The sequence below is a fragment of the Streptomyces sp. CA-106110 genome (assembly GCF_050936285.1).
In the GTDB taxonomy this organism is placed as follows: domain Bacteria; phylum Actinomycetota; class Actinomycetes; order Streptomycetales; family Streptomycetaceae; genus Streptomyces.
Genome location: NZ_JBNJNB010000001.1, coordinates 10103811 through 10159234, shown reverse-complemented (window position 1 = coordinate 10159234; position 55424 = coordinate 10103811). Strand labels below are relative to the sequence as shown.

At 71.2% G+C, this 55424-nt stretch carries 55 protein-coding genes and 4 pseudogenes (1 of these 59 only partly in view); 30 read left to right on the top strand and 29 right to left on the bottom strand.

Going from position 1 to position 55424, the window contains the following annotated elements; genetic code table 11:
* Positions 1–87, top strand: partial view of a LysE/ArgO family amino acid transporter gene (locus ACQEXA_RS46935; protein WP_433132927.1) — the end only. Its footprint begins 537 nt before the window's first position; the window shows 87 of its 624 coding nt (coding positions 538–624); the start codon falls outside the window, past its left edge; its stop codon occupies positions 85–87.
* 208 nt (positions 88–295) lie between these two features.
* Complete coding sequence (locus tag ACQEXA_RS46930) at positions 296–742, top strand: nitroreductase family deazaflavin-dependent oxidoreductase (RefSeq protein WP_433132925.1); 447 nt, start codon at positions 296–298, stop codon at positions 740–742.
* A 62-nt stretch (positions 743–804) separates the two neighbouring features.
* Here the strand turns inward: ACQEXA_RS46930 and ACQEXA_RS46925 are convergent, their stop codons facing one another.
* Both ACQEXA_RS46925 and ACQEXA_RS46920 read right to left on the bottom strand, forming a co-directional pair.
* On the bottom strand, positions 805–3141 hold the full coding sequence (locus tag ACQEXA_RS46925; RefSeq protein WP_433132923.1) for a SpoIIE family protein phosphatase: 2337 nt from the start codon (positions 3139–3141) through the stop codon (positions 805–807).
* A gap of 246 nt (positions 3142–3387) precedes the next feature.
* Positions 3388–4020 carry a MerR family transcriptional regulator gene (locus ACQEXA_RS46920; protein ID WP_432924594.1) on the bottom strand — a complete coding sequence of 211 codons (633 nt, stop codon included), beginning with the start codon at positions 4018–4020 and terminating at the stop codon, positions 3388–3390.
* Positions 4021–4178: 158 nt separating this feature from the next.
* Here ACQEXA_RS46920 and ACQEXA_RS46915 point away from each other — a divergent pair, with 158 nt between their 5' ends.
* Entirely contained in the window at positions 4179–4607 is a 429-nt protein-coding gene (locus ACQEXA_RS46915) for a DUF3291 domain-containing protein (protein ID WP_432924595.1), read from the top strand.
* Positions 4608–4645: 38 nt separating this feature from the next.
* Complete coding sequence (locus ACQEXA_RS46910) at positions 4646–6100, top strand: MFS transporter (protein ID WP_432924597.1); 1455 nt, start codon at positions 4646–4648, stop codon at positions 6098–6100.
* A gap of 151 nt (positions 6101–6251) precedes the next feature.
* Here ACQEXA_RS46910 and ACQEXA_RS46905 read toward each other — a convergent pair.
* A pseudogene (locus ACQEXA_RS46905) lies at positions 6252–7188 on the bottom strand (cation diffusion facilitator family transporter).
* 229 nt (positions 7189–7417) lie between these two features.
* Here ACQEXA_RS46905 and ACQEXA_RS46900 point away from each other — a divergent pair.
* Together ACQEXA_RS46900 and ACQEXA_RS46895 are read left to right on the top strand one after the other, a co-directional pair.
* A complete protein-coding gene (locus ACQEXA_RS46900; RefSeq protein WP_433132921.1) occupies positions 7418–8428 on the top strand; it encodes a glutathione S-transferase family protein in 1011 nt (336 codons plus the stop codon).
* Between the two features lie 59 nt (positions 8429–8487).
* Positions 8488–8805, top strand: a complete 318-nt coding sequence (locus tag ACQEXA_RS46895; protein ID WP_432924601.1) for a DUF4235 domain-containing protein — start codon at positions 8488–8490, stop codon at positions 8803–8805.
* 135 nt (positions 8806–8940) lie between these two features.
* On the opposite strand, the gene ACQEXA_RS46890 is transcribed toward ACQEXA_RS46895, so the two are convergent.
* The 3 genes from ACQEXA_RS46890 to ACQEXA_RS46880 all read right to left on the bottom strand — a co-directional run bounded on the left by ACQEXA_RS46890 (position 8941) and on the right by ACQEXA_RS46880 (position 11337).
* Positions 8941–10299, bottom strand: coding sequence for an IS4 family transposase (locus ACQEXA_RS46890; RefSeq protein ID WP_433132919.1), 1359 nt, complete (start codon positions 10297–10299; stop codon positions 8941–8943).
* A 111-nt stretch (positions 10300–10410) separates the two neighbouring features.
* Entirely contained in the window at positions 10411–10803 is a 393-nt protein-coding gene (locus ACQEXA_RS46885) for a VOC family protein (protein WP_359409728.1), read from the bottom strand.
* Positions 10804–10875: 72 nt separating this feature from the next.
* Positions 10876–11337, bottom strand: a complete 462-nt coding sequence (locus tag ACQEXA_RS46880; protein WP_432924603.1) for a pyridoxamine 5'-phosphate oxidase family protein — start codon at positions 11335–11337, stop codon at positions 10876–10878.
* 323 nt (positions 11338–11660) lie between these two features.
* Between ACQEXA_RS46880 and ACQEXA_RS46875 the strand changes: the two genes are divergently transcribed.
* The 3 genes from ACQEXA_RS46875 (at position 11661) to ACQEXA_RS46865 (ending at position 13211) form a co-directional block, all read left to right on the top strand.
* Positions 11661–12023 carry a DUF1304 domain-containing protein gene (locus tag ACQEXA_RS46875; protein WP_433134759.1) on the top strand — a complete coding sequence of 121 codons (363 nt, stop codon included), beginning with the start codon at positions 11661–11663 and terminating at the stop codon, positions 12021–12023.
* On the top strand, positions 12020–12583 hold the full coding sequence (locus tag ACQEXA_RS46870) for a TetR/AcrR family transcriptional regulator (RefSeq protein WP_433132917.1): 564 nt from the start codon (positions 12020–12022) through the stop codon (positions 12581–12583). The genes ACQEXA_RS46875 and ACQEXA_RS46870 overlap by 4 nt, the downstream gene beginning before the upstream one ends.
* 241 nt (positions 12584–12824) lie before the next feature.
* Positions 12825–13211, top strand: a complete 387-nt coding sequence (locus tag ACQEXA_RS46865; RefSeq protein ID WP_432924607.1) for an anti-sigma factor antagonist — start codon at positions 12825–12827, stop codon at positions 13209–13211.
* A 105-nt stretch (positions 13212–13316) separates the two neighbouring features.
* Here ACQEXA_RS46865 and ACQEXA_RS46860 read toward each other — a convergent pair whose 3' ends face one another.
* A complete protein-coding gene (locus ACQEXA_RS46860) occupies positions 13317–15389 on the bottom strand; it encodes a DUF1996 domain-containing protein (RefSeq protein WP_433132915.1) in 2073 nt (690 codons plus the stop codon).
* Positions 15390–15664: 275 nt separating this feature from the next.
* Between ACQEXA_RS46860 and ACQEXA_RS46855 the strand changes: the two genes are divergently transcribed.
* Positions 15665–16345 carry a DUF4230 domain-containing protein gene (locus ACQEXA_RS46855; protein WP_433132913.1) on the top strand — a complete coding sequence of 227 codons (681 nt, stop codon included), beginning with the start codon at positions 15665–15667 and terminating at the stop codon, positions 16343–16345.
* A gap of 15 nt (positions 16346–16360) precedes the next feature.
* On the opposite strand, the gene ACQEXA_RS46850 is transcribed toward ACQEXA_RS46855, so the two are convergent.
* Genes ACQEXA_RS46850 through ACQEXA_RS46825 form a run of 6 tightly spaced genes read right to left on the bottom strand, consistent with a single transcriptional unit; the run spans position 16361 to position 20083 of the window.
* Positions 16361–18121, bottom strand: coding sequence for a complex I subunit 5 family protein (locus ACQEXA_RS46850; RefSeq protein WP_432924613.1), 1761 nt, complete (start codon positions 18119–18121; stop codon positions 16361–16363).
* Positions 18121–18468 carry a sodium:proton antiporter gene (locus ACQEXA_RS46845; protein WP_359409744.1) on the bottom strand — a complete coding sequence of 116 codons (348 nt, stop codon included), beginning with the start codon at positions 18466–18468 and terminating at the stop codon, positions 18121–18123. Before ACQEXA_RS46845 ends, ACQEXA_RS46850 begins: the two co-directional genes overlap by 1 nt.
* On the bottom strand, positions 18465–19208 hold the full coding sequence (locus ACQEXA_RS46840) for an MnhB domain-containing protein (protein ID WP_432924615.1): 744 nt from the start codon (positions 19206–19208) through the stop codon (positions 18465–18467). Before ACQEXA_RS46840 ends, ACQEXA_RS46845 begins: the two co-directional genes overlap by 4 nt.
* Positions 19205–19468, bottom strand: coding sequence for a Na(+)/H(+) antiporter subunit B (locus ACQEXA_RS46835; RefSeq protein WP_359409748.1), 264 nt, complete (start codon positions 19466–19468; stop codon positions 19205–19207). Before ACQEXA_RS46835 ends, ACQEXA_RS46840 begins: the two co-directional genes overlap by 4 nt.
* On the bottom strand, positions 19461–19913 hold the full coding sequence (locus ACQEXA_RS46830) for a monovalent cation/H+ antiporter complex subunit F (RefSeq protein ID WP_432924618.1): 453 nt from the start codon (positions 19911–19913) through the stop codon (positions 19461–19463). The genes ACQEXA_RS46835 and ACQEXA_RS46830 overlap by 8 nt, the downstream gene beginning before the upstream one ends.
* On the bottom strand, positions 19910–20083 hold the full coding sequence (locus ACQEXA_RS46825) for a hypothetical protein (RefSeq protein ID WP_432924620.1): 174 nt from the start codon (positions 20081–20083) through the stop codon (positions 19910–19912). Before ACQEXA_RS46825 ends, ACQEXA_RS46830 begins: the two co-directional genes overlap by 4 nt.
* A 240-nt stretch (positions 20084–20323) precedes the next feature.
* Here ACQEXA_RS46825 and ACQEXA_RS46820 point away from each other — a divergent pair, with 240 nt between their 5' ends.
* Together ACQEXA_RS46820 and ACQEXA_RS46815 are read left to right on the top strand one after the other, a co-directional pair.
* Positions 20324–20860 (top strand): VanZ family protein, encoded by a 537-nt coding sequence (locus ACQEXA_RS46820; protein WP_432924622.1) that lies wholly within the window; start codon positions 20324–20326, stop codon positions 20858–20860.
* A gap of 207 nt (positions 20861–21067) precedes the next feature.
* Positions 21068–22195, top strand: coding sequence for a family 16 glycosylhydrolase (locus tag ACQEXA_RS46815; RefSeq protein ID WP_432924624.1), 1128 nt, complete (start codon positions 21068–21070; stop codon positions 22193–22195).
* Here the strand turns inward: ACQEXA_RS46815 and ACQEXA_RS46810 are convergent.
* On the bottom strand, positions 22192–23811 hold the full coding sequence (locus ACQEXA_RS46810; RefSeq protein WP_433132911.1) for an IS200/IS605 family accessory protein TnpB-related protein: 1620 nt from the start codon (positions 23809–23811) through the stop codon (positions 22192–22194). The two genes, ACQEXA_RS46815 and ACQEXA_RS46810, sit on opposite strands and share 4 nt — an antisense overlap.
* Positions 23812–23969: 158 nt before the next feature.
* On the opposite strand from ACQEXA_RS46810, the pseudogene ACQEXA_RS46805 reads away from it, so the two are divergent.
* Positions 23970–24089: pseudogene (locus ACQEXA_RS46805) on the top strand (RICIN domain-containing protein); the annotation flags it as partial.
* A gap of 186 nt (positions 24090–24275) precedes the next feature.
* Here ACQEXA_RS46805 and ACQEXA_RS46800 read toward each other — a convergent pair.
* Positions 24276–24512, bottom strand: a complete 237-nt coding sequence (locus ACQEXA_RS46800; protein WP_359409758.1) for a hypothetical protein — start codon at positions 24510–24512, stop codon at positions 24276–24278.
* Between the two features lie 183 nt (positions 24513–24695).
* On the opposite strand from ACQEXA_RS46800, the gene ACQEXA_RS46795 reads away from it, so the two are divergent.
* The 3 genes from ACQEXA_RS46795 (at position 24696) to ACQEXA_RS46785 (ending at position 27754) form a co-directional block, all read left to right on the top strand.
* Entirely contained in the window at positions 24696–25733 is a 1038-nt protein-coding gene (locus ACQEXA_RS46795; protein ID WP_432924628.1) for a PHP domain-containing protein, read from the top strand.
* Between the two features lie 38 nt (positions 25734–25771).
* Positions 25772–26434: an HAD family hydrolase gene (locus ACQEXA_RS46790; protein WP_432924630.1), complete on the top strand. Its 663-nt coding sequence runs from the start codon at positions 25772–25774 to the stop codon at positions 26432–26434.
* Positions 26435–26785: 351 nt separating this feature from the next.
* Positions 26786–27754 (top strand): SDR family NAD(P)-dependent oxidoreductase, encoded by a 969-nt coding sequence (locus ACQEXA_RS46785; protein ID WP_433132909.1) that lies wholly within the window; start codon positions 26786–26788, stop codon positions 27752–27754.
* 105 nt (positions 27755–27859) lie between these two features.
* Here the strand turns inward: ACQEXA_RS46785 and ACQEXA_RS46780 are convergent, their stop codons facing one another.
* The 4 genes from ACQEXA_RS46780 to ACQEXA_RS46765 all read right to left on the bottom strand — a co-directional run bounded on the left by ACQEXA_RS46780 (position 27860) and on the right by ACQEXA_RS46765 (position 32725).
* Entirely contained in the window at positions 27860–28432 is a 573-nt protein-coding gene (locus ACQEXA_RS46780; RefSeq protein WP_432924634.1) for a transcriptional regulator, read from the bottom strand.
* A gap of 13 nt (positions 28433–28445) precedes the next feature.
* Positions 28446–29945, bottom strand: coding sequence for a helix-turn-helix domain-containing protein (locus tag ACQEXA_RS46775; protein WP_433132907.1), 1500 nt, complete (start codon positions 29943–29945; stop codon positions 28446–28448).
* A 343-nt stretch (positions 29946–30288) separates the two neighbouring features.
* Entirely contained in the window at positions 30289–30528 is a 240-nt protein-coding gene (locus ACQEXA_RS46770; RefSeq protein ID WP_432924638.1) for a hypothetical protein, read from the bottom strand.
* A 907-nt stretch (positions 30529–31435) separates the two neighbouring features.
* A complete protein-coding gene (locus ACQEXA_RS46765; protein ID WP_432924640.1) occupies positions 31436–32725 on the bottom strand; it encodes an ROK family protein in 1290 nt (429 codons plus the stop codon).
* A gap of 475 nt (positions 32726–33200) precedes the next feature.
* Between ACQEXA_RS46765 and ACQEXA_RS46760 the strand changes: the two genes are divergently transcribed.
* Positions 33201–33479: a hypothetical protein gene (locus tag ACQEXA_RS46760; protein WP_359408325.1), complete on the top strand. Its 279-nt coding sequence runs from the start codon at positions 33201–33203 to the stop codon at positions 33477–33479.
* A 136-nt stretch (positions 33480–33615) separates the two neighbouring features.
* On the top strand, positions 33616–35043 hold the full coding sequence (locus ACQEXA_RS46755; protein WP_432939048.1) for an IS1182 family transposase: 1428 nt from the start codon (positions 33616–33618) through the stop codon (positions 35041–35043).
* A gap of 148 nt (positions 35044–35191) precedes the next feature.
* Here the strand turns inward: ACQEXA_RS46755 and ACQEXA_RS46750 are convergent, their stop codons facing one another.
* Positions 35192–36106, bottom strand: a complete 915-nt coding sequence (locus tag ACQEXA_RS46750) for a DUF3626 domain-containing protein (protein ID WP_432924642.1) — start codon at positions 36104–36106, stop codon at positions 35192–35194.
* Positions 36107–36186: 80 nt separating this feature from the next.
* Here ACQEXA_RS46750 and ACQEXA_RS46745 point away from each other — a divergent pair, with 80 nt between their 5' ends.
* The 4 genes from ACQEXA_RS46745 (at position 36187) to ACQEXA_RS46730 (ending at position 40507) form a co-directional block, all read left to right on the top strand.
* Positions 36187–36681 carry an FBP domain-containing protein gene (locus tag ACQEXA_RS46745; protein WP_433132905.1) on the top strand — a complete coding sequence of 165 codons (495 nt, stop codon included), beginning with the start codon at positions 36187–36189 and terminating at the stop codon, positions 36679–36681.
* 159 nt (positions 36682–36840) lie between these two features.
* Positions 36841–38094, top strand: coding sequence for an FUSC family protein (locus tag ACQEXA_RS46740; RefSeq protein ID WP_432924646.1), 1254 nt, complete (start codon positions 36841–36843; stop codon positions 38092–38094).
* A 42-nt stretch (positions 38095–38136) separates the two neighbouring features.
* The gene (locus ACQEXA_RS46735; protein WP_432924647.1) at positions 38137–39186 is read left to right on the top strand and encodes a hypothetical protein; all 1050 of its coding nucleotides are present in this window, start codon (positions 38137–38139) and stop codon (positions 39184–39186) included.
* 106 nt (positions 39187–39292) lie between these two features.
* The gene (locus ACQEXA_RS46730) at positions 39293–40507 is read left to right on the top strand and encodes a lactonase family protein (protein ID WP_432924649.1); all 1215 of its coding nucleotides are present in this window, start codon (positions 39293–39295) and stop codon (positions 40505–40507) included.
* Here the strand turns inward: ACQEXA_RS46730 and ACQEXA_RS46725 are convergent.
* Together ACQEXA_RS46725 and ACQEXA_RS46720 are read right to left on the bottom strand one after the other, a co-directional pair.
* Entirely contained in the window at positions 40475–41200 is a 726-nt protein-coding gene (locus tag ACQEXA_RS46725) for a DUF2470 domain-containing protein (RefSeq protein WP_432924651.1), read from the bottom strand. The two genes, ACQEXA_RS46730 and ACQEXA_RS46725, sit on opposite strands and share 33 nt — an antisense overlap.
* Positions 41201–41288: 88 nt before the next feature.
* Positions 41289–41897, bottom strand: a complete 609-nt coding sequence (locus tag ACQEXA_RS46720) for a TetR/AcrR family transcriptional regulator (protein ID WP_432924653.1) — start codon at positions 41895–41897, stop codon at positions 41289–41291.
* 118 nt (positions 41898–42015) lie between these two features.
* Between ACQEXA_RS46720 and ACQEXA_RS46715 the strand changes: the two genes are divergently transcribed.
* Positions 42016–43530 (top strand): cytochrome P450, encoded by a 1515-nt coding sequence (locus ACQEXA_RS46715; RefSeq protein WP_433132903.1) that lies wholly within the window; start codon positions 42016–42018, stop codon positions 43528–43530.
* On the opposite strand, the pseudogene ACQEXA_RS46710 reads toward ACQEXA_RS46715, so the two are convergent.
* From ACQEXA_RS46710 to ACQEXA_RS46695, 4 genes and pseudogenes are all read right to left on the bottom strand, one after another.
* Positions 43492–43647 (bottom strand): annotated as a pseudogene (locus ACQEXA_RS46710) (pentapeptide repeat-containing protein); the annotation flags it as partial. The gene ACQEXA_RS46715 and the pseudogene ACQEXA_RS46710 sit on opposite strands and share 39 nt — an antisense overlap.
* Before the next feature lie 15 nt (positions 43648–43662).
* Positions 43663–43770 (bottom strand): annotated as a pseudogene (locus tag ACQEXA_RS46705) (pentapeptide repeat-containing protein); the annotation flags it as partial.
* A gap of 658 nt (positions 43771–44428) precedes the next feature.
* Positions 44429–44866, bottom strand: a complete 438-nt coding sequence (locus ACQEXA_RS46700; protein ID WP_432924657.1) for an SRPBCC family protein — start codon at positions 44864–44866, stop codon at positions 44429–44431.
* Complete coding sequence (locus tag ACQEXA_RS46695; RefSeq protein WP_359408358.1) at positions 44863–45201, bottom strand: ArsR/SmtB family transcription factor; 339 nt, start codon at positions 45199–45201, stop codon at positions 44863–44865. Before ACQEXA_RS46695 ends, ACQEXA_RS46700 begins: the two co-directional genes overlap by 4 nt.
* 99 nt (positions 45202–45300) lie before the next feature.
* Between ACQEXA_RS46695 and ACQEXA_RS46690 the strand changes: the two genes are divergently transcribed.
* From ACQEXA_RS46690 to ACQEXA_RS46675, 4 genes are all read left to right on the top strand, one after another.
* Entirely contained in the window at positions 45301–45723 is a 423-nt protein-coding gene (locus ACQEXA_RS46690; RefSeq protein WP_432924659.1) for an SRPBCC family protein, read from the top strand.
* Between the two features lie 74 nt (positions 45724–45797).
* A complete protein-coding gene (locus ACQEXA_RS46685; protein ID WP_432924661.1) occupies positions 45798–46367 on the top strand; it encodes a TIGR03086 family metal-binding protein in 570 nt (189 codons plus the stop codon).
* Positions 46368–46407: 40 nt separating this feature from the next.
* Entirely contained in the window at positions 46408–46872 is a 465-nt protein-coding gene (locus ACQEXA_RS46680; RefSeq protein ID WP_432924663.1) for an SRPBCC family protein, read from the top strand.
* Between the two features lie 128 nt (positions 46873–47000).
* Positions 47001–47195: a DUF5999 family protein gene (locus ACQEXA_RS46675; protein WP_432924665.1), complete on the top strand. Its 195-nt coding sequence runs from the start codon at positions 47001–47003 to the stop codon at positions 47193–47195.
* Positions 47196–47202: 7 nt separating this feature from the next.
* Here the strand turns inward: ACQEXA_RS46675 and sigJ are convergent, their stop codons facing one another.
* The 3 genes from sigJ to ACQEXA_RS46660 all read right to left on the bottom strand — a co-directional run bounded on the left by sigJ (position 47203) and on the right by ACQEXA_RS46660 (position 50333).
* A complete protein-coding gene (gene sigJ / locus ACQEXA_RS46670; protein WP_433132901.1) occupies positions 47203–48096 on the bottom strand; it encodes an RNA polymerase sigma factor SigJ in 894 nt (297 codons plus the stop codon).
* Positions 48097–48179: 83 nt separating this feature from the next.
* Complete coding sequence (locus ACQEXA_RS46665; RefSeq protein ID WP_432924669.1) at positions 48180–48923, bottom strand: PIG-L deacetylase family protein; 744 nt, start codon at positions 48921–48923, stop codon at positions 48180–48182.
* A 108-nt stretch (positions 48924–49031) separates the two neighbouring features.
* A complete protein-coding gene (locus ACQEXA_RS46660; protein WP_359408457.1) occupies positions 49032–50333 on the bottom strand; it encodes an alpha/beta fold hydrolase in 1302 nt (433 codons plus the stop codon).
* Between the two features lie 189 nt (positions 50334–50522).
* Here ACQEXA_RS46660 and ACQEXA_RS46655 point away from each other — a divergent pair, with 189 nt between their 5' ends.
* From ACQEXA_RS46655 to ACQEXA_RS46645, 3 genes are all read left to right on the top strand, one after another.
* Positions 50523–51569: an IS110 family transposase gene (locus tag ACQEXA_RS46655; RefSeq protein WP_432924671.1), complete on the top strand. Its 1047-nt coding sequence runs from the start codon at positions 50523–50525 to the stop codon at positions 51567–51569.
* A 581-nt stretch (positions 51570–52150) separates the two neighbouring features.
* The gene (locus ACQEXA_RS46650; RefSeq protein ID WP_433134757.1) at positions 52151–53227 is read left to right on the top strand and encodes an IS110 family transposase; all 1077 of its coding nucleotides are present in this window, start codon (positions 52151–52153) and stop codon (positions 53225–53227) included.
* A 244-nt stretch (positions 53228–53471) separates the two neighbouring features.
* A complete protein-coding gene (locus tag ACQEXA_RS46645) occupies positions 53472–54788 on the top strand; it encodes an IS110 family transposase (RefSeq protein ID WP_433132899.1) in 1317 nt (438 codons plus the stop codon).
* Positions 54789–55424 lie beyond the last annotated feature (636 nt).

Genomic DNA, 55424 nt, shown 5'->3' with positions numbered 1-55424 from the left:
GCGCTGACCGGTCGGCGCGGCCGGCTGGTCACGGCGTTCGTCTCCAGCGCGGTGATGGCGACGCTGGCCGTGCGGATGCTGGTGTGACCGGACTGACGAAAAGCAGCCCCACCGCGCCGACGATTGCTGGCCGGAGACCGTTCCGGACGACCGGCGCGGTCGTGTCGCGGACCCGTGCCACGGATGAAATGACGGGCGGCCGGTGTTGAATCTTGGAACGTGGGTCCCGGGGCCGGTCCGCGGCGACGGTGACCACGGACGTGACAGCAGTCGTAGCGACGATGGGACGGAAACCATGGCTCTTGAGGGCGAGTACGAACCGAGCCCTACGCAGTGGGTGCGCGAGCAGGTCGAGTTGTACGAGAGCTCCGGTGGCACGGAGGGGACGACGCTCCGCGACACGGGCCTGCCGGTGATCATCCTCACCACCCTCGGCTCCAGGAGCGGGAAGATCCGCAAGACTCCGCTGATGCGCGTCGAGCACGACGGCCGGTACGCCGCCGTGGCCTCACTCGGAGGGGCGCCCAAGCACCCCGTCTGGTACTTCAACGTCACGCAGCACCCCACCGTGGAGCTCCAGGACGGGCCCCGGCGCCAGGAGATGACGGCCCGTGAGGTCACGGGCGAGGAGAAGGCGCAGTGGTGGGAGCGGGCGGTCGCGGCGTTCCCGCCGTACGCCGACTACCAGAAGAAGACCGACCGTGAGATCCCCGTCTTCGTGCTGGAGCCGACCGGGAACTGAGCGCGCCGGATCCGGGGCCGCACGGCTGCCGCCGTGCGGCCGCCGCGTTCGCGGGCCCGGCCTCAGGCGGGCAGCGACTGGTCGGCCCAGATCGTCTTCCCCTCGCTGGTCTGACGGCTGCCCCAGCGCTGGGTGAGCTGGGCCACCAGCAGCAGTCCGCGGCCGCCCTCGTCGAAGGCGTGCGCGCGACGCAGATGCGGTGAGGTGGAACTGCCGTCGGACACCTCGCAGATCAGCGAGCCGTCGCGGATCAGCCGCAGTTGGATGGGCGGCCCGCCGTAGCGGATCGCGTTGGTCACCAGTTCGCTCACGACCAGCTCGGTGACGAACGTGACCTCGGTCAGGCCCCACTCGGCCAGCTGTTCGATGGCGTACTGCCGGGTGGTGGCGACCTCGGCCGGGTCCGGCGGGACGTCCCAGGTGGCCACCTGGTCCGCACCGAGGGCGCGGGTACGGGCGAGGAGCAGGGCCACGTCGTCGCCCGGCTCGTCCGGCAGCACCGACTTCACGACCTTGTCGCACAGGTCGTCGAGGGTGTCGCTGGGTGTCTCCAGTGCCCGGCACAGTTCGACCGCGCCGTCGTCCAGGTCGCGGTCGCTGCCCTCGATCAACCCGTTCGTGTACAGGGCGATCAGCGAGCCCTCCGGCAGCTCCAGCTGCGTCTCCTCGAAGGGCAGGCCACCGACGCCAAGCGGCGGTCCCGCGGACATCGTGACCAGCCGGGCACCGCCGTCGGGCTCCCGTACGGCCGGCGGCGGGTGGCCCGCGGCGGCCAGGGCCAGGCGGCGCGAGATGGGATCGTAGACCGCGTACAGGCAGGTCGCGCCCATTTCACCGACCTCGTCGCCTCCCTCCGCCGCCGCCAGGTGCGCGACCAGGTCGTCGAGATGGGTGAGGAGCTCGTCGGGCGGCAGGTCGACGTCGGCCAGGGTGCGCACGGCGGTGCGCAGCCGGCCCATCGTGGCCGAGGAGCGGATGCCGTGCCCGACCACGTCGCCGACGACCAGGCCGACCCTCCCGCCGGACAGCGGAATCACGTCGAACCAGTCGCCCCCGATTCCGGCCTGTGAGCCGGACGGCAGGTAGCGGTGGGCCACGTCGAGTGCGGCCTGCTCGGACAGCCCGCGCGGCAGCAGGCTGTGCTGCAGGGCCAGTGCGGTCCCGCGCTCGCGTGCGAAGCGACGGGCGTTGTCGACGCTCACGGCCGCCCGGCTCGCCAGGTCCTCGGCGAGGACGGCGTCGTCGGCCGCGTACGGGTCCGGGTTGTGGATGCGCACGAACACCGCCACGCCCAGGGTGGTGCCGCGGGCCCTCAGCGGCACCGTCACCAGGGAGTGGGCGCCCCTGCGGGACGCGGGGTCCCCCATGGGCCGGGAGTTGCGCTCCTGCACCCAGTGGTCGAAGTCGGGTTCACCGGCCCTGCGCAGCACGGCCCGGGACTCCCGCAGTGCCCGGAGGGGCGGGGAGTAGGGCCCGTAGCTGTCGGTTCCGCCGAGCACGACGGCGGCCTCCGGTATGCCTTCGGTGACCGACCGGTGGGCGATCCGGCGCAACACGATCTCGGCGCGGTGGTCCCTCGGCGGTTCGTCCTTGTCGAGGACCCAGTCGAGCAGATCCACGCTGGCGAAGTCGGCGAACCTGGGGACCACCACCTCGAGCAGTTCCTCGGCCGTGCGCCGCACGTCGAGCGTGGTGCCGATGGCGGTCGCGGCCTCGTTCAGCAGGACCAGGCGCCGGCGGGCCGAGTACTGCTCGCTGCTGTCCACGGCGGCCATGGCGACGGCGGCCACCTGGTCGGGAGCGGTGTGCACCGGCCACACGTAGACCATCCAGGCGTGCTCACGAGCCTCGGACGCGGAGCGCTTGTGGCTCTCGTAGTGCACGGGACGCCCGGTCTCGGCGACCTGGCGCAGACAGCGGTCGAAGCGTCGCTCGTTCACGTCGTAATCGTCCGCGCTGTAGGGGAAGTACCGCCCGGTGAGGCTGTCCGCGTCGAACCCCAGGAGCCCACCGGCCATGTCGTTGGCCCGCAGGTAACGCTGTTCCGTGTCGAACACGGACATCGCGATCGGCGCCTGCTGGAAGGCTCTGGCCACCAGGTCCGCGTCCCCCGTGCTGGGCGCGGTGGTGACCACGAAGCCCTGGGGGGAGCCGTCGGGACCGATCACGGGGTGGGCGGTGAGGCACAGCGGCAGAGGGTGACCGTCACGATGGCGCACCACGACGGTGCCGGTCACCACGGTCGGCGCCGAGGGCGGCACACCCTCGGCGAGCAGGTCCTGCGCAGCGCGCCCCACGACCTCCTCGGCCGTGTATCCCGTCAGCTGCCGGGCACCCTCGCTCCATCCCGTCACCGTGCCCCGGGCGTCGACGATCGCCGCAGCGGCGACTTGCTCCATGTCGTCCAGAATGATCCCTGCGATGCGTTGCCTCAACCCGGCGGCCGCGGCGACAGCGCCGCCCCGGGATGCCCGTTCGGGGCCATGCGTACGGGCCGGGACGGGCGCCGCGCCGCCCGGCGGACCCGGCTCACGCGCGACGGAAGGGCCATCGGGAGAGAGAGGCGTCACGGAAGAACGGCTCCGGTGCCGACCGCGGGGTCCCGGGCGATCCGGCCCGACCCGCTCCAGGTGCAGTCGACGGGTTCAGCCGTCGGCGTGGCGGCGCGCCGACTCGTTCTCCTGGGCCAGGCGCCGCAGCGCCAGCAGCGCGGGCTCCAGGAGAACCGTCAGCAGCAGCGCACGCTCGACGACCTCCAAGGAGTCCTCGATGCCGTCGAGCTGATCGATGTCGAGGACGGCGGTCCGCTCCGCCAGCCGTGCGTACGGCACCAGGGTGCGCCGGTCCAGCGGGGCGCCGAGGTTCCTCAACGAGGTCAGGGTCTCGGCGAGGGCGGCCCTGGCCGGCGCCGCCTTGTGCACGTTCCATCCCAGTTCGTCGATCAGCGCGTCGACCTCGTCCTGCTCCGCGGTGCCCCCAGGGCCGTCGTCGGCCTGCTCCCCGGTCAGCCTGATCGAGCCGAGGGACAGGCCCAGCAGGCGATGGATGTCGCCGGAGTGCTCCTCCAGGGCACCCAGGACCTGGCGGGTGTCGCTCACGGACAGGCCCCGGACGCCGGTGAGCGCACGGATCAGACGCAGCCTGCGCAGGTGGTTCTCGTCGTACTCGGCCTGGGTCGCCGAGAGCTGGCGCCCCGGCGGCAGCAGGCCCTCGCGGAGGTAGTACTTGATCGTCGTGACGGAGACGCCACTGCTGCGGCTGAGGTCGGACATACGCATCGGAACGGCTCCGCTCTGGTCATTGGATACCTCCACTGTCTAACATGGATAGTGGAGGTATCCAAAGGGTGCCTCCGAACTGACCCTGCCTGCGCTGCGCCTCTTTGCCCGCCGCGCGCACCGCGGTTTCCCCTCCCTGCCCGGAAGAAGGCCGTGCCGTGCCCACACTGCCCTGGACCACCGTCAACGCTCCTGCCCCGGACGCCGAGGCCCTGGTGATGGCCTCCCGCCTCGAAGTCCGTTCGTTTTCCGACGTACCCCGCTTCTTCCTGCGGTCTCTCGCCACGTGGAAGCAGGTCCGCAGCGCGCCCGGCGCGTACGGCGCCTCACTGATCGCCCAGCCCCTCAAGCGCACGTTCTGGACCCTGTCGGCCTGGGAGGACAAGGAGGCCCTCTACAGGTACGCCAGGACCGAACCTCACCGGTCGGTCATGAGCGGACTGCGGTCCACCATGAGCCGCTCCGTCTTCACCTTCTGGCAGATCCCGGCCGCGGACCTGCCCCTCGACTGGGCTGATGCACGACGCCGGCTGGCCGAGCAGGAGCGGGCGGACGCACAGCCCGCGACCGAGAACACGACCGACTGACCCGATCGCTACGGAACCTCTTCCAGGAGATCCCTGACATGACTCTGTCCGAACCGAACACGCTCGCGACCGGCCCGGCGGCCGGTCCCCTCGCGCCCTCGCCCGCGGGCCGGGCGGTGCCGCTGTGGCTCGCCATCGTCGCGTGCAGCGTGCCCATGTTCATGGTCGCGCTCGACAATCTGGTCGTCTCGACGGCACTGCACACCCTGGCGGTGGACCTGAAGGCGTCCACCGAGCAGCTTCAGTGGTCCGTCAACGCGTACGTGCTCAGCTTCGCCTGTCTGCTCATGACGGGCGCCGCGCTCGGTGACCGGTTCGGCCGCCGCCGCGTCTTCACCTTCGGCATCGTGCTGTTCACCCTCGCCTCCGCCGGCTGCGGTCTGGCGGACAGCAGCGGGCAGTTGATCACCTTCCGGGTGATCCAGGGCTTCGGTGCCGCGGCCGTCATGCCGCTGTCCCTGACCCTGCTCTCCCATGCCGTGCCCGAGCGGCTGCGCGGTCTTGCCCTGGGCCTGTGGTCCGGGATCAGCGGGCTCGCCGTCGCCATGGGGCCGGTGGTCGGCGGCGCCGTGGTCGACGGCCTCGACTGGCGGTGGATCTTCTGGATCAACGTGCCGGTCGGTGCCTTCGCGATACCGCTCGCGCTGCTGGCCCTGCGTGAGAGCACTCTGCCGGGCATCCGCCTCGACCTCGCCGGCATGCTCCTGGCCGCCGCCGGGCTGTGCGCGGTGGTGTGGGGCATCGTGCACGGAGGGACGGACGGCTGGACCTCGGCACAGGTGCTCGGCGCATTCGCCGCCGGCGCGGTGCTGCTCGCCCTGTTCGTCGCCTGGGAGGCCCGGGTTCCACAGCCGATGCTGCCGCTGTCCTTCTACCGGGTGCGGGCGTTCACCCTGACCAACGTCGTCTCCGCCGCCATGTACTTCGGCGTCTTCGGCTCCCTGTTCCTGCTCGCCCAGTTCCTGCAGATCGTGCCGCCGCGCACACCGCTGGAGGCCGGGGTGCGCACGCTCCCCTGGACGCTCATGCCGATGTTCGTCGCACCCGTCGCCGGTCTGCTGACCGACAAGGTCGGCGGCGGCCGGCTGATGGCGCTCGGCCTGTTCCTCCAGGGCGTCGGTCTCGGCTGGATCAACCTGGTCGCGGACACCACCACCGCCTACTCCTCGATGGTCGGCCCGATGATCGTGGCGGGCGTCGGCATGGGGCTGGTCTTCGCGCCCACCGCCTCGGTCGTCCTCGCCTCGGTCAGCGGTCAGCACGCGGGCAAGGCGTCCGGCGCCAACACGACGGTCCGCGAGGTGGGCGGCGCCCTCGGCATCGCGGTGCTCAGCACGGTGTTCGTGGGCCACGGAAGCACCGCGTCACCGCAGGAGTTCGTGGACGGCCTGCATCCCGCGGTGTGGGTGGGCGTGTGCGTGGTCCTCGCGGGCGCCCTGTGCGCACTGGCCATTCCGCGCCGGCCGCGCCCCGTGGAATCGACCGGCGCCTAGACAGGGGCGGGCCACGACGCGCATGTCGCGCCCGGGAACCGCCGCGCACGTCCCGCCGCCGGGCTCGTTCCCCGAGCGGCTCCACGTGACCCGGCTCCCGGATTTCCCGAAACTCGTGCGCATGATCCGTCTGCAGCCGGGCAGCCGCCCGTCAGGCCCCGCCGCGTTCCCCCGTCGCGGCGGGGCCGCCACTCTTCTTGCGCCGGGCCGCACGGGTCGGGGCGTCCGTGATGTCGAGGAAGATCTGGTCGGCTTCCGGGATGGTGCGCATGATGGAGAGCTTGATGCGCACCGCGACGTCCTCGACTTCCTCGCTGTCCAGTCCGGGGACCAGATCGACTCGGGCGGCCAGCAGAATCGAGTCCAGGCCGAGCTGCATGGTGAGCAGCTCCTCCACACTGTCGATCTCCGGCTGCTCCTCCAGCAGCGCATACATCCGGTCGCTCAGCTCCGGGTCCGCGGCCTGGCCGATCAACTGCTCGCGGGCGTCACGGCCGAGGCGGAAGGCCACGTACACAAGAAGGGCGCCGATCGCGAGTGAGGCGGACGCCTCCCACACCACGTTCCCGGTGACCATGTGGAGGACCATCCCGACGATCGCGAGCGGCCACGCCGAGCACCGCCGTGCTGTCCTCCGCGACGACCGTGCGCAGCGCCGGGTCCCGCAGTCCCTGCCCGGCCGTACCGCTCTGCCGGTGCACCTGGTGCAGTGCGCGCAGCAGGGACACGCCCTCGAACACCAGCGCCACCCCCAGCACCACGAGTCCGGCCACATACCCCTCATGGGACTCCTTGGCGCCGCCCTGCAGTGCCTCGAATCTCTGGAAGAAGGAGAAGCATCCGCCCATCACGAAGATGCCGACAGCCGCGAGGAGCGACCAGAAGAACCGCTCCTTCCCGTAGCCGAAGGGATGGCGCCGGTCGGCCGGGCGGCGGCTTCGACGCAGCGCCGCCAGCAGGAAGATCTCGTTCAGACTGTCCGCGACGGAGTGCGCCGCCTCCGACAGCAGGGCGGGAGAGCCCGCGAGCACGCCACCGACGGCCTTGGCCACGGCGATCAGCAGATTCGCGGCGAGCGCGACCAGCACCGTGATACGCGTCCTGCGGTCCGAGGACCCGCCGTGCCCAGGCCGCCCGGGCTCCGGTGAACCGCCGTCCGAAGACTCGCGCCCCGCTGTCGCCGTGTCTCGCTCCGCGTTCGATGATGTGCCGCTCACGTCGCCCGACTGCCCTCTTCGGGCTGCCTCACACGGTGTGCGGACGGAAAACGGGGAACCCGGCCTGCGTGGGGTGCAAGCCCGCGTGAGGAGGGGTCACATGGTTGTCGGCAACCGCGCGTACGGGACGAAGGCGTTCAAGCGGTCCAGGAGCCACTTCGCCGATCGCATCACCGCGGACGGGCGCGACGGCTGGCCGGTGGCGGCCGGGCGCTACCGTCTGGTGATCAGCCGGGCCTGCCCCTGGGCGAGCCGGGCGGTGATCTCGCGACGCCTGCTCGGCCTGGAGGACGCGCTCTCCCTGGCCATCGCCGATCCGATCCAGGACGACCGCAGTTGGCGCTTCACGCTCGATCCCGGCGGCCGCGATCCGGTCCTCGGCATCCGTTTCCTCGGCGAGGCCTACGACGCCCGGGAATCCGGCTATCCGGGCGGTGTCAGCGTGCCCGCGATCGTGGACGTGCCCAGCAAGCGGCTGGTCACCAATGACTTCCAGCAGATCACCCTCGACCTGGCCACCGAATGGACACGGTTCCACCGGGACGGGGCGCCCGACCTCTACCCGGAGGCGCTGCGCGACGAGATCGACGACGTGATGCGGGGCGTGTACGAAGATCTCAACAACGGGGTGTACCGCGCGGGTTTCGCCACGAACCAGAAGGAGTACGAGGAGGCGTACACCGCTGTGTTCGACCGGCTCGAGTGGCTCTCCGAGCGGCTGGCCGACCGGCGCTACCTGGTCGGCGACACCATCACCGAGGCGGACATCAGGCTGTTCACCACGCTCGTACGTTTCGACGCCGTCTATCACGGCCACTTCAAGTGCAACCGCCGGAAACTGACGGAGGACCCGGTGCTGTGGGCGTACACACGGGATCTCTATCAGACGCCCGGATTCGGGGACACCGTCGACTTCGACCACATCAAGCGGCACTACTACCTGGTCCACTCGGGCATCAACCCGACCGGCATCGTGCCGCTCGGGCCCGACCTCGCCGGCTGGCTCGCACCGCACGGCCGGGAGCAGCTGGGCGGCCGCCCGTTCGGGGACGGGACCCCGCCGGGACCAGTACGTGCCGACGAGGAGGTTCCGCTCGCCGGACGGCCCTGAGGGCACCGGCTGCAGCAGGGACCACAGACCGAGGATCACCGACAGCAGAGGAGAACTACGTGGCCAAGGGCTCGAAGGACAAGAAGGGGAAAGGGAAGCTTCCGCTCGTCTACCGGCCCGTCGGATTCGCCCTCGGCTGGGCGAGCGGCGCGCTGGCGGGGATCGCCTTCCGCAAGACCTGGAAGGCGATACGCCACGAGGACGACGCCCCCGACGCGCTGGACAGGGACCGCGGCTGGGGCGAGGTGCTGCTCGCCGCGGCGATCCAGGGCGCCCTCTTCGCGGTCGCCCGCAGCGTGGCGGACCGCGCGGGGGCGAAGGCGATCGAGCGGCAGACGGGCGTGTGGCCGGCCACGGGCAACGGTGGCCGGGACTGAGGCCACCGTCGGGCCTGACCCGGCTTCGCGGCGGCGGCCCCGTACTCATGTACGGGGCCGCCGCCGCACGTCGCCCACCGCGCTCCGAGCCCGGTCTAGCCCCAATGCCGTGTAGATAGGCGGCTGGGCTGGGTGTCAAGGTCCTGGTGCGGTCAGGATGTCGATGCTGATGGTGGCCTTGTAGCTGGTCCGGTCGATGGTGCCTTTGGCGTTGTACTTGGAGATCGCGCGTTTGACGACGCGGGGCCGGGTGCGGATGCGTCGGTCGGGCATGAGGTCGGCCAGGACGCGGCGGCCGATGGCCCCGACGAGGTCGACGACCGTGTCGGCGATGACGCCCGCGGCCTGGATGACCAGGTCGCGGGCGGTGTTCAGGGCGGTGGTGAAGCTGGCCCGGTCGGGGTCGATGCCGGGCCGGGCGGCGGTGGCGTCGGCCATGGCCAGGCGCAGGGCCTGGTAGGTGACCAGCAGGGCGTAGAGCTCTTGGGAGACACCGTCCGGGGTGCGGGCGCGCAGGACACGGCCGCCCAGGGTGGTGGACTTGATCTCCAGATACGCGGTCTCGATCTCCCAGCGCTGGTGGTACAGGGTGATCAGTTCGGCGGCGGGGTGGGTCCTGTGGTCGGTCAGTGTGGTGACGAGGCGGTAGAGGCCGGTGCTGCGTCCCGTGGCCGTGGTGATGGTGATCTCGCAGTCGATGACCCGCACGGGGACGGCGCCGATTGCCGAAAGGTAGGAGCCGTCACCGCAGCGGCCCAGGACGGGCAGCCGACGGCCGTTCTTCACACGGGTCAGCACGTGCGCGCCGGTTCTGGCCATGGCGGTCACCAGCGCTTGGGCGGCGAAGTTCCGGTCCAGCAGCACGATCATGCCCTTGCGCAGGCTGCGGAGCAGGCGCGGCGCGTACGTCGTCTCGCCGTCAGTGGTTGGTCCGAACACCGCGTCGATGACCGTGCGGGTGCCGCAGGACACCAGCACCAGGAGTCGCAACGCTGGATATCCCGCACCACCGTTGTTGCAGCGGTGTTTGGTGTATTCGGTCAGATTCGCCGGGCTGTCGGGCACCGCCATGGTGGTGCCGTCGATCGCGCAGACCAGCAGCCCGCGCCACCACACGCCGGTGGTGGCGATGCCGGCGGCCGGTCCACGCAGCAGGTCGAACAGCCATCGCAGCGGCTCGGCCCCCACCCGCCTGCGGGCCTGTGCCAGCGCACCACCGGTCGGGTCCGCGACCGTCAGCCCTTCCAGTCCCGCCGTCAACCGCTGCCACACCTGCCGCCAGCCCAGCCCGGGGAACAGACACCCTGCCAGCAGCAGATACACCACCACCCGGGACGGCAGGTCCCGCACCCGCTCCTGCACCCTGCCCGTCTGCGTCAACGCCTCGTCGACCATCTCGAACGAGATGATCCGGGTCAACTCGCCCAGATGGCCGGGCGCGAACGCCCCGGCGGCAACAACAACTTCACGAGAAATGACAGACTGGGTACCCAACGGAGCTCCCGCCGAACAGTGATCTTGGTCGACACGGTTCTAGCAGGAGCTCCGTCCCGTTTCAGGCCACTTGGCACACAGGCCCCACGCGCTATCTACACGGGATTGGGTCTAGCCCTGCTTCGGCGCCCGTGCCGGGGTCAGCCGTAGGGTGAAGGAGTGACCGGCGGGGTCCGCGCAACCGCGTTCCTCGAACGGCCCCGCCGCGTCCTTGGCCTCCAGCGGGCGGCCGCCCAGGCTGACCACTTTGCGCTCGGCCTCGTCGAGGTCCTCCACCAGGAAGTCGAGGTGGGCTTGAAGGGAGTTCTCGGGGCGGGGCCAGCTCGGCGGGGTCGCGTTGACGTCCCGGCGGAACGCCATCCGCATGCCGTCGGCGGTCCTGATGTCCACCCGGTTCGCGGTGGCGTCGGTCTCCTCAGCGTCGAGAAGTTCCTTGTAGAACACGGCGAGTTTCTCGGGCTCGGCGCAGTCCAGCACCACGACGCCCGCCACCACCAGTGCCATGTTTCCTCCGTGGGATCCAGGGCGGGCGGTGCCCCGCCCCCATATGTTCCCGGATAACCCTGTGCCCCCGATTCAGTCGGCCACGAGCCACTCGCCCTCGCGCATCAGGTCGCGTCCGGACAGCTCGTTGGCCTCGCGCCAGGCTTGGACGCGGCGGGGGGTGATCCTGAAGTAGAGGTACTCGGTGGTGAGTTCCCGCGGGTCGAAGCCGGTCTTCGCCGCGAAGGCGTCGCCGGCTCCCGGTGCCAGTTCCGCCGCCTCCAGAGCCTCGACGCCGCCCTCGATCATGATGACGTCCCGGGTCGGCCCGATCCCCAGACGCACCGTGCCCGTCTCCCGCAGATTGCGCCCCGTGGGACTCGCGGCCGGGGTGGCGAAGAGCAGGGTGCGGCCGTCCCAGAGGTAGGAGAGCGGAACGAGATACGGGATTCCCCCGGCGGCGTCGGCGGTGGCGATCCAGGCGTCGACGTCGTGCTCCAGCCGGTGAAGGGTGTCGTGCTTGCGCTGCTTCGCGGTGCGGGCGGGCGGGGTCATCTCGGACGGGCCTCCTCAAGTCGGTGGTACGAATATGACGTACGGGAACCGGCTCATGTGACACATCTGCGAACGGGCGATCTTGGCCGGCGTACCGCGTGAACTCCTGGTCCGGCAGTGGGGGTTCAGGACCGGTTGCCGCTGCGACGCCTTCCCCCTGCCCCGGCCCGGCGCTCCCCCGGTCGCCGCGCACCGGGTCTCCGCGTGACGCACGGCACCCCCGAGACCCGCACTTCCGGGACACATGTCCAGCTACAGTCTTCATGTGTCTCTCCTGGACACCTGTCCAGGAAATCGGCGAGCGAGCGGTGGGGCTGACGACCATGGGAATCCTGGCGAACGTGCTGGTCGGGCTGGTGGCCGCCCTTCACGCGTACATCCTGGTGATGGAGATGTTCCTGTGGGAGAAGAAGCCCGGGCGGGGGCTGCACGGATTCGGGCCGGACATGGCCCGCGCCACGGCGCCGCTGGCCGCCAACCAAGGCCTGTACAACGGCTTTCTTGCGGCCGGTCTGGTGTGGGGCCTGATCGTCGGTGATCCGACCGGGTTCCAGGTGCAGGCCTTCTTCCTGGTGTGCGTGGTGATCGCGGGCGTGTTCGGGGCCGCCACCGCCAACCGGCGGATCCTGTTCGCCCAAGCGCTGCCCGGCGCCCTTGCCCTGGCCGCCGTGCTCGTCGCGAGGTGACCGCAGTGCCGGCCGAGGACCCGAGGGCGGCCCGCACCCGTGCGCGACTGCGGGAGGCACTCCTCAAGGAGTGCGCCGAGCGTCCGTTGGAGAAGGTCGGGGTGGCCGTGGTGGCGCGCCGGGCCGGGGTCGGACGCGCCACGTTCTACGTGCACTACGCGGACCTCGAGGCACTGGCCGTCGACACCTGCGCCGATGTCGTCAGAGAGGCAGTGGACGCGCTGCACGCCTGGCACGGACGTCCCGACCCGGTGCACGCGCCCTCGGCGCTGCGGACCTTCTTCACGGGGCTCGCCCCACACGCCACCCTCTATCGCTCCCTGCTGTCGCCGGGGGGCGGCGGGCCGCTCGGCGGGGTCCTGCACCGGGATCTGCGCGCTCGCAGCCTCGCCGAGCGCGAACGGGCGGGAGCCGCCGACGCGCCTCTGGTGGCGTCCGCCGTGGCCGCCGCTTTCGCGGGCGTGCTGGCGGACTGGCTGCACGGCCTCATCACGGCCACGCCGGATCAGATCGCCGATCAGTCTTGGCAGTTGCTCGTGGCCCTGCACCGCAGCAGGTGATCCGTCGTCGTCAGCGGGCCGACCGCACCGACCTGTGGTGACGCGCCAAATTCCTTTTGCGGACGATCAGTTGATTCTGACGCTGTCCAACGCGGGGCAGGCGCCGACGTAGTCTGCCCACGCAATTCACAGGATGACGCGTCGGCAATTCGAAGACATATGTCAACCGAACATGCTCAAATTCAGTCCATCGAGGGTACCTTCACGGTGGGCCGAGGAGTCGGTTGGAGGCGATGTCGACGTGCAGCACGACCGCGCACCACTCAACCGGCATCTGCGTATCCACCGGAACCGGGGTCACCTGGTGCTCGAGTTCCACGGGGAGATCGACGTCCTCGCCGCGTTCGAGATCACGCCGTTCCTGGACTCGGCGACCGGCCGTCCGACGCCGCGCATCGTGATCGATCTGCGGCCGGTGGAGTTCTTCGACTGCTCCGGGCTTCGCCTGCTATACCGGGCCCGGCGTCGCGTGCTCGCGCAGGGCGGCACGCTCCACCTGGTCTGCACCCAACCCCTGACGCTGCGCATCCTGCGGGTCACCGGCCTGGCGCAACTGCTGCCGCCGTCGTCGTCCGTGGAAGAGGCGCTCACCCAGTCGGAGGCCGCGGGGTCCCTGGAGGCCAACTGATCAGGCGACGCGACCGCGCCGAGGTCCGGGCCGTACGAGCAAAGGCGGCGGAACCCGTCCACCGGGTCCCGCCGCCTCCGCTCGAGCGCGTGCGCTTCGAGGACGTCACACGGGACGGCGTCCGATACGGCGCAGAAGCAGGAATCCCACGATCACGAGCACACCACCGGCAGCGGCCGGCCACAGATGCGCGCCGGTCTCGGCCAGTCCGCCCGTGACCGCCTGCGGTTCGGTCTGCACCGGAGCGGACGGCGCCACGCCACCGGCCGGTGTCTGCGAGCCGGACGGCGCCTGCGATTCGGCCGGCGCCGCGGTCGACGGGGCGTTGTCGCCCGCGGACGAGGTCTGCTCCGAGCCCGCTCCCTGGCCGGAGTTGTCGTCCGAGGCGCTCCGCGGCACGGCGGCCGTGTCGCTCGCGGCGGCCTTGGGGGTCGAGTAGACCTTCGGGGTGGAACCCCCGCCATGGTGGTGCGAGCCTCCGCCCGCCCCGCCGGCGGCGGGCGCACCGGTGTCCCCGGTGCCCGGCGCGCTGGTCTCGCCGTTGCCCGGGGTCCCGGCCGGGGGCTCATTCGTCTGGTCGCCACCACCGGAGCCGGGGGCGTTGCTCGCGTCGCCTCCCGAGGAGGGTTCGGAGGTCGGGGTCTGCGTGGCCGGCGGCTGATCGCCTCCCCCGCCGCACAGGCGGCCGGCGTTGATGCAGTCGACCACCTGGTTCATCAGGTCGTCGGTCATGACGTTGATGAAGTCGTCGTGGTCCGTGATCGGCTTGTGCAGCTGCTCCGGGAACCCGTCCACCGCGTAGGCGTTCTTGACCTGGCCGTTCTCGATGGTCGGCTGCGGAACGTCGTACACCAGACGCATCGTCAGCTGCGGGATCGCCTTGAAGCCGTTCTGGCAGTTGCCGCCCGCGTCGGCGAAAGCCACGTGCGTGCGGTGGTTGGCGCTGTCGATGTTCTGGCCGTCCCAGCAGCTCTGGAAGGCGAACGACCGCACCACCTGGCTGCCCTGAGGGCAGATCGGGTACTTGTCCGTCAGCTGCACCTTGTCCTCGAATCCGGTGCAGCTCCAGTGCGCGTTGGCGTTCCCCGGGCCGTTGGTGAAGGCCTTGGCGTCACCCGTGATGATCCGCAGGAACCGCGGCATGGCGACGACGTCGCTCGTCGGGCTGCCGACGAACTTGATGTCGGCCTCCTTGGCGACCAGGATCTTGCCGACGTTGCCTTCCTTGCCACCGCCGTCGTTGTTCTGGTCGAAGTCCTGCGTGCCGTCCTGCACACGCACCACCGGCCAGTAGTACGACGACTTGTCCTGCTGGTTCTCGCAGCTGGTCTGGGCCGCCGCGAACGTGTCGTTGGTGGCGAAGGCGTCGTTCGACTGGTTCCCGACGTAGTCGTGCAGGTGGTGCGCGCCGTTCTTCACGCCGGGCGCCACGATCACGTTGTCGGTGTTGTGGTTGCCGTTGGCGTTCACGCCGCACTTGGTGACGAACTCACCGGTGGAGGCGCCGGATTGCGGCGCGGGCTTCTGGACGTTCGGCTGGACGGTGGTGATGTCCACGAAGTCCGAGGCGACGGGGCCGGCTGCCTGACCGCCGTTGCCCTGCTGCTGGCCGTTGTTCTGGCCGCCGTTGTTGCTCGGCTGCTGGCCGGCGGCACTCGGCTGGCCGCCTTCGCCCTGGCCGGCGGCGGGGGGCTGCGCCTGATCGGCGGGCATCCCGGTACAGGCCGCCATGTCGCCGATCGTGTCCGGAGCACTGGCGCCGGCCTGCTGGTACTCGCCCTTGATCCGGTCGATCACCGCGGCGCGATTGTCCTTGAGCGGGCCGAGGATCGCGTTCTGCACGTAGCCGGGGTCATCGGTCTGCGCCTGACGCGTCGAGGCCAGCCGGGCGTAGGCGTCGGTGATCTGCTTGTCGAGGGTCGCCAGTTCCGTGTCGACCTTCGGCTTCGCGTCGCTCGGCACATCCGTCAGCTTCTCGCCGACGTCCGGGCAGTCGATGGTCACGGTTCCCGACTTCACCTGGTCGCTGCCGCTCTGGTTCGACGCCCCGCCCCAGACCTCGCTCGCCGAGGCGTAGACATTCGCCGCTACCAGTCCCCCTCCGCCCAGCATCAGCGCGACCGCTGCAAAGGTCGCGCGCCGTGCGCCTGTTGGGCGTCTGCGCGAATTGCGTCTCACGGGAGTACTCCTACACGTCAGGGCGGGCCGGGAATGAGAATCCCCCTCCCTGTACGCGGACCGTCGCGGCCGTGTTCAAACGCATCACCAATTCACAGCCGCCTCATAGGCCCATGAGCGCGTCAGCCCTGTTCACGGGCGGCGCCGACCGCTCGAAAATCTTGACGGCCCTTCCGCGCCCAGGCATCGGGGTCTCCTGGCGCGCAATCGGCCAACACCACGTTCCCGCAAGGGATATGGCGGGCACTCGGGGAAGTGAAAGGAGGACTGTCGACATGACGACGTCCACGAAGCAGGCGCCCGAAGCGACGCCCGTGAAGCGGCCGATGCTCGGCTGGGCCAAGGCGGTCATCGCTCTCGTCGCGGTGCTCGCGTTGCTGTTCGCCGGGCTGCGGCTGAGCGTGCTGCCGGGACTGCGCGACCTGTTCGGCACCGAGACGCACGACCGGTCGGGGCCCGTGCTCCTGCAGTCCATCCAGGACATGAGCCGCTACGAGGCCGCCTCCGGCAACTTCCAGGTGGTCGTGGACCTGGAGAAGGACTCCAGGTTCCTGCCGTCGGCGATCCGCGGCACCCGCACCCTGTACGTGGGCGCGGGCACCGTGGACGCCTACGTCGACCTCGGCAAGGTGAGCCAACAGGACGTGACGGTCAACGACGACCGTACGTCCGCCACGCTCCGGCTCCCCCACGCGGCGCTGGGCAAACCCACCCTCGACCCCGACCGCTCGTACGCCGTCTCCAAACAGCGGGGCCTCCTGGACCGTATCGGCGACCTCTTCTCGGACAACCCCAACAGCGAACGTGCCGTGCAGAAACTGGCGGTCCAGCACATCGGCGAGGCGGCCAGGGAGAGCGAGCTCACAACCCGCGCCGAGGCGAATACCACCAGCATGCTCGACGGACTGCTGAAGTCGCTCGGCTTCGAGGAGGTGAAGGTGTCGTACGGCACCTGAGCGGCGGCCGCGCGCTCAACCGGACAGGACCCCGGGCAGAGCCAGCGCCCCGAGCAGGGCCGCGCCCGCCAGCACCCACGCCACATAGTCCCCGATGTGCCCGGACTGCAGGTGACGCAGCGGCAGCGTCCACCTCCGTTCTGCCAGGAGTTGGGGGCGGGTGACGGCGAGCGCGGCCAGCCCGGCGGCCAGAGCGGTGGAGGTCAGTCCCAGCAGGACGCCGGGCAGGTTCCAGTGGGGCGAGGCGAACGCCCCGCCGGAGCCCGCCTCGTTGACGGAGTGCGCCACGGCCGTGGCGAGGCCCGGGGTCACCCCGACGGCGAGTGCCGCGGCGAGCAGCAGGGCGGGCACGGCGGTCATGGTGTCCGGGATCCGGCTCAGCCGCTGCGGGGTCTCGGGCTCCTCGCCGGTCCCGGTGGTCTCGTAGGGCTCCGCGCCCCGTGGTCGTGGCCCGAGCCCGTAGAAGACACGCGCGGCGACCCGCAGCACCGCGCCCCCCGTCACCGCGGACACCGCCACGTAGAACACGGTCAGCGGCGCGCCTACCGCCTCCTCGACGGCCGCTTTGCCGAGGGAGGTGCCGAAGGGCGGCAGACCGGCGAGTGCCAGTCCGCCGATCACGTACATCGCCGCGACCCCGCGCAGCCGGCGGGCGAGGCCGTGCAGCGCGTACTCGTCCACCGAGCCGAACCGGTCGAGCAGGACGCCGGTGCAGGCGAACAGGGCGGCCTTGACGCCCGCATGGCCGAGGCGGTACAGGGCGACCCCGTCGTCCGCCTCGGGCGAGAGAGTCCCGATGCCGACGAGGAACAGTCCCATGTGGGCGACCGTCGAGCAGGCGAGCAGCCGCTTCACATGCCGTTGGTACCAGCACATGAGGGCGCCCACCACGCCGGTCAGGATGCCGAGCACGAACAGGGCCCGCTCCAGGTCGGCCGCCGGGATCCCGCCGGGTCCGGAGAAGACGGTGCCGTACACGCGCCAGACCCCGTACACGCCCATCTCGACCATCACACCCGACAGCAGCATGCACACCGGGGTGGGTGCGACGGCGTGCGCGTCGGGCAGCCAGAAGTGGAACGGCACGGCGGCGGCCTTGACCAGCAGTCCGGTCAGGACGAGGACGAAGGCGGCGAGGGTCAGCGCGTCGGGCCCGCCATGGGCGTCGAGTCCCCGTCCGATCTGGGTCATGGCGAGTTCGCCGGTCCGTGCGTACAGCAGAGCGATGCCCATGAGCATCGCGTACGCGCCCAGAGAGTTGATCACGCCGAAGGTCAGCGCCCCCTGCACGGCCTTGGCCTCCTCGACCCGATGGCCGGTCAGGGCGTATGCGGCGGCTCCCATCAACTCGAAGAAGACGAAGGCGTTGAACAGGTCGCCCGTGATCGAGAAGCCGCACATGCCGCCGAGGAAGAGCAGCATGAGGGCGGGGAAGGAACCGGCGTGCCGGCGTGGCGGTTCGTCGAAGTAGTGCCAGGAGTAGGCGAGGGCGGCCAGGGTCAGCACGGCTGCGAGGGCGGCCATACCGAGCCCGGTGCCGTTGCCGACGAGAACGATGCCGACGCTCTCGCCGTTCACGGGTGTCCAGGCACCGACCCATTCGACGAGCGGCGGCGAGGAGTTGAGGCACAGCCAGACCGCTAGGCCCGCGGTGCCGGCCGCGACGGCGCACGCGGTGCTCTCGGCCACGGCACGCGGCAGCCGGCGCCCGCAGACGACGAGCAGGGCGGCGTCGAGCAGCGGAACGGCGACGAGTAGCGGCAGCAGGTGGTTCATCAGCCGCGCAGCTCCCGCAGTTCGTCCGGGTCGACGGTGCCGTGGCGTTTGGAGATCTGCATCACGAGGGCGAGCAGCAGGGCGGTGACCGTGGCGCCGACCACGACGTCGGTCAGGGTGAGGGCCTGCACGACCGGGTCCACGACGGGCCGTGAGCCCGGCTTGATGTCGGAGTAGACGGGCGCGGTGGCGCCGTGGCGGTACCCGACCGCCAGCAGAAGGACATAGGTGGAGGACTGGCAGACGGCGAGGCAGCCGACCGCGTGGATCAGATTGCGGCTGGTCGCGAGGCCGTGGCAACCGGTCAGAAAGATCCAGACGGCCACGACATACGGCAGTACGGTCATCGTTTCGCGTCCTCTTGCTCGATCTCGACGGCCTGGTCCAGGAACCGCGCGAGCAGGACGACGACCGCGCAGGCGACTTCCATGCCGATGGCGGCGTTCAGCAGCGGCACGGTGCCACCGGACGAGAGGGTGTTCAATGTGCCGTACGGCAGCAGGGTGTTGGCGAGGAAGGCCGTGCCCGCGAGCAGGCCGGCCAGCCCGGTGACCAGATAGCCGCAGGCGGCGAGCGCGTCACCGACCTCGTACAGGCCGAGCGGCCGGACGCGCTCCAGGGCACGGTAGTCGGCGCCGAGGTAGAGCAGGTGCAGGGCGGTCGCGACGACCACTCCGCCCTGGAAGCCGCCGCCGGGGCTGAGCTGGCCGTGGGCGACCACATACAGACCGCAGACCACGGCGACGGGCAGGATGACGAGCGCGTAGCGGCGGACCGGGAGCGCGACCTCCTCGGGCTCGGGCTTCGCGCGTTTCTCGTCACGGGTCTGGCGGAGCAGGACGACCGTGCCGAGGACCGAGGCGAAGAGGATGCTCATCTCGCCGAGCGTGTCGAAGGCACGCTGGTCGAAGTTGACGGAGGCGATGGTGTTGGCCGTCCGCCGGGACAGGGAGGCGCGGACGGCCCGTTCGCCGTACGGGTGCCAGGCGCCGCCGAAGCCGGGCAGGTCGAAGCACGCGGTGACGAGCAGGGCCGCCAAGCCGGTGGAGGCGAGGGCCAGGAGGACGAGCCGTGCGCGCCGCGTCACCGCGCCTTCCCCTTCCCGTCCTTCTCCTTCCGCCTGACCTTGCGCACCGACAGCAGCAGAAGAAGCGGGGTCAGGGCGGAGCCCACGGCGAGCTGGGACAGGGCCACGTCCGGTGCCTGTGCCACCGTGAACAGCAGGGCGAGGGCGACACCGAGCACCGACAGGACGAGAGCCTGACGGACGGGGTCGCGGACGGCGACGGCCGCGGTCGCCGAGGCGGCGACCAGCAGCAGGACCACGACGATCAGCGGGTCATCCACGGCGACTCCCGGCGTATCCGCCCGAAAGGGCCCGCGAGGCGACGAGATTGCCGCCGATCAGCAGCGCCCCGACGACCAGCAGTTTGACCATGGCCCTCCCCGGCCCGGTGACGGCGCACAGGATCAGGACGACCACCGCTCCGTAGGCCGCGACGGCGAGGGTGACGCCCTGGGCGTGTGGGGGGTCCTCGGCCAGGTCGTCGGCGAGCAACCGGGCGAAGACCAGGGTGCCGACCGGGCCGAGGAGCGCGAGGAGGAGAGCGAGGTCCACGTACGCCGGGCGCGCGAAGCCCTGGGAGAGCAGGAGCAGTCCGGGGCAGGCGACCGCGCTGGACAGGTTCTGGGCGACGACCCGGCGGCTCAGCGGTCCGGTGGCGACGCCCCACACTGTGGCGCCGACGCCCAGCGCGAGGGCGATGGTGGCCGTCAGGATCCAGCCGTTCACCAGGCGCCCACCGCCCGTCGTGCGGCGAAGGCGGCGACGAGTGCAGAGGACGCCCCGACGACCCATTCCAGAGTGTCGACGGTGCTGATGAGAACCAGCCAGAGCACGGTGAGACCGGCCCACCAGCCGAGGACTTCGAGCCCCGCCCGGAGCGTCGTACGCGCGTTCATGCACCACCTCCGTCCACCGCCGCCCAGGGGAATGTCCGGTATGTCATCCAAGCACCGCACCCAGCTCGCGAAGTGACGGCGCGCGAGCGGCTGCAGCCCGTAGTGCCCCGCGCGTGGGAACGGAAACCGGCCGCGCCACATCTGGCCGACCTGCTCCGGGGGCCCGCGGGCCGCAGCGTCAGCACCGGCATCGCGGGTAAGCGCCCTTACCGACGGCGAAGTTGACGGCGGGAGAATGGGATGGCACGCACGGTGTCGGGCGCGCGGACCGGGAAGTCCGGCCACAGCAAGGCAACGACGGCCCCACCGGAGCGCAGGCCGCTGCCGCTCCCCCTCCGGCTGCTGGTCATGGCCCTGGCCTTCGCGGCGATGGTGGCGTTCGCCGCGGCACTGACCCGGACGACGCTGGAGCCCTCGCCCGCCTCCCGGGCACTCGTCCACAGCAACCTGCGGCCGGGCGACTCCCTGCGCATCTATCTGGACCAGCCCGCGACTCGGGACGCCGTCAAGCAGATCGGCGGCAACCTCCTGCTCGGCGTGCCGTTCGGCATCCTCCTGCCGGTGCTCGCGCCCGGGACCCGGCGCCTTGTGCGCGTCGGGCTCATCACCGCGGTCGTCATGCTGATGGTCGAGCTGGTCCAGGGTGCGGTCGTCACCGGGCGCGCGTTCGACATCGACGACGTCATCCTCAACACCACGGGCGCACTGCTCGGTTACCTGGTCCTGGGGCGGCGACTGGGACGCGCGGTGCATGCGCGCAAGCGCCGTCGGACGTGACGCGGTGGTCCGCGCTCCGCGCGCGGCAAGGGGTCAACTATTGGTCCGTACCAGGGCCTTGACGCTCCCTTATTTCATCTCTTGAATCAAGAAGCGAATCAACGCCCCACGGAACCCCCGCGGCGCGGCCGGCGCTCCCGGCCGCGCCCACACCCCCCACCTCAGTCGGCCCACCCGTGTCCGGGCGGCCGTACGGAAGGGAGCGTCATGCACTCCCCGCGCCTGCTCCGCAGATGTCTACTCGCCGCACTCTCCGCGGTGCTCGCCGCTTCGGCCTTCACCGGCCCCGCCCACGCGACCCCGGAGGCGGCGGACGCGACCGTCTTCTCCGACACCTTCGACGGCCCCGCCGGGTCCGCCGTCGACTCCTCCAAGTGGCAGATCGAGACCGGCGACAACGTCAACAACCATGAGCGGCAGTACTACACGTCGGGCAACAAGAACGCGGCGCTGGACGGTCAGGGCCATCTGGTGATCACGGCTCGCCGTGAGAACCCGGCGGGCTACCAGTGCTGGTACGGCACCTGCCAGTACACGTCGGCCCGGCTGAACACCTCAGGGAAGTTCACCGCGCAGTACGGCCACGTCGAGGCCCGGATGAAGATCCCGCGCGGGCAGGGCATGTGGCCCGCGTTCTGGATGCTCGGGACACCGGTCAACTGGCCAGACTCGGGCGAGATCGACATCATGGAGAACGTCGGCTACGAGCCCTCGACCGTCCACGGCACCATCCACGGGCCCGGCTACTCGGGCTCCGGCGGGATAGGCGCCCCGTACTCGCTGCCGGGCGGCCAGGCCTTCGCGGACGCGTTCCACACCTTCGCGGTGGACTGGGCCCCCGACTCGATCACCTGGTCCGTGGACGGAAATGCCTACCAGCGGCGGACCCCGGCCGATCTGGGCGGGAAGACCTGGGTGTTCAACAAGCCGTTCTTCCTGATCCTGAACCTCGCGGTCGGCGGGTACTGGCCGGGCGACCCCGACGGCTCGACCGTGTTCCCCCAGCAACTCGTCGTGGACTCGGTGTCGGTGACGACCAGCAACAGCTCCGGCGGTACCGGTGGCGCCATCACCGGGCTCGCGGGCAAGTGCGTGGACGTGGCGGGGGCGAATCCCGCCAACGGCACAGCGGTCCAGCTCTACGACTGCAACGGCACCGCCGCCCAGAAGTGGACGGTGGGTTCGGACGGCACCCTGCGGGCGCTCGGCAAGTGCCTGGACGTTGTGAACAACGGCACGGCGGACGGCTCCAAGGTCCAGTTGTGGGACTGCACCGGCGGACCGAACCAGAAGTGGACGGTGACCGCCGCCCACGACATCGTGAACCGTTCCTAAGGACTGAGCATGGGTTGCACGGGCTCAGTCGGACGCTCCGAACGGTGTTGGGCGTCCTGGTCTCCCGCGTTCGCGCCGCGTCTGGTCCCAGTGGATCGTGTCCGTGGTCCAAGGATGCGGGGGCGGGTTCCCTCACGCCCGCGGGTGCCGTGTCCGGCCTGGGCGGTCCGATGCTCCTGTCCATCGCTCTGGTGGGCAGGAGGCGGTGCCGTCCGTCGCCGGATGCGGTGCCCCAGGGCGCGCCTGCCGATCGCGATGCTCGCGGCATCGTGACGGGTGGTTTTCCGGGTCTTGCCGGTGGGAGGTTTTTGCCAGTGCTGGGCGCCCCACCGGCTGGTGTAGGCCGGGTCGACGGCGATGATGGGGATGCCGAGTTCGGCCGCCATGCTGACGAGCCGGGCCCGCAGCTTGGATACGGGCATGCCGGAGATCAACCGCCTGAACCGCTTCCGGCGCCCGTGCTTCTCCCGGGTCTTCTCCGCGCTGAAGTCGAGGTCTTCGATCGCGATCGACAGGCCGCGGCGTTTGGCCCAGTGCAGGAGCCGGATCAGTGCATGCCGTACCTGGGCATCACGATGGTTCGCGGTGCCGGACAGGTCGTAGACGAACCGGCGCGGTTCGCCGCAAGGATTGCCGTGCGCGTCCAGCCGCCACGCGGCGAGGTGGTCGGCGTTGGTGTCGACGCCGATCAGACCGCCGGTGCGGGCGTGGGACAGGGGAACGGTCTTGACCGGTGGGATGGTCCAGGAGGCGGTGAGGTACCAGCGGGCGCGGTCTGTGTCGTAGTGGATGCGGTAGGCCACGGACCGGTTCGTGGTGATGCGGTCGGCCCACTCGTCGCTGCGGTGGTGGAAGAGGGCAGCGCCCGTGAGCGTATACCGGCCGTGGGGGGCGTTGGCGAGGTGGGCGAGCGGGGCAGGGAGCTTGAGGGAGACCTCGCCGTCCGGGGTGACGCGGATCGTCTCATTGCCGAACCGCTTGCCCGATTCCCCGTCCGCCTGCACAAACCAGCGCGATGCTTCCCAGCGTTGCCGCCACTGGGCCTGCGTGAGCTGGGCGGCCTTGAGGTGGTGCCGGTTGCGCGCGAGCCGCTTCCCGCCGCGCACGATGCGGACGCGGCCAACGGCGCCGTCGGCCTGCTCGGCACTGAGCCGGTCGTGAAGGACCTGCAGGCGTCGGCTCTTGGCGAACCACTCCTTGGCGCTGCGGTAGCCGCCCGGCGCCCGCCTGCTTCCCTTCTCCCCGATTGGCAGGGACAGGCGGTGCGCGATCGTCCGCACGCCCGCCTGAAGGCTTTGGATGTGCGCGAGTTGGGCACGCCTGGACAGCGCCCACTGATCGTGGGTGGCCTTGGTAATGCTCCCGGCCCAGCGCGACGAAGACTCCTCCGTGAGGGCCCGCTTGCGCTCCGCCCACGTATCCGTGGAGTGCTCCAGACCGTCGGCGCACCGGCGTTTGAGGTCTCGTGAGGCCAGCGAGCCCAGATGCGCGCCCACCAGGCGCAACACCTCCTCGTCGGCGGCGCTCAGGTGCTTTAGGCGGGTGCGGATCGCCACGCCGGACGGGCCGACGGCCACGAAGGGAGCAGCGATCGTGCGCAGCGACCCCTCACGCATCGATGTACCCCCCTCCCCAACGCTTGATCGGCAACAGGAAGAACGGTACCGGCCGGCACTGACAGTGCCCGCCATACGACGTGTGCGCGCCGCAACACCACGAACCAGTACATGCTCGTGCACACCCACACACGCTCCTGCACGTCTGAAAATGAACAGTTCCCAACCCCCAGGCGAACAAGTGCCTGGACGTGACGGACAACAACTCCGCCAACGGCACGCGGCTGCAGATCTGGTCGTGTTCCGGTGGCGCCAACCAGAAGTGGACGGTCGGCTGACCGACCGCCACCCCCGCCGGCCGTCGACCGCTCCGTCCGCCCGCCAGACCGCGGCGGGCGGAGCGGTCGGCGCACGGTCCGCGCAGCTGCCGGGGCCGACCCGGCGTGAGGCCCGCACGACGGCGCGCGGATCCGCCGTGGCGCCCGTGGTGCCGCGAGGAGACCCTCCCGGGCACCGGACCGGCCCTAGTGCAGCGTCCAGGTCAGCTTGTCGCCGCCCACCCAGCGGACCACCTCGGGGTCGTCGAGGTCGTGGACGGGGACGCCGCACTCCGCGGCCACGTCCAGCACGTCGACGAGCGATCTCGCCCGGCCGACCATCTCACCGTCCACCTCCACGATGCGGAACGGCGGCGTGCCCGGCTGGACCTTGAGCACCGTGATCCGCGGATGGGAGATGTGCGGACTCGCGATTTCGGTCATGCATAGAGCGTAGAGCGCATCTCGCCACTCGGCGGCGGGGGGGTGGTGAGCGCACGCTCTGGCGGGCAGCACGTGCCGTGCCACGCCTCGCCGCCATCGTTGGCCCGGCCGGGTGATGGAGCGGGGGGCGCGCCGCCGTGCGGGCCCGGCGTCGCTGGGCAACGCTGGGGGTAGGAGGTGTCGATGGAGCCCGTCGCAGCCCTGGACCGCATCGCCTTCCTGCTGGAGCGGGCCGGGGCCCCGACGTACCGCGTCCGGGCGTTCCGCACCGCCGCCGCGGTGCTGTCCCAGCTGCCCGAGGACGAGATCGCCGGACGAGCGGCCGCCGGGACCCTCGAGTCCCTCAAGGGCATCGGCCCGAAGACGGCCCAGGTGGTTCGGGAGGCGCTGGCCGGGCGGACCCCCGGCTACCTGGAGAAGCTGGAGCAGGAGGGCGGCGCTCCGCTCGCTCGGGGCGGCGAACGGCTCCTGGCGCTGCTGCGTGGCGACTGCCATCTGCACTCCGACTGGTCGGACGGCGGCAGCCCGATCGAGGAGATGGGGCGGACCGCCGCGCGGCTCGGGCACGAGTGGGCGGTGCTCACCGACCACTCGCCCCGGCTCACGGTCGCCCGGGGGCTGTCCGCCGAGCGGCTGCGCGAACAGCTGGACGTGGTGGCCGGGCTCAACGCACGGTGGGCCCCGTTCCGGCTGCTGACCGGCATCGAGTGCGACATCCTCGACGACGGGTCGCTGGACCAGGAGCCGGAACTCCTCGACCGGCTGGACGTGGTGGTGGTGTCCGTGCACTCCAAGCTGCGCATGGACGCACCGTCGATGACGCGCCGCATGATCGCCGCCGTCCGCAATCCGCTCGCCGACGTGCTCGGTCACTGCACGGGACGGCTGGTCACCGGGCGCGGGCGCCCCGAGTCGGAGTTCGACGCGGACGCGGTGTTCGCCGCGTGCGCCGAGTCCGGTACGGCGGTGGAGATCAACAGCCGGCCCGAGCGGCTGGACCCGCCCCGGCGGCTGCTGCGCAGGGCCCTCGATGCGGGGGTCCTGTTCTCGATCGACACCGACGCGCATGCGCCGGGCCAGCTGGACTGGCAGATCCACGGCTGCGCCCGGGCCGAGGAGTGCGGGGTGCCGCCCGAGCGCGTGATCACGACGTGGACCGCGGACGAGCTGCTCGCCTGGACGCGCGGGCGGACGGTTCCCGCGCGTGTGGCGGCCACCTGACGTGGTACCCGACGCGATACGTGAGGGAGGACTGGCATATGGGACGGGCGGCCGTGTTCGACGTCGACGGCACTCTCGTCGACACCAATCATCTGCACGTCACGACGTGGTGGGAGGCGTTCCGGCAGGCCGGTCACCAGGTGCCGATGCACGCCATCCACCGGTCGGTGGGCCTCGGCTCCGAGGATCTGATCGCCCACCTGCTGGGCGGCCGGGACCGGGAAGAGGTCGACTTGCTGGTCGCCACGCACACGGCCCTCTACGGCACGTTCTTCGACCGGCTGCCCCCGTTCAAGGACGCCGGACGGCTGCTGCGCCGGCTCGACCACGACGGCTGGGACGTCGTGCTCGCCACGTCGGCGAGCGGGCCGGAGCTGTCGGCGCTGCGCCGCGCCATCGGAGCGGACGACGCCATCGCGGCGACGGCGAGTGCGGACGACGTGGACGCCGGCAAACCCGCGCCCGAGCCGGTGGAACACGCTCTGGAGCTGACCGGCGTGCCGCCCGAGCAGGCCGTGTTCGTGGGCGACACGGTGTGGGACATGAAGGCGGGGACCCGGGCCGGGGTGACGTGCGTGGGCCTGCTGTCCGGCGGCATTCCGCGGGCCGACCTGCAAGAGGCCGGCGCCCGCGCCATCTACCGGGATCCGGCCCACCTGCTGGCCATGCTGGGCGACAGTCCGCTCGCGCCGGACACCTAGGCCGGTCTCCACGGAGCTCACGGGCGCACAGCTCATGAGCAGTGACGTAGATCACTATCGAGTGGCTGAATTTCCGGAACACCAGCCGGTAGTTTCCCGTTGAACGATCCGTGGGAGCGGACGGAACAGTGTCCCCGGGCCTCATCCTGCGCCCACAGGGACGATCGTTCGGCTGAAGCCCTGTGGAGCCTTTCGCCGAGAGGCGACCGCCGTCCGCGCCCACCACCGACTGCCCCGGCCGTGAATCCCCCGTCACGGTCGGGGCTTCTCCATGTCCGGACACCACGTCCGCACACGGCGCGCCGGCGCCCGCTTGACTTCGAGCGCGCTCGAATTCGTAGCGTGCACAGCATGAGCACTGCACAACACAAGATCGGGTCGGGTTTCGGCGCCGGCAGCACCGCCGACGACGTACTTCACGGAATCGACCTCTCCGGCAAGCTGGCGGTGGTGACGGGCGGCTACTCCGGGCTCGGCCTGGAGACGACGCGTGCGCTCCGCAAGGCGGGCGCCCGGGTCGTCGTTCCGGCGCGGCGCCCGGCCGCCGCCGAGGAAGCGCTGGCGGGCCTCGACGGGGTGGAGGTGGACGAGCTCGACCTCGGTGACCTTCAGAGCGTGAGCGCCTTCGCCGACCGGTTCCTGGCCTCCGGCCACACCGTCGACATCATGATCAACAGCGCCGGGATCATGGCCTGCCCGGAGACCCGGGTGGGGCCCGGCTGGGAGGCGCAGTTCGCCACCAACCACCTGGGCCACTACGCGCTCGTCAACCGCCTGTGGCCTGCGATCGAGCCGGGCGGGGCGCGGGTCGTGTCCGTGTCGTCCGCCGGCCACCACCGCTCCGGCATCCGGTGGGACGACCTGCACTGGAAGCAGGGCTACGACAAGTGGGAGGCGTACGGGCAGGCGAAGACCGCGAACGTCCTCTTCGCGGTGCACCTCGACAGGCTCGGCAGAGAGCACGGCGTCCGGGCCTTCTCCCTGCACCCCGGCGGGATTCTCACCCCGCTGCAGCGTCATCTCGCCAAGGAGGAGATGATCGAGCGCGGCTGGATCGACGAGACCGGCGCGCTGGTGGACCCCGACGCCTTCAAGACGCCCGAGCAGGGCGCGGCCACCCAGGTGTGGGCCGCGACCTCGCCCCGGCTCGCGGACATGGGCGGGGTGTACTGCGAGGACTGCGACATCGCGGAACCGGCTCCGGCGGACGGCACGCGCGGCGGCGTCAAGGACTGGGCGATCGACCCGGAGCAGGCCGCGCGCCTGTGGGCGGTGTCCGCGGAGCTCACCGGCGTCGACGCGTTCGCGTCCCGCAGCTGAGGCGCGCGGGCCGGCCGCACCGGCGTCCGGCCCGCATCGGCCGCCTGCCGTGAACTCCCGCGGGCCGCGCCCGCGCTGCCGGCGCGGGGATCACATCGCGGAACGTCAGGCGGCGAAGCCCACGTTGGTCACGTACTCGTACTGGCCCCACTGCGAACCCAGATCGACGATCTGGTCGGTCCAGGCGTCGTCGAGGGCCTGGAGGTCGTTGTCGGACCAGGCCCGGACGATGGCGTCCCAGTGACGGATGTTCAGAGTGCGGAACTCCACGAACCGCTGGCGGGGACGGGACACCTGGGACTGGTTCACGGGGTGGAGCTCGACCCGCGTGCCACGCCCCTCGCGGTTGAGGCGGCCCAGGAGATAGCGGGCGACATTCTGGCGCCGGACCGTACGGTAGGCCGTCTCGATCCTCTCCAGGTTCGACCGCGAGGGGGCGCGTCTGCCCTCGAGCCACGCCTTCAGCGTGCGCCCGGTGACCGTCAGTCCGGCCTCGCGGGCCGCGGCGCGGGCGTGGTCGCTGCGCGTGAGGTAGTGCAGCCGGGCCAGCAGACCGCGCCGCGACGTCACCGGGCTCGCGACCCCGCCGGCGAGCGTGTCCAGTTGCCGGGCCACCGCCTCGCTGCCCTTGATCCCGCGGGCGCCGTACCTGCCGAACTCGATGGTGTGCTGCGGCACTCCCGCTCCTTGCTCAGTCGCCCGGCTCGCCCGCGGCGCCGGAATCGGTGTCGTCGCCCACGGTGTAGGTGTCCTTGATCTTCACCTCGGAGACGCCGCGCCCTTCCGGGAAGACACGCCGCCAGTCCCCGATCACGTGCAGTTCGTCGGTGCCCATCGCGCGCACGACGGTCAGCCCCTCCTCATGCGCCTTGTAGGCCTTCGCCCAGAGGTTGGCGAACGCCTGCGAACGGATCAGGTGCATCCAGTCGGGACGGTACAGCTCCCGGTTGTAGTTCGACTCCCCCATGGTGGAGACGAACTTGGAGTACATCGCCTTCACGTACTCCAGGGTCACCTCGTCGTCCTCGGCGATGGCCCGGTCGCGGGCGTCCTTGAGCGCCACGCGGAACTTCTCCAGCAGGTTCTCGGTCGCGCCCGAGGTGAAGGACTCATGGATCTCGGGCGGGTCGCACAGCGCGTACGTGGGACCCGACAGCCGCAGCAGCAGACGCAGGGTCGGCTCCGTGACCCACAGTGGACCCGGTTCGTCCCGGTTGCCGAGCGGATGGGGCATAACCCCGTCGTGCTCCCACGCAGGAGGTGTGATCAGGTGGACGCCGGCGCGCCTGCGGTCGTGGCCGAAGCCCGAGGAGTGCTCCAACTGGCCGATCGGCAGGTGCGTCTTGAGAGCCGACAGATACGCGCCGTTGATGTCGAGGGCCGTCACCTCGTGCCGGCCGGCGGGCAGTTCGGGCCGCGCCCACTTGGGGCGGGCCTCCCAGATCTCGTCCGAACCGCGGGCGGTCTGCTTGCGCAGGATGTCGGGGATCCAGGGGTGCGCCACGATGTCGTAGCGGCCGCCCTTCCGGGTCTGGTCCAGCAGTGCCATCGCGTCGGGGATGGCCCGCTTCACCAGTGCCGCGGTCGCCGCCTCCACATCGCCGGCGTGCGCGGCGAGCGCGGCGGCCACCGCCTCGCCGATGGGGTCCGGGTTCTCGGAGGCCGCCTTGACGCGGCGGCCCACTGGCACGACCTGGACGGATCCGGTGGGCTTGCGGTCCGCCTGCGGTGCGTCCACCTCGGCGGGCCGCCCGGGTGCCGCGGGCACCTTGCCGCACTCCCCCGGGTCCAGGTGCTGCGGGAATCCCGCCACCTGGTGCTGTGCGGGCTGCCCGCACAGCACACACGGCTGGGGCGCGGGCAACGCCTCCACGGCGTCGGCCTCACCGTCGAACTCCTGCCGCGGGTCCGCTTCGCCGGGGGCGGCCACCGTCTCCCGCGCGTCCGGCTCCGCCAGCTTCGTCCGGGCACCGTCCAGGAAGTACGCGTACTTCTCGCGCACTTCGCCGCTCGGGTCGCGTCCGGACTCCCAGCCGCCGACCGTGGAGGGACTGACCCCGAGGGCCTGGGCCACCTGCGTCCGGGACAGGTTCAACTCCTCGCGCAACGCGCGCCGTTCCTCGGCGGACGGCAGTGGGACCTCCTGCCGTGCACTGGCCAGCAGCGCGTCGATCGCCTCGAACTCCGTCACCGGGCCACCGCCTTCGGGCCACCGCGCAGCCGGAACCGGGCCGCCAGGTATCCATAGGCACAGGCCGGTGTCGGTACGGCGATCGCCGGCCTCATGTGTTCTCCCCAGGGCCATCCCACCCGGTCAGCCTATCCAGCCCCGTGGGTCATGGGCGCGAGGCAGGTCGCCGGGTCATGCGCCCGGAGGCCGAACTCACGGGCCGCCATGACAAAGGACCCCGTGCGATCGACGGGGTCCGGGCGCGACCCCCGGCCCGCGGGGTGTGCACGGCGTCCGCACGCCGTGCACACCCCGCGGGCCGGGTTCTCAAGAGCCGACGGCGTCCGGCCGCCGGTCCGACGGATCAGGCGGTGGACTCGTCCGGTACCGGGTGCTCGGGGTGGACCGTACCCGCGTGGGGTTTGCCCTTCCGGCCGGTACCCGCCTCGTCCGTGTCGGGTACGTCGGGGGCGGATGCGTCGGCGGTGCCCCGTGCGGGATCGGCGTCCCAGGGGTCTTCGCCCTCGCGGGCCTGCTGGTCCGGCATGTCACGCGGGATGGGGTCGGCACGCTCGCCGGGAGCCTCGTGCCGCTGTTCGGTCACGGCGTCCTCCTGCTCCTCTTCGCCAAGGGGCCCGCGATGGAGACGAGCCCTGTCCGGCCGAGGCGGCGAGTACCGCGAGGCACGGCACTGAAACCGCGGAAGCCGTCACGGGCTCGGTGAGGCGTGAGGCGCGCGCGGGCGACGCGTGTACGCGGCGGCTCTGGTGTGCGTGGGTCCCGGGGACGGTAAGAGCGCCGCAGGCGTCGCGTGCTCGACAAGTCGGGAGCTGCGCGGGCACCTGGCCCCGGCACGCGGGCGTCCCAGAACCCGGCGCCGCGCCGATCACGCGGCAAAACCACCGCAGGCATCGCCGACTCCGCAAGGCGCGAAGCTCGCGCAGGCCACCCCTGGCGCCCCGGCCCGGCATGCGCGCGTCTCGCAGCCGGGCGTGCGCCGATCAACGCACTCCAGCCGCCGCAGGCAGCGCGGGCTCGGCGACGCGGGAGCTGCACGCAGGCGACGACTGAGCCCCGGCCCGGCACGCTGCGCGCCGCTGATCAACGCAGTGCAACCGCCGCCGGCGTCACGCGCTCGGCAAGGCAGGAGATGCGCTAAGGCAACGCCTGAGCCACCGGGCCCCGGCACGAGACGCCCCGCCGATCAACGCGGCGAAACCACCGCCGGCGTCACGCGCTCGGCAAGGCAGGAGATGCGCTAAGGCAACGCCTGAGCCCCCTGGCCCCAGCGTGCGCGGGTCCCGCCGGGCAGCGCGGCGAAACCACCGCAGGCATCGCGCGCTCGGCGAGGCGGAGCTGGCGCGGGCACCGCGGTCCGCGGCAAGCGCGCCCCACAGCCCGCCGCCCGCCGATCAGCACGCTGGGCGATCGCAGGCATCGCCCGCTCGGCAAGGCGAGAGCTGCGCGGACGCAGCCGCCCCTGAGCGTCCGCGAGCCCGGCGCCCAGCCGGTCAGCGCGGTGTCCGTTCCTCCAGAGCCGTGCGCCACGCCGGTGGACGTTCCTCGTTCGTGGGCTCCGCGCGGCGGCCGCCGCGGGCGAAGAAGTCGGCGAGCGGCAGGATCGCCGCGCCGACCGTCACGGCGTCGGGGCCGAGCCTGCCGAGGTCGATGGAGACCCGCTCGGCCGGGTAGCGCAGCGCGTAGGACGTGGCGTACCGGCGCACGACGGCCAGGAACCGCGAGCCGAGCTGAAGGCCCGCCCAGCCGCCGATCAGGATCCGTTCGGGCTGGAAGAGGTTGACCAGGTCGGACAGGCCCGCGCCCAGGTACTCGGCGGTCTCCTCCAGGACGGCGAGCGCGACCGGGTCGGCGTCGGTGCCGTCCGGCGGGTAGGCCGCCGCCAGCATGGCGGTCAGCGCGGTCTCCTCGTCGACGCCCTCGGGCGGCCGGCCGCCCTCCTCGCGCCAGCGGTCGAGCAGGGCCTCCGCGCCCGCGTACGCCTCCAGGCAGCCGAGGGCGCCGCAGCGGCACCGGCGCCCCCTGACCCGTACGGTCAGATGGCCCCACTCCACGGCCCGGCCGCTGCCCACCTCCTCGGTGACCAGGCAGGCGCCGACACCGGAGCCGAAGAGGACCACGACCGCGTTGTGGGCACCGCGTCCGGCGCCGAACCACATCTCGGCCTGACCGAGGGTCCTGGCTCCGTTGTCTATGAAGTAGGGCACGGAGTCCGGGAGCCGCCCCGTGGAGCGGAGCAGGGATTCCAGTGGCACGGCGTCCCAGCCGATGGTCTGGCCGTGCACGACGGCGCCCTGCTCCGGGGTGCGGGCCACGATGCCGGGTACGCCGATGCCCACGCCCAGCAGTCCGTCGGGCGTGATGTCCGCGGCGGCCAGGACCTCCGCGATGCCGTCGCGGATGTGACCGACGACGACCTCGACGTCGTAGCGCTGGTGGACCAGCGGCCGTTCGGTGCGGGCGAGCTCGGTGAGGGTCAGGTCGAACAGCTCGACGCGGACACGGGTCTCGCCGACGTCGACGCCGATCATGTGGCCACTGGTCGGTGCCACCCGCAGCAGGGTGCGGGGACGGCCGCCGTCGGAGTCGACGCTGCCGGCCTCCTCCACCAGGCCGTCGGCGACCAGTTCGGCGACCACGTTGCTGATGGAGCCCGAGCTCAGACCCGTCGCCGGGCCCAGCTCGAAACGGCTCATCGGGCCGTCGAAATACAGTCGCTGCAGCACCTCGGCGCGATTCCCCCGGCGCAGGTCGCGCACCGTGCGCCCGTTCCGCCCCGTCATGTGGCTCCTTCCGGCCCTGCCCGACCTGCACGATACCGCTGTGGCACCTCGGACGCGCATTTCCTTGCACGCTTAAATCAGACCCTAATTTAAGACATGAGGACGTGCGAGGGTCCTGGTGGGTACCCCAGTGCGGGTCCGGACCGGCGCGGTCGGGGGCCGTGACGGGATCTCCGGGACGCGCCCCGCTCACCGGCCGTCCGCACAAAGCCCCTGGCTCGCCCCCGTGGACTCACTCTGCCAGGTGAACACACGGTGGCGTAATCCCTTCCGCCCGGCCACGCCGTGACGCCACGCACACACCCTCGAAGCGACACGGCGGCACCGCGACGGACCGCTCGGTCACACGCCTCCCGCAGGGCGGACGGCCCCGCAGCGCCGGAAGTTCCCGGTCTGGGGCCGACCGGTCGATCCGCGTGCCCGCCCAGCGGGTCGCGGGACCGGACCCTCGCCCACGCGCCTAGTATCCGGGGCCGTGGCGTCGACTTTTGAAGAACTCGTGGAGATGCAGCGTGCGGCGGCCGATGCGCAGTCGAAGGCCGACGAGCTGCGGGAGAAGTACGGCCCGCCCACCGCCACAGCATGGACCAGACAGCAGACCGAGCTGTACGAGACCGCCCTGCGCGCCTGGCGCGACCTCGACCGTGACCTCCAGGTCGAGATCACCGAGTACGCGAAGGAGCACAGCACATCGCGCAGCGAACTGGAGGACGAGGTGAGGACGCGGGCCGGGGAACCGGCCGGGGACGCCTAGGAGCGTGTCTCAGTAACGGCAACCCGCCTGCGGTTCGTGGTTATTCATGCGGGATGATCACGGTATGCATGGTGGCGATGGGCTGTTCGAGGTCGAGCCAGTCGAGCCGAAGAGGACGCTGGGTCGTCCGGCGGCGGTGGACAAGACGTTCCGGGCGTTCGATCCGCACCAGGTCCTGCTGCTGCCGCCGTCGCTGGACGACTGGCTGCCCGAGGACCACCTCGCCCGGTTCGTCGCCGACCTGGTCGACGAGGTCCTCGACCTCGGGCCGGTCCTGGCGGATTACACCGAAAAGCGCGGCTACCCGCCCTACGATCCGCGGCTGATGGTGCGGCTGCTGATCTACGGCTACACCACCGGTATCCGCTCCTCGCGGGCCATCGAGCGCCGGTGCGCCGACGATGTCGCGTTCCGCTTCCTGGCCGCCGGCCAGGCCCCGGACTTCCGCTCGATCGCTCGGTTCCGCCGCCGGCACCTGGACGCCCTGGCCAACCTGTTCACCCAGTCGCTGCACCTCGCCCAGAAGATCGGCATGGTCACGATGGGCCGCGTCGCCCTGGACGGCACCAAGCTCGAAGCGAACGCCTCCAAGCACAAGGCGATGAGCTACGGCCGACTGATCGACAAGGAAGAGCGGACAGAGGCCGAGATCGCCCAGCTGGAAGCGAAGGCTCAGGCCCTGTTGGCCGACGCGGAGGCCGCCGACGAAGCCGAGGACCAGACCTTCGGCGTGGACGGCAAGGAGGTGGACCTGCCTGCCGAGCTGGACCGGCGTGAGAAGCGCCTGGCCAGGCTGCAGGCCGCCCGCGCGCAGATCGAGGCCGAGGCCGCCGACAAGGCCCGCGCGCACGCCGAGGACAAGGAACGCCACCGTCAGGACCGCACCGGTACCAGCGACGAGCAGGCCGTGACCGACGCGGGTGACACGGCTGCCGCGAAGGCCCGCCCGAAGCCGAAGGCCCAGGCCAACTTCACCGACCCCGACTCACGGATCATGAAGAACAGCGACGGCGCCTACATCCAGGCCTACAACGCCCAGGCCGTCGTGGATGAAAAGCACCAGGTCATCACCGCCGCTGACGTGACGACTAACCCCTCGGACGCGCTGAACTACACCAGCATGCTCGACCAGTCCGCCCAGAACACCGGCGTCCACCCACGGCAGGCACTGGTCGACGCCGGATACTGCTCGGAAGCAAACCTCGAAGCCGCGAAAGACCGCCAACTGGACTGCGGCACCGACACGTTCATGGCCACCGGCCGACTCAGCCACGACGAACAGGTCCCGCCCGCGCCCCGCGGACGCATCCCCGCCGGCGCCACCCTGAAGGAGCGGATGGCCCGCAAGCTGCGGACCAAGCCCGGACAGGCCGCCTACGCCCGCCGCAAGGCCATCGTCGAACCCGTCTTCGGCCAGATCATGACCTGCCAGAACGGCCGCCAACTCCTCCTGCGCGGCGAGGACGGCGCCCGCGCCGAGTGGCGACTGCTGGCCGCCTGCCACAACCTCCGCAAGATCTTCCGATACGCCGGGGCCACCGGACTCGCCGCCCTGGCCGCCTGAGCCAGGCCTCCCCGGCCACCTCACAGGCCCTACCAGCCGGACACCTGACAGGCAGGCCCCAACCACAGCCTCACAGATGCCGACGGAGCGGCCGTCGACCGATCACGGCCAGCGGGCCGCTTGCTCGCTACTGACCCACGCTCCTAGCTCAGGACGGGGATCCGACGGCGGATCCCGCACCGGGCGGCGTCTCCGTGCGCTCCGCCGTTCCGGCGCCTTCCGGCGCGCCGAAGCGCGCCAGGCAGTGCCACACCTTCTTCAGGTCCTGCGCCTCGTACCGGCCCGAGCGGACCGCGTCGCCGATGATCCGCGGGTCCAGGCGGCCGTTCTCCGCGATACTCGCGCCCAACTCGACGTACTCCGGGCCGCGGTAGTCGGCGTGGCGGCGCAACTCGTCGACGGCGATCCGGTATCCGGGGTGCCACTCGAGCGGGCACGGCAGCCGCAGGGCGGCGGCCTCCACCGGAGTGCCGCGGTAGCTCGCGTCCAGGACCAGCGCCTCCACGTCCCGGACGAGGAGGACGGGGCCGTGCACATGGGCCTCGATGTAGTCGTTGAGGGCGTCCTGGTCATCGGCCTCGGCCAGCGCGATGAGGTCCATCCCGGAGGCCACCCCGAAATGGGAGGGCTCGGCCGCGCTGTCCGGATAGCAGAAGGTCGCCCTTGCCAGGCAGGCGGCCGTGAGCCGGACATGGGACGAGCCGAACCGCGATGCGGCGCCCACCGCTTGACGGCGGAAGTTCAGCGCTCCGTACACCGGCCGGTCCACCGCGGAGGCGCCGTCGTAGGCCCCGCCGAAGATCCGGCTCTCCCAGTGCCATCGGTCGCCGCCGGGGTGGGCGGTCAGACCGCCGTTACTGGTGCCGGTGACGAACTGCGAACGGTACGCGCCGTCCTCGGCCAGCGCCTGGAGGATCGGGCGCCCGGCCGCAGGCCGGTCGGGGTGGAAGTTCAGCGTCAGCCGCAGGTCACCGCTGACCACGGGGCCCGAGGAGCGGACCGCCACATGGCGCAGGGCGTCCACGGCGGCTGCGTGGAGACCGCTGTCGCGCCCGAAATCCATTGGCCCCTCCCCGATGGGTCCGGATAGCTTTAGCCAAGAACCTAGAGCCCCTAGGTTGCAGGTCGCCCAGAAGGACTCCCATGAGATCACTCACCGAGCAGGACATCCGCGACTCTTTCATCAACTGCTCGAAGGGAGAGGCCAAGCGCCTGCCCATGCCCCGCGACCTGGGTGAACGACCCTGGGACGACCTCGACTTCCTGGGCTGGCGCGATCCCGGGGCACCCGACCGCAGCTATCTGGTCACCGGACACGGCGATCGGCTCACCGGTGTGGCCCTCCGGTTCCCGTCCTCGCAGCGCGGGTTTCTGCACCGGAGCATGTGCTCCCTGTGCCTGACCACCCACGCCGGCAGTGGCGTGTCCCTGATGACCGCCCGCAAGGCGGGTGCGGCCGGCCGCGAGGGCAACTCGGTGGGGCTCTACATGTGCACCGACCTCGCGTGCTCCCTGTACGTACGCGGCAAGAAGGCCCCCGAGGGCGGAAGCCGCTTCGAGGAGAGCCTGACCACGCAGGAGCAGATCGCCCGGACGGTGGCCAATCTGTCCTCCTTCCTGGACACGCTGTACGCCTGACGCCCGCCCTGCCCGCCGGGACCGACCCCGGCGCCGACGCACCCCACCGACGGCTCGCCCGGTGCGGTGGACTGCGGGTTTCCGCGAGCGGCACTCCCTCGGGCTCCCTGTGTCCATGGATACGTTCGTTGCCTGCGAGGAGCGGGAAGGGCCCTAGGGATGCGAGATGTACGTGATGCCTGGGCGACGGCCTCCGCCCGGATCGTGAAGTGGCGCCAGGTGCCCGAGGTCGTTCAGGCGGTACGTTCGACCGCGGCCGCGACCGTCGCCTACGTGGTCGCCGTACAGCTCAGCCCCGAGCCCGCTCCCCTCACGGCCCCCCTGACGGCCCTGCTGGTCGTCCAGGTCACCCTCTACGCGACGATCACCAACAGCGTGCGCCGGGTGAACTCCGTGGTGGCCGGTGTCGTGATCGCCATCGGCTTCAGCGTGCTGGTCGGGCTGACCTGGTGGAGCCTGGCCCTGATCATCCTGGCCTCCCTGGCCGTCGGGCATCTCGTACGGGTCAGCGAGTACGTGCCCGAGGTGGCGATCAGCGCGATGCTCGTCCTCGGGGTGACCCAGGTGGGCAGTACCGCCTGGGCGCGGGTCCTGGAAACCGTGATCGGCGCGGTGGTGGGCCTGGCCACCAACCTGTTCTTCGCGCCCCCGGTGTGGGTGACCACCGCCGGGGAGTCCATCGAGGGACTGTCGCGCCGGGTACGCCAGATGATGCTGCGCATCGCGGACCAGACCTCGGGGCGTACGCCCGCATCCCAGGCGACCGCGCGGCTGTACGAGGCCCGCAGGCTCGACCACGACATCATCGAGGTGGACGCGGCGCTGCGGCAGGCCGAGGAGAGCCTGAAGCTCAACCCCAGGGTCCGGGAGGGGCTGCTCCACCGCATCGTGTTGCGCACCGGCCTCGACACCCTGGAGATCGTCACGGTGGTGCTGCGGGTGATCGCCCGGACTTTCGCCGACCTGGCGAAGGAGCGGGAGCCGGAGGCGCTGTTCGAGCCCGAGATCGGGGCGACGCTCGAGCGGTTGCTGTCGGAGATCGGCGACGCCGTGGTCAGCTTCGCCGTGCTGGTCACCACCGACGTCAGCCGCAGCGCCGAGTCCGCGGAGACCCGGCTCGCCGAGGAGCTGGTGACGGCGGGCGCGACCCGCGACAAACTGGCTCAGCTGCTCCTCGAGGAGGTCCAGCGGGACACCCGTCAGTGGCAGTTCCACGGCGCCATCCTGACCGAGGTCAACCGCATCCTGGACGAGATGGACACCGAGCACCGCACCCGCCGTTTGCTGGAGGAGCTGGACCGGGGCACCCGGGAGCAGCGCGAGCGGAACCCGCGTCTGACCAGGCTGCGGGACCGTGTGCGCGGACGGCTGCGCGGTGTTCTGCCGGGCCGGAACCGTCCGGGACCGCCCTGACGTTCTAGGTGAGGACGGACGGCCGGACGGCAAGGGGGACGCATGGACGCGGTGCGGATCGACGGGAACTCACTGGTGCTGCCCGGGGGTGTGCGGGTCCGGTTCATGCGGACGCTGCGGCTGCGGGAGACGGGTACGCATCCGCTGCCGCCGGGCCTCGGCGAGTTCCCGGTCCGCCGGGTCGAGGACCACGCGGGGATGGTCCCCGCCGAATGGCGGGCGCGCGGCGGCGTGATGCTGCCGGTGTATCTGCGCGAAGCCATGTGGCTGAGCTTCGGCGCGTCGGAACCGGCCGCGCTGCAGGTGGGGGTGGGCAAGGTCTGCGCGGTCTCCGGCAGGCCCTGGAGCTCCGGCCTGGGCCGCCGTCCGCAGAACTACGTGGTGCTGCCGCGCCAGCCGTGGCTCGACGGGATCAATTCCGGCAAGGGGACGGTCCGCCAGTTCGTCGCGGTCCCGCTCGGCCTCGGTGCCACGGTCGAGGGCCAGGTCACGGGCGAGGAGGTGTGGGGCGGCATTCAGTTGCAGACCTTCCCGCTCAAGGAGAAGCCGCTCGCCAAGTGGCGGGAGGAGAAGCAGCGAAGGCGCGAGCGGGCGCGGGCGATGCAGACGCACCTGTCGGCCGGGCCCTACGGCGGAGCTCCCCCCGCTCCGGGCGCCATGCCCGCGGCCCCCGCGATGGCGGCCGCTCCGGGCGGTGCGCCGCGCAGCGCCCCTGCCATGGGGCTGGGCGTGGGCGGTTCGATGCGCCAGGAGGTCTACCAGGACGACTGGCGGGCGGGCAGCTGGGCCGATGAACCGGCCGGGCGGGTGTTCGTGCATCTGGTGACGCCTCCGGAGTGGCGCCGGATCACGGGTGAGGCGCCCCCGCCGTCTCCGGTGGACCGGGCGGCGTACACACAGGCCGGACTGCCGTGGTTCGACTACTACGACCAGGACGGCGAGGATCTCGCACCCACGGACGAGCTCGGCGGCGTCAAGCCGGTCGGCGACTGGCTCGGCGACGACCACGAGCCCTGGCAGCAGCCCTCCCCGAACCAGGTGAAGCCGCTCGGTGATCTCCCGGGCAAGCCTGTCCAGGACGGTGACTGGTAGGCAGGCGTCGTCCTTGGCGCAGCGATGATCGCCCGCCTTGCAGACATGGCTCGGTACCCGCCAAGGTGGCAGTCACAGCTGAGCCGACGACTCTCGAGGTGCGGGCATGGTCACGGGTGCGGAACCGTCGCGGGGTTCCCTCGGCGGGGGCTGGAGCAGACGCCGTTTCCTCGGTGCGGCCACGGCCGCCGTCGCGGTCACGACGATCCCCGCCCCCGTGGCACCCCGCGAGCCGCAGGACGCGCCCCTTGAGGAGCCGGAAAGGGCGAGCGCACCGCCGCGCCGACCCTCCGGTCCCCGCCCGCTGTTCATCGGCACGTACACCTCCGCCGAGGGCGGTGGCCAGGGCATCGGCCTCGCCCTGTACGACCCGGAGACCGGCCGGATCACGGGCGCCGGGACGGTGACCGGGGTGGCCGACCCGTCCTACCTCGCGGTGCACCCGGACGGGCGCACGCTCTACGCCGTCGACGAGCAGCAGGACGGCAAGGTGACGGCGGTGCGCCTGCCGGGACACGAGATCCTCGGCAGCCGCAGCACCGGAGGGGCGGGCCCCTGTCATGTGTCCGTGCACCCGAGCGGCCGATGGCTGCTCAGCGCCAACTACCTCTCGGGCAGCGTGGCCGTGCATCCCATCGAGGCGTCGGGCGCGCCGGGGGAGCGCACCGATCTCGTCACGCACTCCAGCCCGCCGCCCGGGCCGGGTCAGCAGGGCCCACACGCACACCAGGTCATCACGAGCCCCGACGGCGGCCACGTCCTCGCCGTGGACCTGGGCACGGACACCGTCTACACCTATCGACTCGACCCGTCCAAGGGCACGCTCACCGAGGTCTCACGGGCGCGCACCCGGCCGGGCGCGGGCCCGCGGCACCTCACCTTCCACCCGGACGGCCGCTTCGCCTATCTGGCCAACGAGGTCGACAACACGGCCGTGGTCTGCGCCTACGACCCGGCGAGCGGGCGCCTCAGCCCGGGGCGACCACAGTCGACGGGCACTGGCACGGGCACGAACTACCCGGCGCAGTTCGCGGTCACGGCGGACGGGGCGTACGCGTATCTCGCCAACCGAGGGCACAACAGCCTGACCCGGTACGCGATCGAGAACGGCGGTGCCGCGCTGCGGCTGCTGGACAGTGTGCCGGTGGGCGGGGACTTCCCGCGTCATATCGCGCTCTCCCCCGAGGGCCGGCTGCTGTTCGCTGCGAACCAGCGGTCGAGCACGGTCACGGTGTTCCACGTCGACCGCGCGAGCGGCGAACTGAGCCTCGCGGGCGAGCCGTTCGCCTCACCGATCGCCGTCTGCACGGTACCGCTGTAGCGCACGGGGGCAGCTGACCCGGGCGGCCTGCCCGAGCAGCACATGCATCCGTTCGGTCAGCTGGGCCACGTCGTCGGCGGGCTTGTGGAAGGTCAGACGTACGTCACCGTGGCCCTGCACCCGCTCGATGCGCAGCGTCAGGCCATGGCGGTCCACGGCGAGGGGCTGTACGCGTACGGCGCCGTGCAGGCTGTCGGGGTCGACCAGACGGCTGAGCCGCTCGACGGTGTCCGGGTGGGCGTCGGCCAGATGGGTGAGCAGCCCGGACTCGGCCGCGGCCAGCGGGTCGGGCTCGGCGGACGCGTACTCCTCGGGGTCGACGACGACCACGCCGTTCGCCCAGCGCAGCGCGATGCGCGTCGCCTGGAACGCCAGGTGTCCCTCCTCCGCCGTGAACTGCCCCGCCAGCCAGAGCCGCGCGCGGATGCGGGACCGTACGGGGACGGGCGCCACATCGGCGAACTCCAACACCGCAGAGGGCTCTCCGCGCGGTGCGCAGATCGCGGCGGCCGGCAGCACGCTGTCCTCCGGCAGGTGCAGCAGCACCCTGCCGTCCGCCGTGACGGTGTGCGCGCCGACGAACTCCTCCCGGCCGCTCTCCGCTGTCACCGCGCAGGACCATGCGGCTGCCAGCACCGACCGGGCGCGTTCCGCCGCAGCGGGCGCGGCCGTCCAGGCGTGACGGTCACCCATTCCCAACCTCCTTAGGTAAGCCTTGCCTAACTTATCGGAGATCGGGGTGTGCGCCAACCCGGACCGGGCCGGCATCCGGACGCATCCGTCAGCGCGCGACGACCCCCAGCAGTGCGCGGGCGCACAGGTCGCGCACCTGCTCCCGGGTCAGGCCGGCACCCCGCAGCCACTCCAGGCAGACCGCCGTCGTGAAGGCCAGCCAGCCACGGACGGCGATCCTGAGCTCGGGCCGCTCCTCCGGCTCTCCGCCGAACTCCGGGTCCGTCGCGAGGACCGCCAGGATCTGCTGCTCCTGCGCCGCGAGCGACCGCTGGTAGACCTTCCGCACGGCTTGGTCCCCCGCCGCGTCGGCGCGATGGAAGGCGCGGAAACCGTGCGCGTGTTCCTCGACATACGCCAGGAAGGTGTCGAGGCCCGCGGCGAGCTGCTCGCGCAGCGGAACCCCCGGAACGGCCGCCGTCATCCGCAGCATCCGTTCGCTCTCCCGCTCCACGACCGCCGCGAAGAAGTCCCGCTTGGTCGGGAAGTAGTGGTACAGCAGCCCCCGCGAGACACCGGCGATCTCGGCGACCTGCTCGATCCACACGTCGTCGTAGGGATTCTCGGAGAACAGCCGCGCCCCGACGGCGAGGAGCTGCTCCCTGCGCTCCTCGGTGGTGAGCCGGCGGCGTGTGCGCTCCCCCTGGTTCGCAGCCATGTCCGCACTGTACTTGACGTCGGTTCAACAGCGGGATCACACTGAATCCGCTATTGAACCCACGTACAACACGGGCGGGACGTGCTCTGCGCTCCGCCGCACCGAGGGAGATGGCGCCATGGCGCAGACGACGGCGACCGCGCCGCCCAAGGGGTTCCGCGGCGCGGAGCTGGGCTGGCCGGAGCTCTGGCGCATTCCGCACCCGCCGCGCCGGATCCCGTTCGCCGGCGATGTGCTCGGCGCCGACAGACGCAAGCCGGTGCAGGACTCGATGCGGTTCGGGCGTCTGCTCGGGCCGATCTTCCGGCGGAGGTTCTTCAGCCGGGAGATCGTGTTCGTCGGAGGCGGAGGGCCGGCGGCCGATCTCGCCGACGAATCGCGGTTCGCCAAGCACGTGGGCCTGGGCGTCGCCAATCTGCGGCCGGTCGCAGGGGACGGACTGTTCACGGCGTACAACCACGAGCCCAACTGGCAGCTGGCGCACGACGTCCTGGCGCCCGGCTTCAGCCGCGAGGCGATGGCGGGCTACCACCCGATGATGCTGGATGTCGCCGGGCGGCTGCTCGACCGCTGGGACGCGGAACAGGCCGCAGGCAACACCGTGGACGTGCCCGGCGACATGACCAAGCTGACGCTGGAGACGATCGCGCGCACCGGTTTCGGGCACGACTTCGGCTCCTTCGAGCGGCCGCGGCCGCACCCCTTCGTCACCGCGTTGATCGGCACGCTGACGTTCGCGCAGCGCCGCAACCTCGTTCCCGTTCCGCTGACACCCCTGCTGCTGCGCGGCGCCGCCCGGCGCAACGAGGAGGACATGGCCTACCTCAACCGCACGGTGGACGACGTCGTCCGCGCGCGGCGCGCCGCCGGCGGCGAGGGGGACCTGCTGGACCGGATGCTGGACACCGCGCATCCGGTGACCGGGGAGCGGCTCGCGCCCGAGAACATCCGTCGCCAGGTCATCACGTTCCTGGTCGCCGGCCATGAGACGACCTCGGGTGCACTCTCCTTCGCCCTGCACTACCTGTCCCGCCATCCGGACGTCGCCGCCCGCGCCCGCGAGGAGGTGCACCAGGTCTGGGGCGATGCCGCACGCCCCGGCTACGAACAGGTCGCCAGGCTGCGGTACGTCCGCCGGGTCCTCGACGAGTCACTGCGGCTGTGGCCCACCGCACCGGCCTTCGCGCGGGAGGCACGGCACGACACCGTCCTGGACGGCACGCATCCGATGCGCGAAGGCGCGTGGGCACTGGTGCTGACGTCGATGCTGCACCGGGATCCGGAGGTGTGGGGGCCCGACGCGGAGCGCTTCGACCCCGAGCGGTTCGACGCGAAGGCGGTACGGGCACGTCCCGCGCACACCTTCAAGCCGTTCGGGACCGGGGCGCGGGCCTGCATCGGGCGGCAGTTCGCGCTGCACGAGGCGACCTTGGTGCTGGGTCTGCTGCTGCGCCGTTACGACCTGCATCCCGACCCGGGCTACCGGCTGCGGGTGGCGGAGCGGCTGACACTGATGCCCGAGGGGCTTCGGCTGCGCCTCGAGCGCCGCCCCGCGTCGCCGCCGTGCCGTCCGGGGGCCGTCGCCGAGGCGCGGTCAGAGGTGGGCTGCCCAGTGACCGGGGCGCGTGACTGATGCCGGCAGCCGGGTGCCCGAACTGCCCCGGGCCGCGGTGATCTGGGGCTGCGTCAGGAAGAGAGCGCCCGTCAGGTCGGCGTCGGTGAGATCCGCGTCGCGCAGGTCCGCGCCGATGAGGTCGGCGCCGCGCAGATCGGCACCCGTGAGGTCGGCGGCGATGAGGCAGGCGCCGCGCAGTCCCGCGCCGCGCAGATCCGCGCCCCGCAGACGGGCGCCGACGAGGTCGGCGCCCCGCCGGTCCTTGGTGCTGCGCCCCGTTCCCGAGCGCACCAGCTCACTGGCGCGCAGCAGCAGCGCGCCGACCTGCTGCCGGTGCGCGTCCACATCCAACTCCCCCAGTTCCGCCGGGCTCTGCAGAGTGAGCCGTTCGGTGCTCGCCAGCATGCGACGCAGGTCGCCGTGGACCGGCCGGGCGGCAGGCAGGGTGAGGGCCTCGGTCAAGTACCGGAGCATTTCGTGCAGTTGGCGCACGACGGGGAACACGTCGAACATCCGCCGGGCGTGTTCCGGCCCGCCCGACCGCCAGTCCTGACCGCCGAAGGTGAGCTGGGAGACCTTCTGCCCGGCGCCGAAGCAGTCGTAGACCGTGCAGCCCGAGAAGCCGCGCTGCCGCAACTCCGAGTGGATCCCGCAGCGGAAGTCGTCCCGCAGATTCCGGCAGGGCGTGCCGGCGGCCTTGTCGATCGCGAAGTCCGCCGAGCGGCCGAAGGGCAGTGCGACACAGCACAGGCCGAAGCAGCGGCCGCAGTCGGCCCGCAGCTCGGACGGCTCGGTGGGGGAAGCGTGCATGCCGTCCATGCTAATGACGTCGGCGGTTGCCGCGGAAATCCTTTTCCGCGGCAGCGGCCGGGCTACGCAGCGGGCCCGGGCACCGGGCCGAGCGGCCTGCGCCGACTCACATCCATTCGTCGGGTCCCGGGTCGTCGCCCGTCGCCACGGTGACCAGCCGGTCCACGTAGTGCACCCAGCCCTCCTCGTGCCCGGCACGCGCCTCCGGCGAGGGCAGGTCGCGGTGGACCAGACGCAGCAGGGTGCCCGCGGCGACCGGTTGAAGGGTGATCTCCACGGTGGTGGAGCCCGGCGGCACGGGCATTCCGCCCTCCGCCCAGCCCCACGTGAAGACCAGCCGCGTGGGCGGGTCGACCTCGACGAAGTGGCCCTGCGCGACGTTCTCACCGGTGACGGTCGTCCGGTAGGCGCCACCGGGCCGGAAGTCGAACTCCCCGTCGCTGCCCATCCAGCACAGCCACTTGTCCCGGTCGGTGAAGAAGGAGAACACCGTCTCGGGCAGGGCGGCGATGAGCCGTTCCACGGTGACCTCGTTAGCGTTCAAGCGTTCGCCCCTTCGGTGTTCCCGGGCCCCTCACGCTCCGCCCGCTCGGCCGCCTCCGCCAGCTCGGCCAGCGTGTCCAGTCTGGCCGCCCACATGGACTGCAGATAGTCGGCCAGCGGGCCCATGGCTTCACGGTCGGCGCGGTAGAAGCGCTTCTTGCCCTCCTGGCGCAGCGTAACCAGGCCGGAGTCGCGCAGCACCTTGAGGTGCTGCGAGACCGCCCCGAAGGTGACGTCGAACCGCTCGGCGATCTCGCCCGCGGACAGCTCGGCGTCCCAGACCAGGCGAAGGATCTCGCGCCGTCTGGGTTCAGCGACCGCCCGTACCGCATCCACGGACATCATTTTAGCCACCACTACAGCTTGCAATCGAGTGCCATGTCATTTTAGTGTCAGCTAAAGCAAACGCATCGACTGGAGTAAGGAGCACGTGCCATGGCCGACATCGCCATGCAGTTGCACATCGAGGCCGACCCGGAGGCCGTGTATACGGCGATCTCCACGACCGAGGGGATCCGCGGCTGGTTCACCACGACCGCCACCGCCGACGAGGCCGTGGGCGGTGTGCACGAACTGGGCTTCCCGGGCGTGCCGGAGCCGTGGCGGCTGCGGGTGACGCAGGCGGAACCCGCCAAGCAGCTCGTCCTGACCGGTGAGAACGGCCCCTGGACCGGCACCGTCCAGACCTACGAGGTCCTGCCGCGCACCGAGGGCGGTGTCACCCTGCGCTTCACGCACAGCGGATTCCCCGCGGTCGACGACGCCTACCGGGACTTCACTTACGGCTGGGCGACGAAGTTCGTCCAGCTCAAGGCCTACGCCGAGACGGGCGAGCCCGCGCCCTTCTTCGCCGGCTGACCCGACTGCGCGTCACCTGCCCCGCCCCGCACCGACCCCCGCCGGAACCACCGGCACACCCCAGGAGGAACACCATGTCCCAGCACAGCACGCTGTACCCCGCCATCAAGGAATGTGCCGACGCCGTCGCGGCCATGGCCGCCGGCATCGGCACCGAGCAGCTCGGCGACCCCACCCCGTGCGAGAAGTTCACCGTCGCCGAACTTCTCGACCACCTCGGCGGGACACTCATGTCGTCCGCGCGGGCCGCCCGCAAGGAGCCGCTGGTCCCGGACGAGGACGTCTCCACGGCGATGCCGGCGCTCGTCGCCGAGTCGGCCGTACTGGCGGCGGCGGCATGGGCCGACCCCGCGGCGTACGAGGGAGTCTGCGAGTTCGGTCCGGGAGAGATGCCCGCAGGCTTCGCGGCCGCCATCACCCTGCAGGAACTCGCCCTGCACGGCTGGGACCTGGCCCGCGCCACCGGCCGGCCGTTCACGCTCGGCGAGGACACCGCACGGGTCACCCTCGGTGTCGTCGAGCAGATCGCCGAACAGGCCCGCTCCACCGGCGGCTACGCACCGCCCGTGCCGGAGTCCGCCGGCGCCCGCGCCTTCCAGCGTGCGCTCGCCGCCAGCGGGAGGAACCCTGAGTGGCACAACTGATCACGGAGAGGACCCCCGACGACAAGGCATCGGAACCGGTGTGACGATCGACGAGACAGCGGAACGCGTGATCCGGCTGCCACCCGGGGAAGTGGCCGCGTACGCCATGGACTGGCGCAACGATCCCGAGTGGACCCAGGGCATCCGCACGGCGGAGCTCACCCGCGAGGCGGACGCAGGCGGCTTCGGCGTCGGCGCCGAGGTCACCCGCACCGCGTACTTCCTCGGCAGGCGCATCGACTACGTGCTCCGCGTCGCGGCGTACGACCCACCGGAACTGCTCGACATGGTGTCCGTGGCGGGCCCGATGCCCATGCACGTCACGTACACCTTCGCCGCCCACCCGCAGGGCACACTGGCTCGTATCCGGGTCCGGGGCAAGGCCGGTCGCCACTACCGTCTGGCCGCGCCCATCATGGCGAGGCAGGTCCGCTCCTCCATCGGCAAGGACCTGCGGGACCTCGAGCGCAGACTGCCGGCGCCGCCGGGAGGCATGCACTCCTGAGCCCGGCCGGCGCCCGCCCTGAGGGAAAGCTCACCGTGGAGTCTCCTGCCCGTGGCGGTCCACTCATCCGTACGACAACAAACTCCGCTACCACGGAGGTACACGTCGTACGACCCTGGAGAGACGTCATGTGCGCGCACCTGCCTCCGTGCCCATCGGCCGACCGGCCCGACCACGACACCGCCGTGGTCGTCTCCGCCCACCCCGAGCAGGGCTGGAACCTGCTGTGCAACGGCACCATCGTCTTCGACAACACCGGCGAACTGCTGCCCGACGGCCGGACCGTGGCCCCGTTGCGCACGACGGCGAGGACGGGGGCCTGACCCAGGGTCAGGACCCCGTCGTGGTGAGGCCGAGCCGCCCCAGCCGCTCGGGGTCCGACAGGATGTAGATGCCCGTGATCCTGCCGTTCACGACAGTGACGCCCATGACCGACACCGGCCGGCCCTCGGGCGCCGTGACGACGCCGACGGCGCCGTTGACCAGGGCGAGCCGCGCGTACCGGGAGTACCGCCGGAACATGAGCGCCCCCTTGGCGACGGTGGCCGCGCCGCGCACCACCTTGGAGGCGGCCGCACCGCGCACCAGCGGGCCGGAGTCCGCCCGCAGCACCACCTCGGGGTCGAGGACGGCGACCAGGGCGTCGAAGTCGCCGGCGCGCGAGGCCGCGAGGAACGCCTCCACCGCCTCGCGCTGCCGACCGAGGTCAGGATCGGACACGGGCTCCGCGCCCTGCACCCGTCGGCGGGCGCGGCTGGCCAGCTGCCGGGTGGCAACCGATGTGCGCCCCACGATCGGAGCGATGTCGTCGAAGGGCACGGCGAACATGTCGTGCAGCACGAAGGCGAGGCGCTCGGCAGGCTCCAGTGCCTCCAGCACCACGAGGAGGGCCAGCCCGACCGAGTCGGCGAGCAGCATCTCCCCTTCGGGATCCACACGCTCCAGCAGGGTGACGACGGGGTCGGGGACGAAGGCGTCCGCAATGGGTTCCTCACGGCGCGCGGTGCGGGAGCGCAGCATGTCGAGGCAGATCCGGCCCACGACCGTGGTGAGCCAGCCGGCGAGGTTGGTCACCTGGCTCACATCGGAGCGGCTCAGCCTCAGCCACGTCTCCTGTACGGCGTCGTCGGCCTCGCTCAGCGAGCCGAGCATCCGGTAGGCCACGGCCCTGAGATGCCCGCGATGTGTCTGGAAGCGCTCGGCCAGCAGTTCCTTGTCGTCCATCGATCCCCGTTTCGAAATGCCGTCGGCATGGGCGCAGAAGACGATCGAAGCACGGCTCCGGCACTCCCTCGGAACCTGACCGGCTAGCGGCCGAAAAGCTCGAACGCAACGGCCGGTTCGCCGCCGAACCGCTCGCCCGCGGCCTCGGCATGGGAGGTCAGGAACGACCGTGCGTATGTCTCCGGGTCCTCCTGTGTCAACGCCTCCAGGTACGTGCGGTGTTCCAGCAGCGAGCGCACCGCTCGCTCCAGGCCCGGCGCCGCCCGCACGGCGTGGGTCGGCGTCGCGGAACTGGCGACGGCGACCCAGCGGACGCCGTTCCAGGGCTCGAGGCCCCGCTCCGCGAGCTCCGGGAAGATCCACCGGTTGCCGGCGTCCGCCGCCGCGTCGAGCGTGGCCCGTCCGACGGCCACATGGTCCGGCGTGTTCCAGGCCGTCCCGAACCAGGTGTCACGGTGGTTCAGGGTGAGGACCAGCTCGGGGCGGTGCCGCCGGATCGCGGCCGCGATGTCCCGGCGCAGGGCGACGCCGTACTCGACGACCCCGTCACGGTGGTCGAGGAACTCCACGGTCGACACCCCGACCGCCGCGGCGCTCGCCCGCTGCTCCCGCTCACGCAACGGTCCGCACACGGCGGGCTCGAGCGAGTCGATGCCCGCCTCGCCGCGGGTCGCGAGGAGGTACGCGATCTCCCGGCCGCCGTCGGTCCATCCGGCGATCGCCGCCGCGCAGCCGTACTCGAGGTCGTCCGGATGGGCGACGACGGCGAGGGCTCGCCGCCAGTCGTCGGGCATGGGTGCGAGTCGGTCCTTCCGCGGCTCCGTCATGGCCGCAGACTAGTGCCGCCGCCCGTCGGCCGGAGTGGAGGGGCGGCGCTGCCAGGGATCAGTGCGGTGACCAGGGCACCGCCCCGGATCATCCGGCCCGGTCCTCCGTCAGACCTCGTCCCGCGCCAGCGCCAGCAGACGGTCCAGGACGCGGGGGCCGCTCACGCGGACGCCGTCGTGTTCGAACTCGTTTGTGACCCAGGTGCGCAGACCACGGACCGTACGGGCCGTCTGCAAGGAGTGCGCTGCGTCGACGTACATGTCGTCGTGGTAGATCGCCGCGGCCACCGGCACCTCGTTGGCGGCGAGGCGGGCGGCGTCGTACAGGGGCGTCCAGTCGGTGCGCTCGGCCAGCAGGTCGGCGGTCTCGCGCAGCGGGCGCAGCGCCGGGTCGGTCTCGAACGTCCACGGGTGCACGGACTCGCCCGTGAACAGGACCGGGCCGTCGCCCGCGAGCGCCTTCGCGGCGTCGAACTGCGGGAAATGACCGCGCATCCGCTCCGCGGACCAGCCGGTGGGCCGCTCGTCCTGGCCGTAGGTCGCCTCGTGGACCAGTGCGTACAGCGGGTGCCCCGCGTACGAGAGCAGGCCCTGCACCTGCTCCTGGAATGCGTCCGAGAGTTCGAAGCCCTGAGCGGTCCTGACGAAGGCGCCCTCCAGAAGAAAGTGCAGGCGGTGGGTGCCCTCGCCGCCGCCGAGGAGGATGCCGAGGGACTGGAAGGCCTCCACGGTGAGCTTGTAGCCCCCGTTGAGGACGGGCTCGTGCTGGAGCACGTACTCCGCGATGCGGCGGGCGCGTTCCACGTCCTGCGGGTAGCGGGCGTAGTGCGCTGCGACCTTGCTTTCGATACGCGGGTACGCGGCCCGGTAGACGTCGTCGGCGTGCGCGTCGAGGGAGGGCAGGCCGCCGGTGATCAGGGCCGCGCGCAGTCCCTCCGGGGCGGTCGAGAGGTAGTTCACGGCGCAGAAGCCACCGAAGCTCTGGCCGAGGACCGTCCACGGGTCGCCACCGGTGACCTGCGGGCGGATCGCCTCGCAGTCGCGGACGATGGAGTCCGCGCGGAAGTGAGCAAGGTAGTCGGCCTGTTCGCGGGGGCCGCCGCGCAGCGGGAGCGTCTGCCGGTTGGCGGGCGTGGAAGCGCCGGTGCCGCGCTGGTCGAGCAGGAGGACGCGGTACTCCTCGAGGGCCCGGCCGAGCCATGCCTGCTGTCCGATGAAACGATTCGCCCCGAAGCCGGGGCCCCCTTCGAGGTAGACGAGCCAGGGCATGCCGGCGTCCGCCTTGTCCGCGGCGACGACCTCTCGCGCGTACAGCTCGATCGTCTCGCCTCCGGGATCGTCGTGATCGAGGGGCACGGTGAAACGGCGATCGGTCAGGACGACGCCGGGCTGGCGGTAACTGAGGCTCAACAGTGCTCCCGGGGACGGACGGATTTCCAGGCCGCGTCCCAGTTCAGCACACGATCCTGTGGTGCCGTGGGCCGGGGATCAAGAAACCTCTACTGATGCGATGAAGGAGCGGGGCCTCCCGCTCCGGCCGGGTGCGGACGATGCTCGGTCCAGGAGAAGAATCAACCGTCCACAGGCAGGAGGCCCCCGATGGACCGTAAGCAAGCCTACGGCGGACCCCAGGTCGTGGGTATGGACCTGCATGCCCGTCGCTCGGTGCTGCTGCGCATGACCCCGGAGGGGCAGCGGCTGGGCCGGGTACGGATCGACAACAGTCCCGCCGCGCTGAAGGCAGAGATGGCCAAGGCAGGCCCGCACCCGAAAGTGGTGCTGGAGGCCACCTACGGCTGGTACTGGGCCGCCGACGCCCTGGCGGAGGCCGGGGCCGAGGTCCATCTCGCGCATCCGCTCGGAGTCAAGATGTTCACCTACCGGCGGGTCAAGACCGATGACAAGGACGCGGCCGACCTGGCCGACCTGCTGCGCATGGGGCGCCTGCCCGAGGCATGGATCGCCCCGCCCCGCGTCCGCGAGATACGGGAGCTGGTGCGCTACCGCCAGAAGCTGGTCAACGCGCGCACCTCGGCGAAGACGCAGGTCCACGCGGTCCTCGCCAAGGTCTGCCTGCACGTGCCGGTGACCGATCTGTTCGGCCGGGCCGGCGGCGACTGGCTGGCAGGGCTCTCGCTGCACGGCCCCTACCGGGCGCGGGTCGCTTCGCTGATGAGGCTGATTACCTTCCTCAACGGAGAGATCAGCGACATCGAGAAGCTCACCGCGCAGTCACTCGCCGGTGATCCCGGCTACCGCGCGGTGCAGACGATTCCCGGGGTCGGCCCGATCTTCGCCGCCGTGATGGTCGCCGAGATCGGCGACGTCACCCGCTTCGCCAGTCCCGGACAGCTGTGTTCCTGGGCCGGGTTGACCCCGCGTCACCGCGCCTCGGACACCAAGATCCACCGAGGACCGATCACCAAACAGGGCTCGCCGCTGCTGCGCTGGGCCTGTGTGGAAGCGGTCCAGCGATGCTCCGCCGACACTCCGATGAGGCGGCTGAAGGACCGCATCACCCAACGCCGCGGCTCCGGCGCCCGCAACACCGCCAAGACCGCCGCGGCCCGCAAGCTGCTCACCCTGGTCTTCTACGCCCTGCGCGACGGCGAAGTCCGCTGCCTGGCCAAGACTGCCACGGCGTGAGCAGGCCGGAACACGGCCGGTGTGCGATCGTTCTCTGTCTGGCTCCCGCCGCGGCGGCGTGGCCGTTAGTCTGATCAGATCCCGTTGGCCGTCGCGAAACGCCCCATGCAGAGGCCCGTCCAGCCCACCGACTGGACGCGTGCCCGCGAAGGGATGACCGGCAGCCGAGCCTGCCCACCACGTGACCACACCGTTGGGGCGAGACACACAACTTCACACCCCTGCTCCTGGCACGGACGACCCTGGCGTCGTGCGGCGCTTCACGCTGGCCTCAACCGGTCGAAGACCGACAGAAAGACGGACAAGACAGCCACTTGACCGACCCCGCTCCTTCAGGGATGACAGTGAGGATATGACTGGTGGTTCTGCTGGTGGGCCTGACTCGCCTACTGACTGACGCCATCGACTGTCCTGTTTGGGATTTGTCGGCTCATCGGCGGGGCCGCCATGCACGCGGCCGGACGGGCGTTTGTGACCTTATAGGAGCTTGGTCCAGAAGCCCCGTCACTGTCTTGTCCACCCGCCCGACCGGCGCGTGCCGCCCTCGGAACGGACACGCCACAAGGACGGACATGACCAGCATGACGCACGACGGCCCGCAGATCACCGGCGGTGTCGACACACACGGCCTAACCCATCATGCGGCCGTGATCGACACGGTGGGCCGGCACCTGGCCGACCGGGAGTTCCCCGCCACCATCCGGGGTTACCGGGACCTGCTGGACTGGATGCGCTCGCATGGCGAGCTCGTCGCGGCCGGGGTGGAGGGAACCGGTGCCTACGGCGCCGAGCTCGCCCGGGTGCTGACCGCCGCCGGCGTCACGGTCATCGATGTCGACCGCCCGGACCGCAAGACGCGGCGGATGAAGGGCAAGTCCGACCCGATCGACGCCTACGCCGCCGCGACGGCCGTGCTGTCCGGACGCGCCACGGGCATCCCCAAGAGCCGGGACGGCGTGGTCGAGGCGGTGTGGGTGCTGCGGATCGCCCGCCGCAGCGCCATCAAGGCCCGCACGCAGGCCATGAACCAGATCCGGGGCCTGCTGGTCTCGGCTCCGGCGATGCTGCGTGAGCAGCTCGCGGGTCTGGACCGGGCCGCGCTGATACGCACGCTCGCCCGGTTGCGGCCCGGCGACGACCTGTCCCACCCGCTGGCGGCGACCCGGGCGTCGCTGCGGCGGCTCGCCCGCCGTCACCAGGCGCTGGACGAGGAGATCACCGAACTGGACTGCGAGATCGGGCCGCTGGTGAAGCAAGCCGCCCCCGCCCTGCTGGAACTGTTCGGGGTCGGCCCCGAGACCGCCGGACAGCTGCTGGCCTCGGCCGGCGACAACCCTGAACGCATGCGCTCCGAGGCGGCGTTCGCGCACCTGGCCGGGGTCGCGCCGATCCCGGCCTCGTCCGGCCGCACCCACCGCCACCGGCTCAATCGCGGCGGCGACCGGGCCGCGAACAACGCCCTGCACACCATCGTGCTCACCCGCATGCGCTTCGACGAACGCACCCGCACCTACGTCGAACGCCGCACCAAGGAAGGGCTGAACAAGAAAGACATCATGCGCTGCCTCAAGCGATTCGTCGCCCGCGAGGTCTACCGCGCACTGACCAGCACACCGACCAGGCAAATCAATCAAACCGACCTGGCTCCAGCGGCTTGACAGCCATAGGAGTCAGCCGTTCACCTGCGGATGACGCCTCGCGGACGTGAAAATCGGTCCAGGGGCTGTCCGCCGACGCCGCTTGATGTTTGGGCTGTGAGCCCGCATAGGAGTCTGGTGAGGGAGCCGTCCGAGGGGCCGCACACTGTCGCCTTGAGCACGCCGATCAGCTTCTCCGTTACCCCTCAAGGCTCCCCGGGCAGCCCCGCCCGGCCATCACATCAGGGGGTACATGGTGGAGGAGTTGAGAGAAGACCACGACGACGGAACGGTCGGGCGGGTCGCGGCGATCGACATCGCGAAGGCGTCAGGGATGGTCTGCCTGCGCGTCCCGCACGACACCATCGAGGGTCGGCGCGTCCAGCGGGTCTGGACGGTCGCCTCGACCACGAACACGATCCTGGAGCTCGGCGACCGCCTGATCTGCCAGGGCGTCGAGCGGGTCGTCATGGAAGCGACGGGTTCGTACTGGCGTCCGTTCTTCTACCTATTGGAGGCCCGCGGACTGGACTGCTGGCTGGTCAATGCGCGCGATGTGAAGAACGTCCCTGGGCGTCCGAAGACTGACAAGCTGGACGCGGTCTGGCTGGCCAAGCTCGCCGAACGCGGCATGGTCCGTGCCTCGTTCGTCCCGCCCAAGCCGGTCCGCCAGCTGCGGGATTTCACCCGCACCCGCACCGTGTTCGTCCAGGAGCGCACTCGCCACAAGCACCGGGTGGACAAGGCCCTCCAAGACGCGCAGATCAAACTGTCCGGCGTTGTCTCGGACCTTTTCGGCATGTCGGGACGGGCCATGTTCGACGCCCTGGTCGGCGGCGAACGCAACCCCCGCGCCCTGGCCGACCTCGCGAAGGGCAACCTGGTCAAGAAGAAGGCGGCCCTGGTTGAGGCTCTGACCGGGCAGTTCGAGGACCATCACGCACGGCTGCTAAGGGTGCTGCTGGGCACCGTCGACCACCTCACCGACCAGATCCGGGAACTCGACCGACTCATCGCCTGCACGCTGGAGGAGATCACCACTGCGTACGACGGCTCGGGAGAGGGACCGTCCACCGGTGGCGTGAACGCCCGCGACTTGGCCGAGAAGCTGGACGCGGTCCCTGGGATCGGGCCGGCGACCGCGCAGATCATCCTCGCCGAGATCGGTGCGGACATGAGCCGCTTCCCCACCCCTGAACACCTCGTCTCATGGGCGAAGCTGTGCCCCCGGACGATCCAGTCCGGGGCGAAGAGCACCACCGGCCCGGCCGGGCAGGGCAACCCCTGGCTGAAGGGGGCGTTGGGCGAGGCCGCCAACGCCGCCGCCCGCACCGACACCTTCCTCGGCGCCCGCTACCGGCGCATCGTCAAACGCCGCGGACACGCGAAAGCCCTGGTCGCCGTGGCCCGCTCGATACTCGTTATCACCTGGCACTTGATCAACGACCCGGACGCCTCCTACCAGGAGCTCGGCGCAGACTGGCACCAGCGCCATCTCAACCCTGCCCGCAAGACCCGCGATCTCGTGCGCCAACTCCAGGCCCTCGGCCACCAGGTCACCCTCGAAGCCGCATCCACCTGACTCACCCACCCCGACATCCGGTCCGCAAGCGGCCCGGATGCTGCCGCCTGCCCTCCCGAAGCTCAATTTTCCGATCAGCATCCGGCTGCTCAACCGGTTTTGACCGCCCGAGCGTGCGGGAGCCGCCCTCGGGCCCTCACCGCCCGCGGCGCCCCGATCGAGGCACAGCGGTCCGGGAGCACCCTCGACGCGGACGCCGTACTCATGAAGGTCTGCGGTACCGACGCGTGACCGCCCCTCATCGGCGTCCGCGACGAACGGGAACTCGCCGCCGATCCGCTCGCCGCGTACCGTCGTTTCGACGGACGGAAAAGATCGACGCTGAGCGGGTCGGCGGACGACAGGCCGGCCGGAGCGCCCGCGCTTCGCCGACTCGGAACGACGCACAGGCCGGGTCCGTCCCCCACGGACCCCGGCCGGAAGGCAGGGCACCATGGCATGCCGCTTCCGGAGTAATCGGCGGTCCGGGATGTCAGAGCGTGTCACGCGATGGTGTTGGTGATCACGGTCGGGTCAGGAGGCCGGGATGTACGGCTCGCGTGAGTGGCTGTACGAGCGGATCCGTCGCGGCCGGCGGGCAGACAGGCGCTCGTGATGGCAGGGGACAAAGCGGCGAGGGAACCGAAGCACCCGAGC

Bases quoted from the DNA above. Each gene is read 5' to 3' on its own strand.
- ACQEXA_RS46735 (WP_432924647.1), top strand. From the start codon at position 38,137: ATGGACGCGGTGCGGATCGACGGGAACTCACTGGTGCTGCCCGGGGGT.
- ACQEXA_RS46855 (WP_433132913.1), top strand. From the start codon at position 15,665: ATGACGACGTCCACGAAGCAGGCGCCCGAAGCGACGCCCGTGAAGCGG.
- ACQEXA_RS46810 (WP_433132911.1), bottom strand. From the start codon at position 23,811: ATGCGTGAGGGGTCGCTGCGCACGATCGCTGCTCCCTTCGTGGCCGTC.
- ACQEXA_RS46740 (WP_432924646.1), top strand. From the start codon at position 36,841: ATGCGAGATGTACGTGATGCCTGGGCGACGGCCTCCGCCCGGATCGTG.
- ACQEXA_RS46790 (WP_432924630.1), top strand. From the start codon at position 25,772: ATGGGACGGGCGGCCGTGTTCGACGTCGACGGCACTCTCGTCGACACC.
- ACQEXA_RS46820 (WP_432924622.1), top strand. From the start codon at position 20,324: ATGGCACGCACGGTGTCGGGCGCGCGGACCGGGAAGTCCGGCCACAGC.
- ACQEXA_RS46665 (WP_432924669.1), bottom strand. From the start codon at position 48,923: ATGACGGAGCCGCGGAAGGACCGACTCGCACCCATGCCCGACGACTGG.
- ACQEXA_RS46885 (WP_359409728.1), bottom strand. From the start codon at position 10,803: ATGGCACTGGTGGTGGCGGGCGTCGTGGTGCTGGACTGCGCCGAGCCC.
- ACQEXA_RS46650 (WP_433134757.1), top strand. From the start codon at position 52,151: ATGACGCACGACGGCCCGCAGATCACCGGCGGTGTCGACACACACGGC.
- sigJ (WP_433132901.1), bottom strand. From the start codon at position 48,096: ATGGACGACAAGGAACTGCTGGCCGAGCGCTTCCAGACACATCGCGGG.
- ACQEXA_RS46715 (WP_433132903.1), top strand. From the start codon at position 42,016: ATGGCGCAGACGACGGCGACCGCGCCGCCCAAGGGGTTCCGCGGCGCG.
- ACQEXA_RS46880 (WP_432924603.1), bottom strand. From the start codon at position 11,337: ATGACCCCGCCCGCCCGCACCGCGAAGCAGCGCAAGCACGACACCCTT.
- ACQEXA_RS46685 (WP_432924661.1), top strand. From the start codon at position 45,798: ATGTCCCAGCACAGCACGCTGTACCCCGCCATCAAGGAATGTGCCGAC.
- ACQEXA_RS46930 (WP_433132925.1), top strand. From the start codon at position 296: ATGGCTCTTGAGGGCGAGTACGAACCGAGCCCTACGCAGTGGGTGCGC.
- ACQEXA_RS46785 (WP_433132909.1), top strand. From the start codon at position 26,786: ATGAGCACTGCACAACACAAGATCGGGTCGGGTTTCGGCGCCGGCAGC.
- ACQEXA_RS46750 (WP_432924642.1), bottom strand. From the start codon at position 36,106: ATGGATTTCGGGCGCGACAGCGGTCTCCACGCAGCCGCCGTGGACGCC.
- ACQEXA_RS46730 (WP_432924649.1), top strand. From the start codon at position 39,293: ATGGTCACGGGTGCGGAACCGTCGCGGGGTTCCCTCGGCGGGGGCTGG.
- ACQEXA_RS46920 (WP_432924594.1), bottom strand. From the start codon at position 4,020: ATGCGTATGTCCGACCTCAGCCGCAGCAGTGGCGTCTCCGTCACGACG.
- ACQEXA_RS46765 (WP_432924640.1), bottom strand. From the start codon at position 32,725: ATGACGGGGCGGAACGGGCGCACGGTGCGCGACCTGCGCCGGGGGAAT.
- ACQEXA_RS46725 (WP_432924651.1), bottom strand. From the start codon at position 41,200: ATGGGTGACCGTCACGCCTGGACGGCCGCGCCCGCTGCGGCGGAACGC.
- ACQEXA_RS46875 (WP_433134759.1), top strand. From the start codon at position 11,661: ATGGGAATCCTGGCGAACGTGCTGGTCGGGCTGGTGGCCGCCCTTCAC.
- ACQEXA_RS46720 (WP_432924653.1), bottom strand. From the start codon at position 41,897: ATGGCTGCGAACCAGGGGGAGCGCACACGCCGCCGGCTCACCACCGAG.
- ACQEXA_RS46850 (WP_432924613.1), bottom strand. From the start codon at position 18,121: ATGAACCACCTGCTGCCGCTACTCGTCGCCGTTCCGCTGCTCGACGCC.
- ACQEXA_RS46745 (WP_433132905.1), top strand. From the start codon at position 36,187: ATGAGATCACTCACCGAGCAGGACATCCGCGACTCTTTCATCAACTGC.
- ACQEXA_RS46800 (WP_359409758.1), bottom strand. From the start codon at position 24,512: ATGACCGAAATCGCGAGTCCGCACATCTCCCATCCGCGGATCACGGTG.
- ACQEXA_RS46795 (WP_432924628.1), top strand. From the start codon at position 24,696: ATGGAGCCCGTCGCAGCCCTGGACCGCATCGCCTTCCTGCTGGAGCGG.
- ACQEXA_RS46675 (WP_432924665.1), top strand. From the start codon at position 47,001: ATGTGCGCGCACCTGCCTCCGTGCCCATCGGCCGACCGGCCCGACCAC.
- ACQEXA_RS46655 (WP_432924671.1), top strand. From the start codon at position 50,523: ATGGACCGTAAGCAAGCCTACGGCGGACCCCAGGTCGTGGGTATGGAC.
- ACQEXA_RS46925 (WP_433132923.1), bottom strand. From the start codon at position 3,141: ATGGAGCAAGTCGCCGCTGCGGCGATCGTCGACGCCCGGGGCACGGTG.
- ACQEXA_RS46910 (WP_432924597.1), top strand. From the start codon at position 4,646: ATGACTCTGTCCGAACCGAACACGCTCGCGACCGGCCCGGCGGCCGGT.
- ACQEXA_RS46900 (WP_433132921.1), top strand. From the start codon at position 7,418: ATGGTTGTCGGCAACCGCGCGTACGGGACGAAGGCGTTCAAGCGGTCC.
- ACQEXA_RS46825 (WP_432924620.1), bottom strand. From the start codon at position 20,083: ATGAACGCGCGTACGACGCTCCGGGCGGGGCTCGAAGTCCTCGGCTGG.
- ACQEXA_RS46815 (WP_432924624.1), top strand. From the start codon at position 21,068: ATGCACTCCCCGCGCCTGCTCCGCAGATGTCTACTCGCCGCACTCTCC.
- ACQEXA_RS46845 (WP_359409744.1), bottom strand. From the start codon at position 18,468: ATGACCGTACTGCCGTATGTCGTGGCCGTCTGGATCTTTCTGACCGGT.
- ACQEXA_RS46690 (WP_432924659.1), top strand. From the start codon at position 45,301: ATGGCCGACATCGCCATGCAGTTGCACATCGAGGCCGACCCGGAGGCC.